Source organism: Streptomyces sp. MZ04, from assembly GCF_004684775.1.
Taxonomy (GTDB): Bacteria; Actinomycetota; Actinomycetes; order Streptomycetales; family Streptomycetaceae; genus Streptomyces.
Map to the genome: position 1 here is coordinate 1 of NZ_SRIC01000009.1, position 57,671 is coordinate 57,671.

50 protein-coding genes and 1 pseudogene (1 of these 51 running past the window's edge) are annotated in these 57,671 nt (G+C 70.6%); 41 read left to right on the plus strand and 10 right to left on the minus strand.

Annotated elements, in window-relative coordinates:
• Nucleotides 1-683, plus strand: a 683-nt coding sequence (locus E2651_RS03870) for an endonuclease V (protein WP_135329539.1), incomplete at its 5' end; no start/stop codon positions are given.
• 42 nt (nt 684-725) lie between these two features.
• Here the strand turns inward: E2651_RS03870 and E2651_RS03875 are convergent.
• Nucleotides 726-1,949, minus strand: a complete 1,224-nt coding sequence (locus tag E2651_RS03875) for a saccharopine dehydrogenase NADP-binding domain-containing protein (RefSeq protein WP_135329540.1) — start codon at nt 1,947-1,949, stop codon at nt 726-728.
• 219 nt (nt 1,950-2,168) lie between these two features.
• On the opposite strand from E2651_RS03875, the gene E2651_RS03880 reads away from it, so the two are divergent.
• The 6 genes from E2651_RS03880 to E2651_RS03905 all read left to right on the plus strand — a co-directional run bounded on the left by E2651_RS03880 (nt 2,169) and on the right by E2651_RS03905 (nt 10,036).
• On the plus strand, nt 2,169-3,326 hold the full coding sequence (locus tag E2651_RS03880; RefSeq protein WP_135329541.1) for a CaiB/BaiF CoA-transferase family protein: 1,158 nt from the start codon (nt 2,169-2,171) through the stop codon (nt 3,324-3,326).
• A complete protein-coding gene (locus tag E2651_RS03885; protein WP_135329542.1) occupies nt 3,326-4,351 on the plus strand; it encodes an LLM class F420-dependent oxidoreductase in 1,026 nt (341 codons plus the stop codon). Before E2651_RS03880 ends, E2651_RS03885 begins: the two co-directional genes overlap by 1 nt.
• Nucleotides 4,352-4,361: 10 nt before the next feature.
• The gene (locus tag E2651_RS03890) at nt 4,362-5,504 is read left to right on the plus strand and encodes an acyl-CoA dehydrogenase family protein (protein WP_135329543.1); all 1,143 of its coding nucleotides are present in this window, start codon (nt 4,362-4,364) and stop codon (nt 5,502-5,504) included.
• A gap of 55 nt (nt 5,505-5,559) precedes the next feature.
• Nucleotides 5,560-6,774, plus strand: coding sequence for an acetyl-CoA C-acetyltransferase (locus tag E2651_RS03895; protein WP_135329544.1), 1,215 nt, complete (start codon nt 5,560-5,562; stop codon nt 6,772-6,774).
• Nucleotides 6,775-7,019: 245 nt separating this feature from the next.
• Nucleotides 7,020-9,191 (plus strand): 3-hydroxyacyl-CoA dehydrogenase NAD-binding domain-containing protein, encoded by a 2,172-nt coding sequence (locus E2651_RS03900; protein WP_135329545.1) that lies wholly within the window; start codon nt 7,020-7,022, stop codon nt 9,189-9,191.
• Between the two features lie 116 nt (nt 9,192-9,307).
• On the plus strand, nt 9,308-10,036 hold the full coding sequence (locus tag E2651_RS03905) for a hypothetical protein (RefSeq protein ID WP_135329546.1): 729 nt from the start codon (nt 9,308-9,310) through the stop codon (nt 10,034-10,036).
• A 22-nt stretch (nt 10,037-10,058) separates the two neighbouring features.
• Here the strand turns inward: E2651_RS03905 and E2651_RS03910 are convergent, their stop codons facing one another.
• On the minus strand, nt 10,059-10,793 hold the full coding sequence (locus tag E2651_RS03910) for a MerR family transcriptional regulator (protein ID WP_135329596.1): 735 nt from the start codon (nt 10,791-10,793) through the stop codon (nt 10,059-10,061).
• Nucleotides 10,794-10,927: 134 nt separating this feature from the next.
• Between E2651_RS03910 and E2651_RS03915 the strand changes: the two genes are divergently transcribed.
• The 7 genes from E2651_RS03915 (at nt 10,928) to E2651_RS03945 (ending at nt 18,155) form a co-directional block, all read left to right on the plus strand.
• Complete coding sequence (locus E2651_RS03915; RefSeq protein ID WP_135329547.1) at nt 10,928-12,739, plus strand: AMP-dependent synthetase/ligase; 1,812 nt, start codon at nt 10,928-10,930, stop codon at nt 12,737-12,739.
• 260 nt (nt 12,740-12,999) lie between these two features.
• Nucleotides 13,000-14,466: an amino acid permease gene (locus E2651_RS03920; protein ID WP_135329548.1), complete on the plus strand. Its 1,467-nt coding sequence runs from the start codon at nt 13,000-13,002 to the stop codon at nt 14,464-14,466.
• 43 nt (nt 14,467-14,509) lie between these two features.
• Entirely contained in the window at nt 14,510-14,989 is a 480-nt protein-coding gene (locus E2651_RS03925; protein ID WP_135329549.1) for a macro domain-containing protein, read from the plus strand.
• Nucleotides 14,990-15,083: 94 nt separating this feature from the next.
• Nucleotides 15,084-15,563, plus strand: coding sequence for a hypothetical protein (locus E2651_RS03930; RefSeq protein WP_135329550.1), 480 nt, complete (start codon nt 15,084-15,086; stop codon nt 15,561-15,563).
• A gap of 165 nt (nt 15,564-15,728) precedes the next feature.
• The gene (locus tag E2651_RS03935; RefSeq protein ID WP_135329551.1) at nt 15,729-16,508 is read left to right on the plus strand and encodes an alpha/beta hydrolase; all 780 of its coding nucleotides are present in this window, start codon (nt 15,729-15,731) and stop codon (nt 16,506-16,508) included.
• A gap of 87 nt (nt 16,509-16,595) precedes the next feature.
• Complete coding sequence (locus E2651_RS03940; RefSeq protein ID WP_135329552.1) at nt 16,596-17,489, plus strand: oxygenase MpaB family protein; 894 nt, start codon at nt 16,596-16,598, stop codon at nt 17,487-17,489.
• 9 nt (nt 17,490-17,498) lie between these two features.
• Nucleotides 17,499-18,155 (plus strand): helix-turn-helix domain-containing protein, encoded by a 657-nt coding sequence (locus E2651_RS03945; RefSeq protein ID WP_135329553.1) that lies wholly within the window; start codon nt 17,499-17,501, stop codon nt 18,153-18,155.
• 24 nt (nt 18,156-18,179) lie between these two features.
• On the opposite strand, the gene E2651_RS03950 is transcribed toward E2651_RS03945, so the two are convergent.
• Entirely contained in the window at nt 18,180-19,682 is a 1,503-nt protein-coding gene (locus E2651_RS03950; protein WP_135329554.1) for a M1 family metallopeptidase, read from the minus strand.
• Nucleotides 19,683-19,877: 195 nt separating this feature from the next.
• Here E2651_RS03950 and E2651_RS03955 point away from each other — a divergent pair, with 195 nt between their 5' ends.
• From E2651_RS03955 to E2651_RS03965, 3 genes are all read left to right on the plus strand, one after another.
• On the plus strand, nt 19,878-21,839 hold the full coding sequence (locus E2651_RS03955) for a Xaa-Pro dipeptidyl-peptidase (RefSeq protein ID WP_135329555.1): 1,962 nt from the start codon (nt 19,878-19,880) through the stop codon (nt 21,837-21,839).
• Nucleotides 21,836-23,134: a M14 family metallocarboxypeptidase gene (locus E2651_RS03960; RefSeq protein WP_135329556.1), complete on the plus strand. Its 1,299-nt coding sequence runs from the start codon at nt 21,836-21,838 to the stop codon at nt 23,132-23,134. Before E2651_RS03955 ends, E2651_RS03960 begins: the two co-directional genes overlap by 4 nt.
• 134 nt (nt 23,135-23,268) lie before the next feature.
• Nucleotides 23,269-24,942 carry a BCCT family transporter gene (locus tag E2651_RS03965; RefSeq protein WP_135329597.1) on the plus strand — a complete coding sequence of 558 codons (1,674 nt, stop codon included), beginning with the start codon at nt 23,269-23,271 and terminating at the stop codon, nt 24,940-24,942.
• A gap of 34 nt (nt 24,943-24,976) precedes the next feature.
• Here the strand turns inward: E2651_RS03965 and E2651_RS03970 are convergent, their stop codons facing one another.
• The gene (locus E2651_RS03970) at nt 24,977-25,948 is read right to left on the minus strand and encodes an FAD-dependent oxidoreductase (protein WP_209446059.1); all 972 of its coding nucleotides are present in this window, start codon (nt 25,946-25,948) and stop codon (nt 24,977-24,979) included.
• 66 nt (nt 25,949-26,014) lie between these two features.
• Here E2651_RS03970 and E2651_RS03975 point away from each other — a divergent pair, with 66 nt between their 5' ends.
• The 5 genes from E2651_RS03975 to E2651_RS03995 all read left to right on the plus strand — a co-directional run bounded on the left by E2651_RS03975 (nt 26,015) and on the right by E2651_RS03995 (nt 31,962).
• The gene (locus E2651_RS03975) at nt 26,015-27,046 is read left to right on the plus strand and encodes an oxidoreductase (protein ID WP_135329557.1); all 1,032 of its coding nucleotides are present in this window, start codon (nt 26,015-26,017) and stop codon (nt 27,044-27,046) included.
• Nucleotides 27,047-27,174: 128 nt separating this feature from the next.
• Nucleotides 27,175-28,353, plus strand: a complete 1,179-nt coding sequence (locus E2651_RS03980; RefSeq protein ID WP_135329558.1) for an FAD-dependent oxidoreductase — start codon at nt 27,175-27,177, stop codon at nt 28,351-28,353.
• Nucleotides 28,354-28,558: 205 nt separating this feature from the next.
• On the plus strand, nt 28,559-29,215 hold the full coding sequence (locus E2651_RS03985) for a hypothetical protein (RefSeq protein ID WP_135329559.1): 657 nt from the start codon (nt 28,559-28,561) through the stop codon (nt 29,213-29,215).
• A gap of 64 nt (nt 29,216-29,279) precedes the next feature.
• On the plus strand, nt 29,280-30,179 hold the full coding sequence (locus tag E2651_RS03990; RefSeq protein WP_135329560.1) for an RNA polymerase sigma-70 factor: 900 nt from the start codon (nt 29,280-29,282) through the stop codon (nt 30,177-30,179).
• Between the two features lie 139 nt (nt 30,180-30,318).
• Nucleotides 30,319-31,962: an ABC-F family ATP-binding cassette domain-containing protein gene (locus E2651_RS03995; RefSeq protein WP_135329561.1), complete on the plus strand. Its 1,644-nt coding sequence runs from the start codon at nt 30,319-30,321 to the stop codon at nt 31,960-31,962.
• A 21-nt stretch (nt 31,963-31,983) separates the two neighbouring features.
• On the opposite strand, the gene E2651_RS04000 is transcribed toward E2651_RS03995, so the two are convergent.
• Both E2651_RS04000 and E2651_RS04005 read right to left on the minus strand, forming a co-directional pair.
• Nucleotides 31,984-34,362, minus strand: coding sequence for a Tex family protein (locus E2651_RS04000; RefSeq protein WP_245238564.1), 2,379 nt, complete (start codon nt 34,360-34,362; stop codon nt 31,984-31,986).
• A gap of 109 nt (nt 34,363-34,471) precedes the next feature.
• Entirely contained in the window at nt 34,472-35,362 is an 891-nt protein-coding gene (locus tag E2651_RS04005; RefSeq protein ID WP_135329563.1) for a hypothetical protein, read from the minus strand.
• 215 nt (nt 35,363-35,577) lie between these two features.
• On the opposite strand from E2651_RS04005, the pseudogene E2651_RS04010 reads away from it, so the two are divergent.
• Both E2651_RS04010 and E2651_RS04015 read left to right on the plus strand, forming a co-directional pair.
• Nucleotides 35,578-35,949: pseudogene (locus E2651_RS04010) on the plus strand (helix-turn-helix domain-containing protein); the annotation flags it as partial.
• Nucleotides 35,950-36,016: 67 nt separating this feature from the next.
• Nucleotides 36,017-36,652 carry a DJ-1/PfpI family protein gene (locus E2651_RS04015; RefSeq protein ID WP_135329564.1) on the plus strand — a complete coding sequence of 212 codons (636 nt, stop codon included), beginning with the start codon at nt 36,017-36,019 and terminating at the stop codon, nt 36,650-36,652.
• Here the strand turns inward: E2651_RS04015 and E2651_RS04020 are convergent.
• Entirely contained in the window at nt 36,639-37,388 is a 750-nt protein-coding gene (locus E2651_RS04020; protein WP_135329565.1) for an enoyl-CoA hydratase/isomerase family protein, read from the minus strand. The genes E2651_RS04015 and E2651_RS04020 overlap by 14 nt on opposite strands.
• 64 nt (nt 37,389-37,452) lie before the next feature.
• Here E2651_RS04020 and E2651_RS04025 point away from each other — a divergent pair, with 64 nt between their 5' ends.
• Nucleotides 37,453-38,124: an HdeD family acid-resistance protein gene (locus E2651_RS04025; protein WP_135329599.1), complete on the plus strand. Its 672-nt coding sequence runs from the start codon at nt 37,453-37,455 to the stop codon at nt 38,122-38,124.
• 93 nt (nt 38,125-38,217) lie between these two features.
• Entirely contained in the window at nt 38,218-38,733 is a 516-nt protein-coding gene (locus E2651_RS04030; protein ID WP_167828686.1) for an ATP-binding protein, read from the plus strand.
• Nucleotides 38,734-38,743: 10 nt separating this feature from the next.
• On the opposite strand, the gene idi is transcribed toward E2651_RS04030, so the two are convergent.
• From idi to galE, 3 genes are all read right to left on the minus strand, one after another.
• A complete protein-coding gene (idi, locus tag E2651_RS04035; RefSeq protein ID WP_135329566.1) occupies nt 38,744-39,337 on the minus strand; it encodes an isopentenyl-diphosphate Delta-isomerase in 594 nt (197 codons plus the stop codon).
• Nucleotides 39,338-39,425: 88 nt separating this feature from the next.
• Nucleotides 39,426-40,364: a cation diffusion facilitator family transporter gene (locus tag E2651_RS04040; RefSeq protein ID WP_135329567.1), complete on the minus strand. Its 939-nt coding sequence runs from the start codon at nt 40,362-40,364 to the stop codon at nt 39,426-39,428.
• A gap of 165 nt (nt 40,365-40,529) precedes the next feature.
• A complete protein-coding gene (gene galE, locus E2651_RS04045) occupies nt 40,530-41,513 on the minus strand; it encodes a UDP-glucose 4-epimerase GalE (protein WP_135329568.1) in 984 nt (327 codons plus the stop codon).
• Between the two features lie 246 nt (nt 41,514-41,759).
• Between galE and E2651_RS04050 the strand changes: the two genes are divergently transcribed.
• The 15 genes from E2651_RS04050 to ispG all read left to right on the plus strand — a co-directional run.
• A complete protein-coding gene (locus tag E2651_RS04050; protein WP_135329569.1) occupies nt 41,760-43,577 on the plus strand; it encodes a DUF5941 domain-containing protein in 1,818 nt (605 codons plus the stop codon).
• Nucleotides 43,574-44,311 (plus strand): phosphocholine cytidylyltransferase family protein, encoded by a 738-nt coding sequence (locus E2651_RS04055; protein ID WP_135329570.1) that lies wholly within the window; start codon nt 43,574-43,576, stop codon nt 44,309-44,311. The genes E2651_RS04050 and E2651_RS04055 overlap by 4 nt, the downstream gene beginning before the upstream one ends.
• Entirely contained in the window at nt 44,299-45,363 is a 1,065-nt protein-coding gene (locus tag E2651_RS04060) for an iron-containing alcohol dehydrogenase family protein (RefSeq protein WP_135329571.1), read from the plus strand. Before E2651_RS04055 ends, E2651_RS04060 begins: the two co-directional genes overlap by 13 nt.
• Complete coding sequence (locus tag E2651_RS04065; RefSeq protein WP_135329572.1) at nt 45,341-46,120, plus strand: CDP-alcohol phosphatidyltransferase family protein; 780 nt, start codon at nt 45,341-45,343, stop codon at nt 46,118-46,120. Before E2651_RS04060 ends, E2651_RS04065 begins: the two co-directional genes overlap by 23 nt.
• Complete coding sequence (locus tag E2651_RS04070) at nt 46,117-47,001, plus strand: glycosyltransferase (protein WP_135329573.1); 885 nt, start codon at nt 46,117-46,119, stop codon at nt 46,999-47,001. Before E2651_RS04065 ends, E2651_RS04070 begins: the two co-directional genes overlap by 4 nt.
• Before the next feature lie 95 nt (nt 47,002-47,096).
• Nucleotides 47,097-48,026 carry an ABC transporter permease gene (locus tag E2651_RS04075; RefSeq protein ID WP_135329574.1) on the plus strand — a complete coding sequence of 310 codons (930 nt, stop codon included), beginning with the start codon at nt 47,097-47,099 and terminating at the stop codon, nt 48,024-48,026.
• Nucleotides 48,027-48,060: 34 nt separating this feature from the next.
• A complete protein-coding gene (locus E2651_RS04080) occupies nt 48,061-48,822 on the plus strand; it encodes an ABC transporter ATP-binding protein (protein ID WP_135329601.1) in 762 nt (253 codons plus the stop codon).
• Nucleotides 48,823-49,158: 336 nt separating this feature from the next.
• Nucleotides 49,159-50,064 (plus strand): squalene synthase HpnC, encoded by a 906-nt coding sequence (gene hpnC, locus E2651_RS04085; RefSeq protein WP_135329575.1) that lies wholly within the window; start codon nt 49,159-49,161, stop codon nt 50,062-50,064.
• Nucleotides 50,061-51,011, plus strand: a complete 951-nt coding sequence (hpnD, locus tag E2651_RS04090; RefSeq protein ID WP_167828687.1) for a presqualene diphosphate synthase HpnD — start codon at nt 50,061-50,063, stop codon at nt 51,009-51,011. Before hpnC ends, hpnD begins: the two co-directional genes overlap by 4 nt.
• Before the next feature lie 118 nt (nt 51,012-51,129).
• Nucleotides 51,130-52,539, plus strand: a complete 1,410-nt coding sequence (gene hpnE / locus E2651_RS04095; RefSeq protein ID WP_135329576.1) for a hydroxysqualene dehydroxylase HpnE — start codon at nt 51,130-51,132, stop codon at nt 52,537-52,539.
• Entirely contained in the window at nt 52,539-53,669 is a 1,131-nt protein-coding gene (locus tag E2651_RS04100; protein ID WP_135329577.1) for a polyprenyl synthetase family protein, read from the plus strand. Before hpnE ends, E2651_RS04100 begins: the two co-directional genes overlap by 1 nt.
• A 131-nt stretch (nt 53,670-53,800) precedes the next feature.
• A complete protein-coding gene (gene shc / locus E2651_RS04105) occupies nt 53,801-55,819 on the plus strand; it encodes a squalene--hopene cyclase (protein WP_135329578.1) in 2,019 nt (672 codons plus the stop codon).
• Nucleotides 55,819-56,469 carry a 1-hydroxy-2-methyl-2-butenyl 4-diphosphate reductase gene (locus E2651_RS04110; RefSeq protein ID WP_135329579.1) on the plus strand — a complete coding sequence of 217 codons (651 nt, stop codon included), beginning with the start codon at nt 55,819-55,821 and terminating at the stop codon, nt 56,467-56,469. The genes shc and E2651_RS04110 overlap by 1 nt, the downstream gene beginning before the upstream one ends.
• Before the next feature lie 5 nt (nt 56,470-56,474).
• Nucleotides 56,475-57,497: an adenosyl-hopene transferase HpnH gene (gene hpnH / locus E2651_RS04115; RefSeq protein ID WP_135329580.1), complete on the plus strand. Its 1,023-nt coding sequence runs from the start codon at nt 56,475-56,477 to the stop codon at nt 57,495-57,497.
• A gap of 4 nt (nt 57,498-57,501) precedes the next feature.
• Nucleotides 57,502-57,671, plus strand: the start of a protein-coding gene (gene ispG / locus E2651_RS04120) for a flavodoxin-dependent (E)-4-hydroxy-3-methylbut-2-enyl-diphosphate synthase (RefSeq protein ID WP_135329581.1). It continues 997 nt past the right edge of the window; only the first 170 of its 1,167 coding nucleotides appear in the window; the start codon lies at nt 57,502-57,504; the stop codon falls past the right edge of the window.

Here is a 57,671-nt window from a genome sequence, read left to right on the forward strand (position 1 = left end):
CGCCCACCCCCGCCGACTGGCCCACCGACGAGGCGGCCGCCCGCGCCGTCCAGGACGGACTGCGCCCCCGGGTCGTCCTCGACGAAGCGGGCCCGCCGCCCGGCACCGGGCACATCACGGGAGTCGACGTCGCCTACGACGACGAGCGGGACGTCGTGGCCGCCGCGCTCGTCGTCCTGGACGGGGCGACGCTCGACGTGGTCGAGGAGGCGACCGCGGTCGGCCGCGTGGCCTTCCCGTACGTGCCGGGACTCCTCGCCTTCCGTGAGATCCCCACCGTCCTCGCGGCCCTCGGCGCCCTCAAGACCGACCCCGGCCTCCTGGTCTGCGACGGCTACGGCATCGCGCACCCCCGCCGCTTCGGCCTCGCCAGCCACCTCGGCGTCCTCACGGGTCTGCCCACCATCGGCGTCGCCAAGAACCCCTTCACGTTCTCGTACGAGGCTCCGGGCACGCCGCGGGGCAGCGCGGCGCCCCTGCTCGACGGGACGGACGAGATCGGCCGCGCCCTGCGCACCCGCGAGGGCGTCAAGCCGGTCTTCGTCTCCGTCGGCCACCGGGTGAGCCTGGACAACGCCTGCGCGCACACCCTGCGGCTGACGCCCCGCTACCGGCTCCCGGAGTCGACCCGGCGGGCGGACGCGCTGTGCCGCGCGGCGCTGCGGGAGGCCACCGCGGGCTGAGCGTGCGGCGCGCTACCGGGCGGCGCGCTACAGGGCGGCGCGCTACAGGGCGGCGGCCACCCGGAACGTGAGGCCCGCCGCCGTGAGCCGCGCCGTCAGCGCGTCACCCATGGCGACCGCGGTGGTCACTTGCCCGGCCACCGCGGGCAGGCCGTCGTCGAGCGCCAGGCACAGCGCCCCCTCGCCCAGCATCTTCGCCGTCTCGTCGTACCCGGGATCACCGCCGGATACCTCGGTGAACACCCGCTTCCCGCCGCCCTCACCGACGAACCGCACGGAGAACCAGCTCTTCGCCCGCCGCTCGGCGCTCGGCCCCTCACCCGGCTTGATCCGGTCCGACAACCACCGCCGCGCGGGCGGCAGTTGCGCGGCCGCCGCCAGAGCGCCGACGGCCGCCACGCCGCCCACCGCGAACGGCAGCGTCTTCACGGCCGCGTAGTGGCGGTAGCGGAAGTCGGGCCCGTACCGCTCGAGGGCCCGCGCCGAGCGCTGCACCACCTGCGGGTCGATCGTCGGCAGCGGCAGGGCCCACGCGCCGACCTCGCCGGCGTACCGGGGAGCGCTCGGCGGGGCGTACGCCTTGCGGCCCACCAGGCGCGGCTCGTGGCGCCTGCGGTCCCGCGCGGCGGCCAGCATCTTCGGACCCCGCGCGAACTGGCCGAGCGCCGAGGCGAACGTGCCCCCGGAGAACATCGCGTTGCTGCGCACGAAGCCGTCGACGCGCAGTGGCACCCCCTCGGGCAGCTGGCGCACGGTGAAATAGGCGCCCAGGTCGTGCGGGACCGAGTCGAAGCCGCAGGCGTGCACCAGGCGGGCACCGGTCTCCCGCGCGCGGGCGTCGTGGCGCACGTACATGAGGTCGACGAACTCCGGCTCCCCGGTGAGGTCCACATAGTCCGTGCCCGCGTCCGCGCACGCGGCGACGAGTTCCTGGCCGTACGTGATGTACGGGCCGACGGTCGTGGCCACCACGCGCGCGTGGGCGGCCAGTTCCCGCAGGGACGCGGGCTCGGCCGCGTCCGCGTGGAGGAGAGGGAGCTCGGCGCAGGCCGGGTGCGTGCCGGCCAGGCGCTCCCGCAGCCGCTCCAGCTTCCCCTTGTCGCGCCCCGCGATCGCCCAGCGCAGCCCCTCGGGCGCGTGCGCGGCGAGATACTCCGCGGTGAGCGCGCCCACGAAACCGGTCGCTCCGAAGAGCACGATGTCGTACGTGCGGTCCTTCGTACGTTCCTTGCCGTTCTGGCCGTTCTGGCCGTTCTGACTGGTCATGGCACCTCTCCGCCGTGCACCCCGCGCCGTTGTCGGTGGCTGAGGCTAGCGTGAGTCCCGGGGCGGTGTACCAGCAGGTAACCGTGGCCCCGGTGCAGGCGCCGCACGGCTTGTCCCCGGAATTGCCTAAGCGCTTGCTTGCTAGGGTCTTGTGCAGAGTGGAACACGTTCTTAGCATCACTGGTGTTACATCAGTTGTGTCACAGAGGTGGGGGCTCAATGACAGTGCAGGACAAGGGCGTTCACGGTCCGCTCGCCGGAGTGCGGGTGGTGGAGCTCGCGGGGATAGGGCCCGGCCCGTTCGCCGCCATGCTCCTGGCCGACCTCGGCGCCGATGTCGTACGCGTCGACCGGCCGCGCGGCGGCGGGGGGCTCGTGATCACCTCCGAGTACGACATCACCAACCGCAACAAGCGGTCCGTGATCATCGACCTCAAGGCGGCGGACGGCGCGGACCGCCTCCTCGACCTGGTCGAACGCGCCGACGTCCTCATCGAGGGCTACCGTCCCGGCGTCGCCGAGCGCCTGGGTGTCGGGCCGGACGACTGCCACGCCCGCAACCCGAAGCTCGTCTACGGACGGATGACCGGCTGGGGGCAGGAGGGCCCGCTCGCCCAGCGTGCCGGGCACGACATCGGATACATCGCGATCACCGGCACCCTCGGCATGATCGGCTCCCCCGACGAGGCGCCCACCATCCCGGCGAACCTCATCGGCGACTTCGCGGGCGGCTCGCTCTACCTGGTCGTCGGCATCCTCGCCGCGCTCAACCACGCGCGCGTGCACGGCACCGGGCAGGTCGTGGACGCCGCGATCGTCGACGGCACCGCGCACCTCACCTCGCTGATCCACGGCATGCTCGCGGCCGGCGGCTGGCAGGACCGGCGGGGCTCCAACCTCCTGGACGGCGGCTCCCCGTTCTACGGCAACTACGAGACCGCGGACGGCGAGTACATGGCCGTCGGCGCTCTGGAGCAGCAGTTCTACGACGAGTTCATCGCGCTGCTCGGACTGCCGGACGAGGCGCCGCCGCGCAAGGACGTCGCGCGCTGGGCCGAGCTGCGGGAGGCCGTCGCGGCCCGCTTCAAGGCGCGTACGCGCGACGAGTGGACGGCCGTCTTCGAAGACACCGACGCGTGTGTGGCGCCGGTGCTCTCGCTGCGCGAGGCCCCGGGACACCCGCACCTCGCCGCCCGCGGCACCTTCGTCGACCACGGCGGGATCACCCAGCCCGCCCCCGCGCCCCGCTTCTCAGCGACCCCGACGGAGATCCGCCGCGGCCCCGCCAAGCCCGGCGCCGACACCGCGGACGTGGCCCGCGACTGGGACGTACCGGCGCTCGCCCCGAGCGACGTACCGACGAAGGAAGCCGACTGATGCAGCTCTCCACACCGCTCGCCTACGAGGGCGACGCGCGGCGGGCCGCCGACGACGTGGCCGCCCTGGAGTCCGCCGGTCTGGACGCCGTCTGGGTCGCCGAGGCGTACGGCTTCGACTCGCCCACCATCATGGGCTACCTGGCCGCACGCACCGAGCGCATGCGGATCGGCGCGGCCGTCCTCAACGTCTACTCGCGGACTCCGGCCCTCATCGCCCAGACGGCCGCGGGGCTCGACGCGATCTCCGGCGGCCGCGCGATCATCGGGCTCGGCGCCTCGGGCCCGCAGGTCGTCGAGGGCTGGCACGGCAAGCCCTACGACAAGCCGCTCGCCCGCACCCGCGAGGCGATCGAGCTGACCCGCCGCATCCTGCGCCGCGAGGTGATCGACCACCACGGCGTCACGGACATGCCACTGCCCCCGGAGAAGGGCGGCAAGCTGGGCAAACCGCTGAAGATCCTCACCAAGCCGGTCCGCTCCGAAGTGCCGCTGTACATCGCGTCCCTGGGCCCGGCCAACGTCCGGATGACCGCCGAGATCGCCGACGGCTGGCTGCCCACCCTGTTCATCCCGGAAAAGGCCCACCAGGTGTGGGGCGCCCCGCTCGCCGAAGGCAAGGAGAAGCGCGATCCGGCGCTCGGACCCCTGCAGACGGTCGCCGGCGGGCTGCTCGCCATCGGTGAGGATGCGGCCGCCACCCGCGATCTGGCGCGCCCCAGAATCGCCCTCTACGTAGGCGGCATGGGCGCCCCGGGGAAGAACTTCTACAACGACGTCGCGGTCGCGTACGGCTACGAACAGGAGGCCGCGCGCATCCAGGAGCTGTACCTGTCGGGCCGCAAGAAGGAAGCCGAGGCGGCGGTCCCCGACGAGTTCTGCGAGCTCATGTCGCTGTGCGGGCCCGCCGGTTACGTACGCGAGCGCGTCGAGGCCTTCCGCGAGGCGGGCGTCACCATGCTCAACGTCATTCCCGTCGGCCCCGAGCCGGCCAAGTCGATCGAGACCGTCAAGGGCTGGCTCTAGGAGGCCGTAGGTGAAGCGTCAGATCTTCTCCGCCGAACACGAGGCGTTCCGCGAGACCGTCCGCACGTTCCTGGCCAAGGAAGTGCTGCCCCACTACGAGGAGTGGGAGAAGGACGGCATCGTCAGCCGTGACGCGTGGCGGGCGGCGGGCAAGCAGGGGCTCCTCGGGCCGGCCGTGCCGGAGGAGTACGGGGGCGGCGGGAACGCCGACTTCCGCTACAGCGCCGTCATAGCGGAGGAGTTCACGCGCGCGGGCGCGCCCGGACTCGCGATCGGCCTGCACAACGACATCATCGGCCCGTACCTGACCTCGCTCGCCACCGACGAGCAGAAGCGGCGCTGGCTGCCCGGTTTCTGCTCCGGCGAGATCATCACGGCCATCGCGATGACCGAGCCGGGCGCGGGATCCGACCTCCAGGGCATCCGCACCACCGCCACGGACGAGGGCGACCACTGGCTGCTCAACGGCTCCAAGACGTTCATCTCGAACGGCATCATCGCCGACCTCGTGATCGTCGTCGCCAAGACGACCCCGGAGGGCGGCGCCAAGGGCCTGTCCCTCCTTGTCGTCGAGCGCGGCACGGAGGGCTTCGAGCGCGGCCGCAACCTCGACAAGATCGGCCAGAAGTCCCAGGACACCGCCGAGTTGTTCTTCAACGACGTACGCGTCCCCAAGGAGAACCTCCTCGGCGAGCTCGACGGCGCCTTCATCCACCTGATGACGAACCTCGCGCAGGAGCGCATGGGCATCGCCGTCGCCGGGATCGCCGCCGCCGAGCACCTCCTGGAGATCACCACGACGTACGTCAAGGAGCGCGAGGCCTTCGGGCGGCCGCTCTCCAAGCTCCAGCACATCCGCTTCGAGATCGCCGAGATGGCGACCGAGTGCGCGGTCACCCGTACGTTCCTCGACCGCTGCATCGTCGATCACTCGAACGGGGAACTCGACGCCGTGCACGCCTCGATGGCCAAGTGGTGGGCCACCGAACTGCAGAAGCGCGTCGCCGACCGCTGCCTCCAACTGCACGGCGGATACGGCTACATGACCGAGTACCGCGTCGCCAAAGCCTTCACCGACGGCCGCATCCAGACGATCTACGGAGGCACGACCGAGATCATGAAGGAGATCATCGGCCGCTCCCTGCTCGCCTGAGGTCGCCCTCCCGTCCGACCCCTCACCCTCACGTTCCTTGCGAAAGGCTGCAGTCTTGACCACCGAAGCGTACGTATACGACGCGATCCGCACCCCGCGCGGACGCGGCAAGGCCAACGGCGCCCTGCACGGCACCAAGCCGATCGATCTCGTCGTCGGCCTGATCCACGAGATCCGGGCGCGGTTCCCCGGCCTCGACCCGGCCGCCATCGACGACATCGTCCTCGGTGTGGTGGGCCCCGTCGGCGACCAGGGCTCCGACATCGCGCGCATCGCGGCCATCGCCGCCGGGCTGCCCGACTCCGTCGCGGGCGTCCAGGAGAACCGCTTCTGTGCCTCGGGCCTGGAGGCGGTCAACATGGCCGCGATGAAGGTGCGTTCGGGATGGGAGGACCTGGTCCTCGCGGGCGGCGTCGAGTCGATGTCGCGCGTCCCGATGGCCTCGGACGGCGGCGCCTGGTTCGCCGACCCGATGACCAACTACGAGACGGGCTTCGTGCCGCAGGGCATCGGCGCCGACCTGATCGCCACGATCGAGGGCTACACGCGGCGTGACGTCGACGAGTACGCGGCCCTCTCCCAGGAGCGCGCCGCGGCCGCCTGGAAGGACAACCGCTTCGAGCGGTCCGTCGTGCCGGTGAAGGACCGCAGCGGTCTGACCGTCCTCGACCACGACGAGCACATGCGCCCCGGCACCACCGCCGACTCGCTCGGCAAGCTGAAGGCGTCCTTCAAGGACATCGGCGACCTCGGCGGCTTCGACGCCGTCGCGCTGCAGAAGTACCACTGGGTCGAGAAGATCGACCACGTCCACCACGCGGGCAACTCCTCCGGCATCGTGGACGGCGCCGCGCTCGTCGCCATCGGCTCGAAGGAGGTCGGCGAGCGCAACGGCCTCACCCCGCGCGCGCGGATCGTCTCCGCGGCCGTCTCCGGCTCCGAGCCGACCATCATGCTCACCGGTCCCGCACCGGCCGCGCGCAAGGCGCTGGCCAAGGCGGGTCTGACCATCGACGACATCGACCTCGTCGAGATCAACGAGGCCTTCGCGGCGGTGGTGCTCCGCTTCGTGAAGGACATGGGCCTGTCGCTGGACAAGGTGAACGTCAACGGCGGCGCGATTGCGTTGGGCCATCCCCTGGGCGCGACCGGGGCGATGATCCTGGGGACGCTTGTCGATGAACTGGAGCGCAGGGACCTCCGGTACGGGTTGGCCACGTTGTGCGTGGGCGGAGGCATGGGGATCGCCACGATCGTGGAACGGGTCTAGCGCCGTGGGGCCTGGGGAGCGTCGCCGACCGCGGGCCGGTGGTCCGTCCTCGCGCAGTTCCCCGCGCCCCTGAAAGCTGCGGCTTCGCCGCGCTTTCCCCTGGGAGACGGCGCACGAAGTGCGCATCTCCAAGGGGCGCGGGGAACTGCGCGACCGGCCACGACGCGCCCGCGGTCGGCAACGGACATGACAGCCCACCCCATCAGCCGCTCACCCGCACCACCAGACTTCACGGAGACCGCACCATGACGCAGAGCACAACCATCCGCTGGGAACAGGACGACACCGGCGTCGTCACCCTCGTCCTCGACGACCCCAACCAATCCGCGAACACCATGAACCAGGCGTTCAAGGACTCCATCGCGGCGATCGCCGACCGCGCGGAGGCCGAGAAGGACTCCATCCGCGGCATCATCTACACCTCCGCCAAGAAGACCTTCTTCGCGGGCGGTGACCTGAAGGACATGATGCAGGCAGGACCCGAGAACGCCCAGGCGGCGTTCGAGACGGGCACCGCCATCAAGGGCTCCCTGCGCCGCATCGAGACCCTGGGCAAGCCCGTCGTCGCCGCCATCAACGGCGCGGCCCTGGGCGGCGGTTACGAAATCGCCCTCGCCAGCCACCACCGCGTCGCCCTCGACGCGCCCGGCTCCAAGATCGGCCTGCCCGAGGTCACCCTCGGCCTGCTCCCGGCGGGCGGCGGCGTGACCCGCACCGTACGCCTGATGGGCATCGCGGACGCGCTCCTGAAGGTGCTGCTCCAGGGCACCCAGTACAACCCGAAGCGCGCCCTGGAGAACGGCCTGGTCCACGAAGTGGCCGCCACCCGCGAGGAGATGATCGAAAAGGCCCGCGCCTTCATCGACGCCAACCCCGAGTCGGCCCAGCCCTGGGACAAGCCCGGCTACCGCATCCCCGGCGGCACCCCGGCCAACCCGAAGTTCGCGGCGAACCTGCCCGCCTTCCCCGCCAACCTCAAGAAGCAGATCAACGGCGCCCCCTACCCGGCCCCGCGCAACATCCTCGCGGCCGCCGTCGAGGGCTCCCAGGTCGACTTCGAGACCGCGCTGACCATCGAGGCCCGGTACTTCACCGAGCTGGTCACCGGGCAGACCGCGAAGAACATGATCCAGGCGTTCTTCTTCGACCTGCAGGCCGTCAACTCCGGCGCCAACCGGCCCAAGGGCATCGAGGCACGCCCGGTCCGCAAGGCCGCCGTCCTCGGCGCCGGGATGATGGGCGCGGGCATCGCCTACTCCTGCGCCCGCGCGGGCATCGAGGTCGTCCTGAAGGACGTCTCCGCCGAGGCCGCCGCCAAGGGCAAGGCGTACTCCGAGAAGCTGTGCGCCAAGGCGGTGCAGCGGGGACGTACGACCCAGGAGAAGGCCGACGCGCTGCTCGCCCGCATCACGCCGACCGCCGACCCGCAGGACCTCGCGGGCTGCGACGCCGTGATCGAGGCGGTCTTCGAGGACACCTCGCTCAAGCACAAGGTGTTCCAGGAGATCCAGGACATCATCGAGCCGGACGCGCTGCTGTGCTCCAACACCTCGACGCTGCCCATCACCCAGCTCGCCGAGGGCGTTACACGGCCCGTCGACTTCATCGGCCTGCACTTCTTCTCGCCTGTCGACAAGATGCCGCTCGTCGAGATCATCAAGGGCGAGCGGACCGGGGAGGAGGCCCTGGCGCGCGCCTTCGACCTCGTACGCCAGATCAACAAGACGCCGATCGTCGTCAACGACTCGCGCGGCTTCTTCACCTCGCGCGTGATCGGGCAGTTCATCAATGAAGGCGTCGCGATGGTCGGCGAGGGCATCGAGCCCGCGTCCATCGAGCAGGCCGCCGCCCAGGCGGGCTACCCGGCGAAGGTCCTCTCCCTGATGGACGAGCTGACCCTCACGCTGCCGCGCAAGATCCGCAACGAGTCCAAGCGCGCCGTCGAGGAGGCCGGCGGCACCTGGGCCGGGCACCCCTCGGACGCCGTCATCGATCGCATGGTCGACGAGTTCGAGCGCCCCGGCCGCAGCGGGGGAGCGGGTTTCTACGAGTACGTGGACGGCAAGCGTGCGGGGCTGTGGCCGGGCCTGCGCGAGCACTTCGCCAAGCCGGGCGCCGAGATCCCGTTCGTCGACATGAAGGAGCGGATGCTCTTCTCCGAGGCGCTCGACACCGTGCGCCTCCTCGAGGAGGGCGTCCTGACGTCCGTCGCCGACGCCAACATCGGCTCCATCTTCGGCATCGGCTTCCCCGGCTGGACCGGTGGTGTGCTCCAGTACATCAACGGCTACGAAGGCGGCCTGCCCGGATTCGTGGCACGCGCGCGTGAGTTGGCCGACCGCTATGGTGAGCGGTTCACGCCGCCCGCGCTGCTGGTCGAGAAGGCTTCGAGTGGCGGGAAGTTCAGCGACGTCTGACCTCGGTCACCGCTCGGGTTCCGCCCTTGAGGGGGCGGAACCCGAGCCACCGCCCCGGCGTCGTATCCTCTCCTCCCGTAAGACATGATCACGACAAACGGAGGGTGACACTCGCTGTGCGGTTCACAACTGGGGGAACGACGCGCGTCATCGGCGTCGGAGTGCTGGTCCTCTCGCTGGCCCTGACGGGCTGCGGGGGCAAGAAGAAGAACAAGAAGCACAAGTCGGGTTCGGGTTCGTCGCACAGCCGCACCATCGGCGGCGCGACGGGCGGATCCAGCAGCAAGGGCAAGGGAGCCGGTTCGCTGAGTGGCGCCCAGGACGCGAAGGCGATCCTGCCGCCCCTCGACACCATGCCCACCGCCCTGCGCAACGTCTCGACGAAGCCCTACAGCCGTGCCAAGGCACCGTCCGTGTGCAAGGACCCGGGCGGCAAGTGCAAGGGAGCCGTCGCCAACGGGCAGGTCGGCTACCGCAGCAACAACAAGGGCGAGAGCGCCAGTTACGACCTGATCGTGTACAAGAACGGGACGGCCGCCGAGCGCGCCTTCCACGCCTGGAAGAGCTACGCGGAGAACAACCACCGCGAGCTCAAGGTCCTCGACGGGCCGCCGCAGGGCAACGCGAGCATCACCTACGGGTACACGGACCCCGCGATGAAGACCTCACAGCGGATCGTGATCCTCCAGGGCAACTTCGTCGCCACCCTCGACGTCCGGGACAACTCCGGTCAGGCGAACGCGAGCAAGGACCTCCAGGTCCTCTCCGAGGTCTACGCCACGCGGATGCTGCAGGCCACGCAGGACGAGACGCCGTCGGCCACCGCGGCCAACATCACCGTGTAGCCAAGGAGTTCGAAGGAGTGGCTCAGCTCTCCTTGAGCCACTCCCGCAGCTCCTCCTTCAACGACCGCTGGAACGCGGTCACCAGGGCCTGCACCACCATCGGCTGCATATGGGCCGAGAGGGACCGCATCGCGGCCACGTGCTCCGGGTCCGACTCCCGCTCCCGGTAGGGGCCCCACACCTCGTCGCGGAAGAGCCGGGACAGTTCGTGGGCGGCGGACCGGGTGTGCTCCATCAGGACCGTGCGCGCCGCGAGGATCGTCTCGTGCGCGATCGGGACGTCGAGCAGCCGCGCGCCCAGGCGCAGCAGACCCGGATCGACGCGGTACGTCCCCGGCGGCTCCGTCCGCGCGACGACGCCCATCGCCGCGAGCCGCTCCAGGTCCTCGTCGTCCAACGACCGGCCCGCCCTGCGCTCCAGCTCGGCGCGGTCGACGTCCTCGGGCGAGTCGGGTGCCCAAGAGGCCACCACTGCGCGATGGATGGCGAGATCGTGGGCGCTCAGATCGGGCGGCAGCTGCTCCAGGTACCGCTCGATCGCGGCGAGGGTCATGCCCTGGTGCTGCAACTCCTCGATGAGCGCGAGCCGGGAGAGATGGTCCTGGCCGTAGTGGCCGACGCGGCGCGGGCCGATCACGGGCGGCGGCAGCAGGCCCTTGGTGCTGTAGAAGCGGATCGTGCGGACGGTGACGCCCGCGCGCGCGGCCAGTTCGTCGACCGTGAGCGTCGGCCCTTCGGTGTCCGACGTCGTCGTCATCGACATGGCAGCGCATCGCCTCCCCGTTGTGCGGCCCCGTGCACCGATCCGGTGCAACAGTATTGCTGTCTCACCACTGTTGTGAAAGCGTCCCGGCCAGTCACTTGCTTCGTCGATGACGCCAGGAGGCGGTCATGACCACGATCCTGCGACTTCCCGGGGACCCCGCCGACATCACCCTCCCCGCCCTGCTGCTCCGCAACGCCGAGGACCACGGCGACCTCCCCGCACTCTCCTGGCGCACCTCGACCGACGGCGAGTGGACGACGCTGACCTGGCGCGAGGCACGCCGCAAGGTAGCCGTCCTCGCCGCCGGATACGCGGCGTTCGGCGTCGGGCGCGGCGAGCACGTCCTGATGATGATGGGCAACCGCCCCGAACACTGGCTGAGCGACCTCGCCCTCGTGCACCTCGGCGCGGTCCCCGTCACCGTCTACGGGACATCGGCCCCCGAGCAGATCGCGCACATCGCCCGGCACAGCCGCGCCCGCTTCGCGATCGTCGAGGGCGCCCACGAGCTGGCCCGCTGGGAGCCCCTCCTGACGGACACCGAGACGCCACTGGAACGCCTGGTCGTCGTCGAGGCGGCCGATGCGGGCCCGCACCGCACCTACGGCTCCCTGCACGCCACAGGAGGCCGGCTCTTCAACCCGGACGCCTTCGAGAAGACCTGGCGCGAGTCCGGCCCCACCGACCCGCTCACCGTCGTCTACACCTCCGGCACGACCGGCGACCCCAAGGGCGTACGCATCACGCACCGCAACGTCCTCCTGGACAGCGTCGCCCTGGACGGCGTCGTCGAGCTGCCCGATCACGTGGAGCACATCTGCTACCTCCCCTTCGCCCACGTCGCGGAGCGGATGCTCGGCATCTACCTGGCGGTGTTCCGCGCCGCGCACGTCCACCTGTGCGCGGACCCCACCGCCGTCGCCGCGACGGCGCGCGAGCTGCACCCCGCGCAGTTCTTCGGTGTCCCGCGCGTGTGGGAGAAGCTCGCCGCGTCCGTACGGGCCGCGCTCGCGGGCCTCCCCGAGCAGCAGCGGGCGGCCATCGAGGCGGCGAACGAGACGGCACGCGCGCGTGTGGAGTACGTCGAGCGGGGCGAGGAACCGCCGGCCGAGCTGGCGGCGGCGTACCGCGAGGCCAAGGAGACGATCCTGGACCCGCTGCTCTCGCTGGCCGGATTCGATCGCCTGGTGTGGACGGCGAGCGCGTCCGCGCCGATGCCGCTGGACGTCGTGCGGTTCTGGGCGGGCTTCGGCATCGTGATCATGGACGCGTGGGGCCTCACGGAGACCACGGGTGTCGTCACCATCAACAGCCCCTCCTCCTTCCGGCTCGGCTCGGTGGGCAAGCCCCTGGCGGGCCTCGAGGTCCGCATCGCCGATGACGGCGAGATCCTGGTGCGCGGCGGGACGGTCTTCGACGGCTATCTGCTGCCCGACGGCGGCGTCGAGCCGGCCTGCGACGCCGACGGCTGGTTCGCGACCGGCGACATCGGGCGGCTCGACGAGGACGGCTTCCTCTGGCTCACCGACCGCAAGAAGGAAATGATCGTGACCTCGACGGGCAAGAACGTCTCGCCCGCGCTCGTCGAGAACACCCTCAAGGAGCACCCCCTCATCGGCCAGGCCCTCGTCCACGGAGACGGCCGCTCCTACCTGGTGGCGCTGCTCGTCCTGGATGCCGAAATGGCCCCCGCGTGGGCGGCCGCACGCGGGATCACGGGGAATTTGACGGAGAGCGAGGCCGTGGCGGAGGAGATCGCACGCGCTGTGGAGGCGGCCAACGCCCGTCTCAACCGCACCGAGCAGATCAAGCGCTACCGCCTCCTCGCGGGGGAGTGGGGCCCGGAGACAGGGGAGTTGACGCCGTCCCTGAAGCTGCGCCGCAGGGTGATCCGGCAGAAGTACGAGGACGTCATCGAGGGGCTGTACAGCCCGTGACAGACGAGTGACGGAAGAGTGATGGACGAGTGATGGACGAGTCGTACAGCCAGTGACCCATGGCCTGTACACCCAGTTGTCATCGGCTGTACACCCCCTGCCCACCATGTGAGAAGTGCCGCTATGTGACGTGCGCCACCGCATGTCGGGGGATCTCTGGGGGAAGGTGTCGCGTCGGTCCGCGCACGTCAGGGGTGTCGCGGGCCGGAGCACATCCGGACACCGGAGTTCTTCCGGGCACCAGAGAGTAGAACCCCCACGTGAGCAAGGAAGCCGTAGATTCGGCCGCCCTGGACGCATCCCGCACAGATGCGTCCCAGGCCCCCGCGGACGCCGGCGACGCCGGTTACAGCAAGGACCTCAAGGCCCGCCACGTCAACATGATCGCGATCGGTGGCGCGATCGGAACCGGACTCTTCCTCGGAGCGGGCGGCCGCCTGCACTCGGCGGGCCCCGCACTCGCCGTCGCGTACCTCGTCTGCGGCATTTTCGCCTTCTTCGTCGTACGCGCCCTCGGCGAGCTGGTCATCTACCGGCCGTCGTCCGGTTCGTTCGTCTCGTACGCGCGTGAGTTCCTCGGCGAGAAGGGCGCCTACGTAGCCGGCTGGATGTACTTCCTCAACTGGTCGACCACCGGCATCGCCGACATCACCGCGATCGCGCTCTACACGCACTACTGGAGCTTCTTCACCGACATCCCGCAGTGGGTGCTCGCGCTGATCGCCCTCGCCGTCGTCCTCGTGATCAACCTGATCTCGGTGAAGATCTTCGGCGAGATGGAGTTCTGGTTCGCGATCGTCAAGGTCGCGGCCCTGGTCGCCTTCATGCTGATCGGCATCTTCCTGCTGGTCACCCAGCACGAGGTCGGCGGGCAGACGCCCGGCCTGAGCGTGATCACCGACAACGGCGGCTTCCTGCCGCACGGCATCATGCCGGTCGTGATCGTGATGCAGGGCGTCGTCTTCGCGTACGCCTCGCTCGAGCTGGTCGGCGTCGCGGCGGGCGAGACCGCCGAGCCGCAGAAGGTCGTCCCGCGCGCGGTGAACTCCATCATGTGGCGCGTCGGCCTCTTCTACGTCGGCTCGGTCATCCTCCTCGCGCTGCTGCTCCCCGGGTCGGTGTACTCGGCGGACCAGAGCCCGTTCGTGACGGTCCTTTCCAAGATCGGCGTCCCGGCGGCCGGTGACGTGATGAACCTGGTGGTCCTCACGGCCGCGATGTCGTCGCTGAACTCGGGCCTGTACTCCACGGGCCGCATCCTGCGCTCGATGGCGATGGCGGGTTCGGCACCGAAGTTCACCGCGAAGATGAACAAGAGCCAGGTCCCCTACGGCGGCATCCTGCTCACCTCCGCGGTGTGCGTGCTCGGCGTCGGCCTCAACTTCCTGATGCCGAGCCAGGCCTTCGAGATCGTCCTGAACGTGGCGTCCCTGGGCATCATCAGCACCTGGGTGATCATCATGATCTGTCACCTGGCGTTCGTCCGCCGCGCCAAGGAGGGCCTGCTCACCCGGCCCGGCTTCCGGCTCCCGGGCAGCCCGGTCACGGAGATCGTCACGATCGTCTTCCTGCTGGCCGTGCTCGGCCTGATGTGGAAGGACCCCGAGGTCGGCCGCAAGACGCTCTACCTCATCCCGATCATCGCCGCGGCGCTGGTCACGGGCTGGTACGCGATCCGCCGCAACGTGGACCGCGAGGCCGAGACCCTCATGAAGGCCGGCAAGTAACAACGCGCGGGCCACTGTCAGTGGCAACGCCTACGGTGGCGTCATGTCGGAGATCACGTATGTCCGGGGTGACGCCACCGTTCCGTTCGGCAAGGGCACCAAACTGATCGCCCATGTCTGCAACGACCTGGGCGGCTGGGGCAAGGGCTTCGTCCTCGCGGTGTCGCGGCGCTGGCCGGAGCCGGAGAAGGCGTACCGCCGGTGGCACCGCGAGCGGGCCAAGAACGACTTCGGCCTGGGTGCCGCCCAGTTCGTCCAGGTCGGCCCCCGGCTGTGGTTGGCCAACATGATCGGCCAGCACGGCATGCGCACCGGCAGCAAGGGCGTACCCGTGCGCTACGAGGCGATCGACGCGGCCCTGTGCCGGCTCGCCGACAAGGCCGCCGAACTCGACGCCTCCGTGCACATGCCGCGCATCGGCTGCGGACTCGCGGGCGGCACATGGTCCCGCGTGGAACCGCTCATAGCCGAGCGCCTCTCGGGGCGCGGGATCGCCGTGACGGTGTACGACTTCGGGGACTGAGCCCCTGCGCGTCCTCGGGGCGACGTGATGAGCCTCACCCAACTCCCTTGCAGATGCGCGGTGTTGTGCACGGATGAGCGGGTAGGTCACCGGCATGCAGCTGATCGCGATGAACCTGGGGCCGCTCAAGCCGGATCCTCACCACCTCGTTGTCGCAGCCGTGCTCTTCGGCTCCGTCTTCCTCGTGGTCAGGCGGATTCTGCCGCGCCTCGACCGCGTACTCGAAGTGCGCGCCGGGATCCTCGAAGGAGTCACCGGCGGAGCGGCGGCCGAGCTGCGTCTGGAGGCCGAGCGGGTACGCGACAAGCGGGAGGCGATGCTCGCCGAAGCCCGCCACGAGGCGGCGCTGGTGCGCCAGCAGGCCCGCGAGGAGGGTGCCGCCCTGATCGCCGCCGCCCGCGAGGACGGCGTGCGCGAGCGGGCTGAACTCGTGGCGTCGGGCCAGGCCAGGATCGAGACCGAGCGTGCGTCGGCGGAGGCCGAACTGCGCGGACAGGTCTCCGAGTTGGCGTCGGAGCTGGCGAGCAGGATCGTGGGCGAGCCGCTCCCGGCGGCGACGGGTTCGGGCCGCTAGGTGCGGGAGCGCCCCGAAGGGGCGCGGGGAACTGCGCGACCAGCCAGAGCGCACCCGCGGACGCTATGGGCGCTCTCACCCCCACGGCGCCTGCGCGGCGCTGCATCCGCCGGAGAGGCCAAGTTTCGCCTGGCGCCGACCCCGCCGGCCCGGCAGGCTCACACCATGGGACAAATGGTGTCGGTCAAGGGCGGCCAGGTCTGGGCGGAAGATTCGGGCGGCAACGGATTGCCGCTGGTCCTGCTGCACCCGGGGGTCGCCGACTCCCGCATCTGGGACGGGATCCTGCCGCGCCTCACGGAGCGGCACCGGGTCGTCCGCTATGACGCGCGCGGCTACGGCAGGTCACCGGCCCCGACCGCCGCGTTCTCGCTGGCCGAGGATCTCGGCGCGGTGCTCGACCACTTCCGGATCGGCCGCGCCGTGCTCGCCGGGTCCAGCATGGGCGGGGCCACGGCCATCAGCCTCACGCTCGACGACCCCGCGCGGGTCGCGGGGCTCGCCCTGGTGGTGCCGGGCATCACCGGCCGTTCCGACCTCTTCTCCGAGGAGTTCATGGCCGAGTTCGTCAGGCTCGCGGAGGCGGGCGACATGGAAGGCCTCGTGAGCCTGCTGATGCACAGCTCGGCGGCGGCCGGCACCGGCTACGACGACGAGGCCAGGGCGCACCTCCTCGCGGTCCTCCCGGCGTGGTTCGCCGCCCAGCCGCACAACGTGCCCGACCCCCCGGCCTTCGACCGTCTCGGCGAGCTCGACGTGCCGTGCGTCCTCGCCCTGGGGGAGCTGGACCAGCCCTCGGTGGTCCGCTGCAACGAGGAGATGGCCGACCGCATCCCCGGCTGCCGCCTGGTGCGCCTGCGCGGCAGCGATCACTTCCCGACCCTGCGCGAGCCGGACGCGGTCACGGATCTCATTCTGGAGGCGCATGCGGCGGCCGCGGGCTGACTCATACTGGAAGACGTACATACCGGACAACGGCCAACGGGTCAGATCAGGACAGGTCAGGTCCGGTCACCCTCCGGGAGTCATGTGATGCCCCAGCGCCAGGCCGCCCCCGAGCCGCCGCCGCCCGGCGGGATCCTGTGGGACATCGCCGGTGACGTCCGCGCCCTGCTCGCCCTGCCCGCCGCGCTCACGATGCAGGTCGCGCACCCCGCGGTGGGCGCGGGCGTCGACACCTACTCCGTCTTCCGCACCGACCCCTGGGGGCGTGGCGAGCGCTCGCTGCGGTCGCTGCAGACTTGGGTGTACGGCGGTGATGCCGCCGCCGAGGAGGGCCGCAGACTCCGTGAGCTGCACAAGACCATCCAGGGCACGGACGCCCACGGCCGCAGCTACCACGCGCTGACGCCCGGCTACTACGCCTGGGTCCACGCCACCGGATTCCCCGTCTACCGGCACGCGCGGCAGTACTTCGGCCGCCCCTTCACCCCGGCGCAGGAGCGGCAGTTGTACGCGGAGTGGCTCCAGGTGGGCCGGATCCTCGGGATCCACGACCGGGACATGCCGCAGACCCTGGACGAGTTCTGGCCGTACTACGACAAGGTCCTCGCCGACGAGCTGGAGCTGACGGCCGTCGCCGCGGAACTGGTCGCCGTGGACCGCCCGCTCCCGCCGCCGGACCGGGGCCCGCGTGCGGTGCGCCTGGTGCTCCGCGTCCTGTGGCCGCTCGTCCTGCCGCCCCTGGCCCGCTTCCGCCGCTTCCTCACGATCGGCCTGATGCCACCGGACGCGCGGCAGGCCATCGGCCTCCCCTGGACCACGACCCAGGAACGCCGCCTGCGCCGCTTCGGCCGCGCCGTCCGCACGGTGGTCCCGCTGCTGCCGGAACGCCTGCGCTACCTGCCGCTGGCCCGCGAGGCGAGAAGGCGGGAGCGTCGTCGATACGCGCCCCGCTCTTCTATCTCCAACCCGCGTTGTTCGTAGAATGGCCTGGTGGAGGACATCGATGCGATCGCGGCCCTGCAGGATCCGGTGCGGCGTCGCCTGTACGAGTATGTGGCGGCGCAGGGCCGCGAGGTCGGCCGCAACGAGGCAGCCGAGGCGGCCGGGGTGGCGCGCACGCTCGCCGCGCACCATCTCGACAAGCTGACCGACGCCGGGCTCCTCGAAAGCGGCAGCCGTCGCCTGACGGGCCGCTCGGGTCCGGGGGCGGGCCGTCCCGCCAAGGTGTACACGCGGTCGCGGGCCGAGCGTGCGGTGTCGCTGCCCGCCCGCGACTACCGCACCGCCGCCGAACTGCTGGCCGAGGCCGCCGAGGAAGCCGGGCTCGACGCCGGTCTCTGCGCCGCCGCGCGCCGCCGGGGCGAGGCCCTGCGCGGCTCGGCGGCGCCCTGCGGCGACCTCGAAGAGGCCATGGAGATGCTGGCAGCCCGCGGCTACGAACCGCACCTGGAAGGCGCCGAGGTCCGCATGCGCAACTGCCCGTTCCACGCCGTCGCCGAACGCTTCCCGCCCCTCGTCTGCGGCATGAATCTCGCTCTCCTCGAGGGGCTGCTCGGTACGGACGGTCCCGTCCGCGCGCGCATGGACGCCCGGCCGGGGGAGTGCTGCGTGGCGGTCAATCAGGATTCTGAGAGCAATCCTGATTGACCGCCCCGAAACGGCGGTTCGGTCTCAGTGCCCGTGACGGTGAGCGTGCACGCCGTTCGTCGAGGCAATGGACTTCCAGGACTTCGGCGCGGCCGAGACCCCCGCGGTACGCGCGACCCCGGCATCCCGCGCGGCAGGAGCGTCCGGCCGCGACGGCTGGTACAGCCACGTGTCGAAGAGGGAAGCCAGCGGCTTGCCGGACACCTTCTCCGCGTACTCGACGAAGTCGCCCACCGTCGCGTTGCCGTACGCGTGCTCCGTGGGCCACCCCTTCAGGATCGCGGAGAAGTCCTTCTCGCCGACCTCGTTGCGCAGCGCCTGCACGGCCAGCGCCCCACGGTCGTACACGGCGATGTCGAACTGGTTGTCAGGACCCGGGTCGCCCGGCTTGACCGTCCAGAACGGGTCGTCCGCGGGGTGCTGCGCGTACACGTAGTCCGCCAGCTCCTGCGCCGTCCCCTCGCCCTCCTTCTCCGACCACAGCCACTGGCTGTACCGGGCGAAGCCCTCGTTGATCCAGATGTCCTTCCAGCCGTCCACCGACACGCTGTCGCCGTACCACTGGTGGGCCAGTTCATGCACCACGACGGACACGTTGGCCCCGTTGGCGAACTGCCGCGGGCTGTAGAACGGCCGCGTCTGCGTCTCCAGGGCGAAGCCGCTCTTCACGTTCGGGACGTACCCGCCAAGAGCGTTGAAGGGGTACTTGCCGAAGACCGTCTCCAGCCACTCCGCGACCTCGGTCGACCGCTCGATGCTCGCCCGCGCGGCCCCCGCGTTGTCGCCGAGGTCCTTGCTGTAGGCGTTCAGGACGGGCAGCCCTTCGGCCGTCTTGTCGGTCGTGATGTCGAACTTGCCGACGGCGAGCGTCGTCAGATAGCTGGCCTGCGGCTTGTTCGAGCGCCAGTTGAAGCGGGTCCAGCCGAGCTTCGAACTCTGCGACTGCAGCGCGCCGTTGGAGATGGCCTGCGAGCCGTCGGGCACGGAGACCGAGACGTCGTACGTCGCCTTGTCGAGCGGGTGGTCGTTGGACGGGAACCACCAGGCCGCCGACTCCGGTTCCTGCGCGGCGACACCGCCGTCCGGCGTGCGGGCCCAGGCGGTGAAGCCGTTGATCTTCACCTCGGAGGGCTTGCCCGCGTAGCGGACGACGACGGTGATCGGGGTGCCCTTGGGCAGCCCCGCCGCCGGGGTGATCTCCAACTCCTGCTCTCCGGTGGCCTTGAACGCCGCCTTCTTGCCGTTGACCCGCACCTCGCTGACCTTCAGACCGAGGTCCAGGTTGAAGCGGGAGAGGTCCTGCGTCGTGGTGGCGTTGATGGTCGCCGTGCCTTCGAGCAGATCGGTCGCGGGCTGGTACTTCAGCCGCAGGTCGTAGTGCGATACGTCGTAGCCGCCGTTGCCGCTCGCCGGGTAATAGGGATCGCCGATACCCGGCGCCCCGGGGGTGAAGTCAGCGGCCGATGCCGGGATCGCCAGCAGCAGAGAGGCCGCGAGCGCGCCCGGGGCGATGAGTCTGCGGTGCACGAGAACTCCAAGTCGTAGGGACAGACCGGTAGATGGGTCCGACCTTATTGAGCTCCCCGGCCACGGGCCATGTCCATGGCCACAGCTGTCACACGATCGCCATTCGGCCGACATGTGCCAATACGCCCCACGAACCTGACACGGCCACGTACGGCCCTCTGTCGCGCGGGAGTTGACCGGTGTACCTTCCGCGCCATGCCGATACGTGCGCGACGCACACGCTTGATCCGGAGATCACTCGTGACGGCGGCCCTGGCCGCCCTGATGGCCACCCTCATGTCCCCGGGCGCCGCACAAGGGGCGCCGGACACCCCGCGTGAGAGCAAGCCCGTCTACTCGTACGAGAGCGCGATCCGCGAAGCCGTCTGGGTCGACACGAAGATCGACGGTGATGGCGACGGCAAGACCGACCGCGTCGCCGTCGACATCGTCCGGCCCCGTGAACCGGCCCAGCAGGGCCGGAAGATACCCGTGATCATGGACGCAAGCCCGTACTACTCCTGCTGCGGGCGCGGCAACGAGAGCCAGAAGAAGACGTACGACGCGAACGGCGACGTCGTCCAGATGCCGCTCTACTACGACAACTACTTCGTGCCCCGCGGCTATGGCTTCGTCGCCGTCGACTTCGCCGGAACGAACCGCTCCGACGGCTGTGTCGACGTCGGAGGCCGCTCCGACGTCCAGTCCGCCAAGGCCGTCGTCGACTGGCTGAACGGCCGGGCCCGCGGCTACACCACCCGGACCGGAACCGAAGCCGCCGAGGCGAACTGGACCAACGGCGCCACCGGCATGATCGGCAAGAGCTACGACGGCACCGTCGCGCAGGGCGTGGCCGCCACTGGAGTGCGAGGTCTCAAGACCATCGTGCCGATCGGCGCCATCTCCTCCTGGTACGACTACTACTTCGCCAAGGGCGCCCCGCTCTACGACAGCGGCCCCGAATGGCTGTCGGACTACGTGGAGAGCCCCGAGGCGCGGGCCCGCTGCGGCGCCGTGCAGCAGCGGCTCATCGACGAGGCGCCCCGCACCGGCGACTGGACCCGGCTCTGGAGCGAGCGCGACCACGTCCCGGACGCCGACAAGGTGAAGGCCAGCGTCTTCGCCGTACACGGCATGCAGGACCTGAACGTCCGCATGAAGCACTTCGGCCAGTGGTGGGACGCGCTCGGCGACGCGGGCGTCGAGCGCAAGGTGTGGCTCAGCCAGACCGGCCACGTCGATCCGTTCGACTTCCGGCGCGGCGACTGGGTGCGCACCCTGCACCGCTGGTTCGACCATGAACTGCTCGGCTACGACAACGGCATCGACCGCGAGCCGATGGCCGACATCGAGCGCGCCCCCGACCGGTGGACCACCGACCGCGTCTGGCCCCCGCGCGCCACGGACACGGTGAAACTCCGCCCCGGCAAGGGCAGTTCACCCGGCGTCGGCACCCTCGGCACCCGCCCCGGCACCGGCAGCGAGACCTTCACCGACGACCCGAAGCTGAGCGAGACCGACTGGGCCGCGCGGATCGACACCGCGACGCCCGCGAAGGCGGGGTTCATCAGCCGCCCGCTCGGCCGCGACCTGCGGCTCTCCGGCTCCTCCGAAGTGACCGTCACCGCGACCCCGACGACCCGCACCGCGCACCTCTCCGCGGTCCTCGTCGACCTGGGCCCCGACACCATCCGCGACTACGCGAGCGCCGGCGAGGGCATCACCACGCTCACCGAACGCACCTGCTGGGGCGCGAGCACGGGCGGCGACAGCTCCTGCTTCAAGGAGACGAAGGCGAAGACCGCCGCCGTCGACTACACGGTCTTCAGCCGCGGCTGGGCCGACCTCGGCAACTGGGCCGACGACCACCAGGGCCGCCCCCTCACGCCGGGCAAGCCGCACACCATCACCCTCGACCTGGCCGCGAGCGACCACGTCGTACCGAAGGGGCACCGCCTCGCGCTGATCGTCGCGGGCACCGACAAGGATCTCATCGACCCTCCTGCCGACACCCCGACCCTCGCCATCGACCTCGCCCGTACGTCGGCGAAGGTGCCGCTCGTCGGCGGCGCCGATGCCTTCACCACCTCACCAGACGTCACCCCCCGCGAATCCCGTCTCGACGGCGTGGCCCCGCCGCGTCCGTTCCGCCCCGTCCCGGGAGGCAGCACTTCATGAGACCCCGCACCGGCCTCACACCCCGCATCCGCACCCTGGCCCTCGCCTGCGCCACCGCCGCGCTCGCCGCACCGCTCCTGTCCGTGCCCGCGCAGGCGTCGGGGACCCCGCCACGCACCGGATTCGAGGAGACGAACGGCGCGCGCTGGACCAGCCAGCCCGAGGAACAGGACTTCCTCGCCGCCGTCGACAAGTCGACCGACCGCGTCTCCGTCGCCCGCGTCGGCACCACCAAGCAGGACCGGCCGCTGCAACTGGTGCGCATCGGCGACCGACCCACGAAGAACACGGTGCTGCTGATCTGCAGCCAGCACGGCGACGAGCCCTCGGGCCGCGAGGCGTGTCTGACGACGATCCGCGACCTGGCGTACGCGAAGGACAAGCAGACCCACGCGTTCCTCTCCCGCACCACGCTCCTCGTCGTCCCCACCGCCAACCCGGACGGCCGCGCCGCCGACACCCGCGGCAACTCCGACGGCGTCGACATCAACCGCGACCACATCGCCCTGCAGACGGCGGAGGGCCGCACGATGGCCGCCGTCATCCGCGACCGGAAGCCGGACGCCATCTACGACCTGCACGAGTACGGCGCGACCCCCAAGTACTACGACAAGGACCTCTTCGACCTGTGGCCGCGCAACCTCAACACCGACGAGGCGGTGCACGGCGAGGCGAAGACCCTGTCCGAGCGCTACGTCAGGCCGGCCGCCGGCAAGTCGGGGTACACGACCGGGACGTACGGGATCTGGACCGACCCCGTGACCGGTGAGCCCATCAAGCAGACCGCGGGCGACGGCCAGGAGCGCATCCTGCGCAATCTCTCCGGCATCAAGCACGCCGCCGGCCTGCTCATCGAGAGCCGCGTCGACCCGCTCACGGACGCCGAGAAGAAGGACGAGGCACTGAACAACCGGCGCCGCGTGAAGTCCCAACTGTCGGCCCTGGGCGGCCTGTTCGCCTACGCCGGCGAGCGGCGCGGACAACTGGAGGCGGCCACCGGCGCGGCCAGGCTCGAGGGCTTCCGCGACAGCGGCCCCGTCTACATCGGCGGCGCCGACAACGACCCCGCCGAGCCGTCCGATGTGATCCAGGACCCGCCCTGCGGATATCGTCTCGACGGGGCCCAGTACGGCGGGATCAAGGACGAACTCGCTCTGCACGGAGTCAAGGTCGAGCGGGACGGCAAGGGAGCGTACGTACCGCTGCGGCAGTCGGCTCGGGCCCTCGTGCCGCTGCTCCTGGACGAGCGCGCGCCCTATCACCTGGTCACGGGTGAGCCCGACACCGCTTGTTGAGTAGTTGATAGGTGCGTCACATGTGGTAGTGGGTAGCGGAGCACAGAGATTGTACGAATGCGAAATCCGTGAGAGGTGCGCTTGTGACGCAGGACCAACAGAAAGCGGACGGCGGGGGAGGGGACCCGCACATCATGGCCGCCGCCCACGACGGCCGGTCTCCCCAGACCGACCGGGTCGTGTTCGGCGTGACCGCCGTGCTCACCCTGGCCTTCGTGGTGTGGGGCGCCGTCGCCACGGACTCGCTCGAGAGCGCCTCCACGAGGATGCTCAACAGCCTGATCCACAACGGTGGTTGGGCCTTCATGCTGGCGGCGAGCGGGTTCGTGGTCTTCGCGCTCTGGCTCGCCGTCAGCCGGTACGGGAAGATCACCCTCGGCGAGGAGGGCGAGAAGCCGGAGTTCCGCACCGTCTCCTGGGTCGCGATGATGTTCAGCGCCGGTATGGGCATCGGCCTGATGTTCTACGGCGTGAGCGAACCGCTCGCCCACTACGGCTCGCCCCCGCCGGGCACCGATCCCGCCGACTCGGCGGCGAAGATGGAAACGGCGATGGCCACCACCCTCTTCCACTGGACGCTCCACCCGTGGGCGATCTACGCGGTCGTGGGTCTCGCCATCGCGTACAGCACCTTCCGGCGCAAGCGCAGGCAGACCATCAGCGCCGTCTTCACCCCGCTCATCGGCGAGAAGCACGCGAACGGCGCCTGGGGCCGGGTCATCGACATCATCGCCATCTTCGCGACGCTCTTCGGCTCCGCCGCGTCGCTGGGCCTCGGCGCCCTGCAGATCGGCAGCGGTTTCGAGGTCCTCGACTGGATGGACAACGCGAGCACGGGCCTGCTCGTCGCCATCATCGCCGTCCTCACGGTGGCCTTCGTGGCCTCCGCCATCTCCGGTGTGGAGAAGGGCGTGCAGTGGCTGTCGAACATCAACATGGTGCTCGCGCTGCTGCTCGTCGTGTTCGTCTTCATCGCGGGCCCGACCGTCATCGTCCTCGACCTGCTGCCGACCTCGCTCGGGGCCTACCTCGACGATCTGCCCCAGCTGATCGGCCGTACCGAAGCGGCGAGCGGCAAGGGCGTGGCGGGCTGGCTGGGCAGCTGGACGGTCTTCTACTGGGCCTGGTGGATCTCCTGGACGCCCTTCGTGGGCATGTTCATCGCCAGGATCAGCCGTGGGCGCACGATCCGGCAGTTCGTGGGCGGGGTCATCCTGGTGCCCAGCACCGTCAGCCTCGTCTGGTTCGCCGTCTTCGGCGGATCGGCGATGAAGGTGAAGGAGGCCGGTGGTCTCGGTGACCAGCCGACCTCCGAGGGCCAGCTCTTCGGCCTGCTGCACGAGTATCCGATCGCCACGGGCACGAGCCTGCTCGTGATGATCCTCGTGGGCATCTTCTTCGTCTCCGGTGCCGACGCCGCGTCGATCGTCATGGGCACGCTCTCCCAGAAGGGCGCACTCGAACCCGGCAGGCTCGTCGTCGTGTTCTGGGGCGTCGTGACGGGAGCCGTGGCGGCGATCATGCTGCTGATCGGCGACGGGAAGGACAACGCCCTCACGGGCCTGCAGAATCTGACGATCCTCGTCGCCGCGCCCTTCACCCTGGTCATGATCGGGATGTGCGTGGCGCTGATGCGGGACCTGCGCCACGACCCGCTGATCGTGCGGGGCGAGCACGGCACGGAAGCCGTCGAGAAGGCCGTGATCGCCGGTCACGAGCAGTACGACGGTGAGTTCGAGATCCAGATCGGCCCGGTCGAGGGCGGGGACGGTTCGGAGTCCGAGGGGAGCCCGGTCAAGTCCCGCTGATCCTTTCGCTTCAGGAGTCCACTTAGGAGTCCGTTCAGGAGGAGGCGGCCGTCCCGTCCGCGAGACGCGCCGCCTCCTGGGCACATCCCCACGCCACCGTGACCCCGGCGCCCCCATGGCCGTAGTTGTGCACCAACACCCGGCCGTCACCCCGGAGTTCACGCTCGATCCGCACCGCGGGGCGTGCGGGCCGCAGCCCCACCCGGTGGCCGAGCACCCGCGCCCCCGCGATCTCGGGCCGCACCGCGGCGCACCGCTTCACGATCGCCTCGGCCACTGCGGGATCCGGCTCAAGGGACCAGTCGTCCTCCTGCGCCGTGCCGCCGAGCACGAGCCGGCCCGGCTGCGGGAAGAAGTACGTGGACGTGTGCGCGGTGGCGGCGGCTGAGGCGAACCACGTCCGCACCCCGGGGTTCTCCACGAGCACCAACTGCCCCCGCACCGGCCGCACCGAGGCGTCCGGCACCAGCGTCCGCGCCCCGATCCCCGAGCAGTTGACCACGCACGGCGCCTCGGCCAGCGGCTCGGCGAGGCTCTCCACTGTCCGCGCCTCCACGGTCCCGCCCGCCCGCTCGAGGCGTTCGCGCAGCCACCCCAGGTGCACCGGCATGTCGATCAGCGGCAGCCGCGCCCACAGGCCGGGGCCGTCGTACTCGGCACGGGTCGCGGTCCGCAGCTCCGGCACCCTGGCCGCCCACGGCCCGAGCTCGTCCAGCCGTGTCTCGGCGTGTACGCCATCGACCATGCGTACGCCGGTCTCGTCGGCCCGCGTCGCCAACTCCTCGTACACGGACAGGGATGGGAGCGACCAGTCGCCGACGGACCGGGCGGGCTCGATGCGGTAGGGCCACCACAGTGCGCCCGCGACCGCCGAGGTCGTGCGCTCGGCGGGCTCCCGCGACCACACCCGCACCCGGCGCCCTTGTTCGGCGAGCAGGACGGCGGTCGTCAGACCGATGACACCACTGCCCACCACGATCACATCGCTGTCATGCGTCCCGTCCATCCCAGGAACTTAGCGGAATGCGTCATGCCGTGCTCACATCACGTCTCAGATGGGGATACTCACACCATGTCTGCCGAGTACGCGACCTTCGGTCTGGCACCGGCCATGCGCGCCGGTGGAGTTCTCGCCAACGGTGACTACCAAGTCCACCGGGATTTCGTCGACTTCATCGTGAACGGACGACCGCTGCTGTTCCAGCTCTCCGACCTCGACGCCGTCTCCCCCCTCGCCGCCGACGTACCACCCGCGATCTTCACCCATCATGTGCGCGGACTGCTCCTGGAAACGGAGGCGCCTCTGCTCGACGGCCGCCACGTCATCTACGGATGCCCCGAATGCGAGGGCCTGGAGTGCGGTGCGGTCACCGCAGTCATCGAGCGGGCGCCGGACGGGGCCGACGCCTATGTGTGGCGTGACTTCGCCTGGCAGACCGCCGAGCGGGCCGATCTGGAGCTCAACGGCTACCACGGCATAGGGCCCTTCCGCTTCCGCGGTGCCGAATACCGCGAGGCCCTCGGTCAGTTGCTCACCGGCCGTGAACCGGCGGCGCGCCGCCGGGTGCTGTTGATCGGGGCGCGCGTCGCCGTCCTCGCCAAGCTCGCCGCCGCGCTGCGCACGATCGGTGTCGGCGCCGATATCGCCGCGGACGCGGCGGACGTGCCGCCGGACGAGCTGCGTACGTACGGGGCGGTGGCCTTCGGCCGCGCGGTCCCGGCCGCGACGCGCGACGGGGTGCGCGCGGCGTTCGACGGGGCGGGGATCCAGGTCGCGTACGTCGACGGCCTCGCCCCGATCATTCCGCTCCTGGTGGCGCAGATAGAGCACGCCCTGGACCGCAGTCCGTCGGAGCAGCGGCGCCTGACGCGGCTCGCGGCGATGGACGGCTCGGCGGACGTGGAGATCACCTCGACGTGCCGGGTCCAGCTCGTCGCGTACCGCCTCGACAGGCTCTGGCGCACCCAGGTCCACGAGGTCTTCGAGGACGTGCTCGAACCGGGGGCGCACCGCATCCCGCTGGACGGCAAGGTGACGAAGGGGGAGTCGTTCGTGGTGGCGCGGACGACGGACAGCGTCCTCGTGGCGCCGATAGGGAGGTAGCCCACACCTCATCACCGCCGTGACCTGGATCACATCAGCGTCCTGTCACGCGGGGCCGAGCTCGTCTGTCCCATGGGCGTCACCGAAACGACGCCCCCGAATGCGGGGCACGAGCACGGGAGTTTCGCATGAGTACCGACCACCGGATCGTCCTTCTCGGCGGCGGCTATACCGGCCTGCTGTGCGCGATCCGTCTGGCCCGCCGCACCCGGCGGACCGGCGCCCGCGTCACGCTGGTCAATCCGTCGGCCCGGTTCACCGAACGGCTGCGGATGCATCAGATCGTCGCCGGACAGGAATTGGCGGACCATCAGATTCCCGCCCTCCTCGCGGGAACGGGCGTCGAGTTCGTGCGGGGCACGGCGACGGGCATCGACACCACGGGCCGCACGGTGGCGGTGCGGACACCGGAAGGGGCGGCCGAACTGCCCTACGACAGCCTGGTGTACGCCATCGGCAGCTCCACCGACACCGCTGCGGTGCCCGGCGCCGATGAGCATGCCGAGACCCTGAACAGCCCAGGCGCGGCACGCCACTTCGCCACCCGGCTCGCCCGCCTGGCCGTCGACGGCGGCACGGTGGCCGTGTGCGGCGGCGGCCTCACCGGCATCGAAGCGGCCACCGAGATCGCCGAGAGCCACCCGGGCCTGCGCGTCACGCTGATCAGCCGCGGCGAACCCGGCAGCATGATGAGCCGCAAGGCGCGCGTCCACCTCCATGCCGCCTTCGAGCGCCTGGGCATCACCCTGCGCACCGGCTCCGCGATCAGCAAAGTCCTGCCCGGCGGCGTCGAGTTGGCCGACGGGTCGTACATCGCGTCCGACGCGTGCCTGTGGACCACCGGTGTACGGGTCCCCGCGCTCGCGGCGGAGTCCGGAATCGCCGTCGACGGGCGCGGCCTCATCCTGGTCGACGCCACCCTGCGCTCGACCTCGCACCCGGAGATCTGCGCGATCGGCGACGCCGCAGCCGTCCGCCAGGCGTGGGGGCAGGTCCACGGCACCTGCCAGAGCGGCCTTCCCGTCGCGGCGTACACCGCCGACGCGCTGGCCCGCCGACTGCGCGGCAAGGCCGTCAAGCCGTTCCGCTTCGGCTACTTCCACCAGCCCGTCAGTCTCGGCCGCCATGACGCGGTCATCCAGTTCACGCACGCCGACGACACCCCGCGCCGCTGGTTCCTGCACGGCAGGCCCGCCGTCGCCTACAAGGAGACGATCAGCGGCAGCCCGCTGAAGATGTACCGCCTCAGCAAGCGCATGACCGTGTCCGCCTCGCTCTCCAAGGGCGGCCGCGCCACCCGGCCCTAGAGGGGCGCGTGTCGAGTGAAGAGGTCGCGGCTGCCGCGTACGCCGTGGGGCGCAGGGCGTGGCCCGCGGATACGACGTAGGGAGCAGTCGGGGTCGTGCCCCTCGTACGACGCGGTACGCGCCGCGAGCAGCGATTCTCGTGATGTCACCGCCGCACCGGGACGCACCACCACCAACACCCCATCCCCACCCAGGAGTTAGCCACATGTCTGCTGTCACCTCTTCCGCACCGGCCTCCACGGCCTCCACGGCCGCCGCACCCGCGTCCAGCCGCCTCGCCCTCACCGGAGTCGGCTTCGCCGTCCTCTTCATCGCGGGCCTGGTCTTCTCCGGCCTCGCCGGCAGTGCCACCTATCCGTCGCCGTTCGACGCGGACAAGGTGACGGAGGCGTACTTCGCCGACAACGGCGGCGTCGTCCTCGGCATGGGCATCCTGCAACTGCTGTCGGTCGTGCCGCTTGCTGCCTTCGTCCTGGAGGTGACCAAGAGGGCGGGGCTCGCGAGGGCCGCCGGTCTCTGCGCCGCCGCGAGCCTGGCGGCCTGCGCGCTCATCGGCCTCGCCATCCCCGTGCTCGACGCGGGCGGCGGCACCCTGCACACGCTGCACGAGCTCACCTTCATGGCGGGCGGACCGGCCCATGTCCCGTTCCTGGGGATCCTCGTCGGCGTGAGCGCACTCGCCTTCCGTGGCTCGGCACCCCGGTGGACCACGGCCCTCGGCCTGACGTCGGCCGGGCTCGCGCTCCTCTCGGCCGCCACCTTCGTGAGCGAGTCGCTCACGCCGCTCCTCCCGCTCGGCCGCTTCACCGCGATCCTCTGGATCGTGGTCACCGCGGTACGGGCGGCCCGGCTCCGCAAGTGAAGAGGGGGGCGTCGTGGGACGCGTACACCTTGGCACCCCTTCGACACGCTGGGAGTATGCCCCGATGAACGACGCCACGCCCGCACTTGACCCGTTCCTCGAGCACCGGAGGCTGCTGCACGCCACCGCCTACCGGATGCTGGGCAGCGTCACCGATGCCGAGGACGTCCTGCAGGACGCCTGGCTGGCCTGGAACGCGGCGGACCGCGACGCCGTCCGCCACCCCAAGGCGTACCTGGTGCGCACGGTCACCAACCTGTCGCTCAACCGGCTCACTTCGGCGCGGGCCACCCGCGAGACCTACATCGGCCCGTGGCTTCCCGAACCCCTGCTCACGTCACCCGACATCGCGGAGGAGAGCGAGCTGGCCGACACCGTCTCGACGGCGATGCTCGTCGTCCTGGAATCCCTCAGCCCGGTGGAGCGCGCGGTCTTCCTGCTCCGCGAGGTCTTCGGCTACACGCACGCCGAGATCGCCGATGTCGTGGAACGCCCCGAGGCGACCGTCCGGCAGATCGCCCGCAGGGCCCGCGCGCACGTCCAGGCGCGGCGCCCCCGCTTCGACACCGACGCCGACGAGCGCCGCCAGGTCACCGCACGCTTCCTGGCGGCCTGCTCGGGCGGTGACCTCAACGCGGTCATGGAGATGCTGGCCCCCGACGTCACCGCCTGGTCCGACGGCGGCGGCAAGATCACCGCGGCCCGACGTCCGCTGCACGGCATGGACCATGTGGCGCGCTGGTTCGTCGGCGTCCTGGCGAAGCCCGCGCTGACGGGCGTGACGCTGGAGCCCGCCACGATCAACGGCGAGCTGGGCATCCTGTTCAGGGCGGGCGACCATATCGGCGGCTGTCTGACCTATGACCTGGCGGACGGCTTGATCCACAACATGCGCTTCCAGTTCAACCCGGAGAAGCTGGGCGGGCTGAGAGAGGTGGGCGGCCGGGCGGGTGGAGCGGGCTGAGTGGGCCGAGCCGAGCAGTCCGAGCCGAGCAGCCCGAGCCGAGCAGTCCGAGCCGAGCAGTCCGAGCCGAGCAGCCCGAGCACGTCCGCCCGGGCGCCGGACGATCCGGCCCCCGGCCTCGCTTAAACTCGACCCCCTGATGACCGCAACCCTCGTCGCCAAGAACCTCGCCGCCGGCCACGGCGACCGCTCCCTGTTCTCCGCCCTGGAGCTGGTCGTCGCCCCCGGCGACGTCATCGGCCTGGTCGGCGCCAACGGCGCGGGAAAGTCCACGCTGCTGCGGCTCCTCGCGGGCCTGGACGCCCCGGAGACCGGTGAGCTCCGGCTCTCCCCGCCCAGCGCCTCCGTGGGCCACCTGCCCCAGGAGCCCGACCGCCGCCCCGGTGAGTCCATCCGCGCATTCCTGGCCCGCCGCACCGGCGTCGCCGAGGCCCAGCGGACGATGGACGAGGCCACCCAGGGCCTGGTCGACGGGACGCCGGGCGCGGACGACGCGTACGCGCAGAGCCTGGAGCGCTGGCTGGCGCTCGGCGGCGCCGACCTGGACGAGCGGGCCGACGAGGTCGCCGCGTCCCTTGGCCTGAGCGTCAGCCTCGAGCAGCCCATGACGTCCCTCTCCGGCGGACAGGCCGCCCGCGCGGGCCTCGCCTCGCTGCTCCTGTCCCGCTACGACGTGTTCCTCCTGGACGAGCCGACCAACGACCTCGACCTCGCGGGCCTCGACCGGCTTGAAGGCTTCGTACGCGGACTGCGGGCCGGCACGGTGGTCGTCAGCCACGACCGCGAGTTCCTCACCCGCACGGTCACCAAGGTCCTCGAACTCGACCTCGCCCAGCAGCAGATCAACCTCTACGGAGGCGGCTACGAGGCGTATCTGGAGGAGCGGGACGTCGCGCGCCGCCACGCCCGCGACGAGTTCGAGGAGTACGCCGACAAAAAGTCCGCCCTTGAAGGCCGCGCCCAGATGCAGCGGAACTGGATGGACAAGGGCGTCAAGAACGCCCGTCGCAAGGCGGGTGACAACGACAAGCTCGGCCGCAACTTCCGCAGCGACGCCAGCGAGAAGCAGGCGGCGAAGGCCCGCCAGACGCAGCGCATGATCGAACGCCTCGACGTCGTCGAGGAGCCCCGCAAGGAGTGGGAACTGCGCATGGAGATCGCGTCGGCGCCGCGCTCCGGCAGCGTCGTCGCCACGCTCCGCGACGCGGAGGTGCACCGCGGCGACTTCACCCTAGGCCCGGTCACCCTGCAGATCGACTGGGCGGACCGCGTCGCGATCACCGGCGCGAACGGCTCGGGCAAGTCGACACTGCTCGCCGCCCTGCTGAACCGCGTCCCCACGGACGCCGGGCACGCGGCCCTCGGCTCAGGGGTGCTCGTCGGTGAGGTCGACCAGGCCCGCGCGCTGTTCCACGGCTCGGAGTCGCTCCTGGACGCGTTCTGCGCCGCCGTACCGGACACCGAGCCGGCCGAAGTGCGCACGCTGCTCGCCAAGTTCGGCCTGAAGGCCGCGCACGTCCTGCGCTCCGCGGCCACGCTCTCGCCGGGCGAACGCACGCGCGCGGCGCTCGCGCTCCTGCAGGGACGAGGCGTCAACCTCCTCGTCCTGGACGAGCCGACGAACCACCTCGACCTCCCGGCGATCGAGCAGCTGGAGGCGGCCCTGGAGTCCTACGAGGGCACGCTGCTCCTGGTCACGCACGACCGCAGGATGCTGGACGCGGTGCGCGTGACGCGGCGCCTGGAGGTGACGGAGGGCAAGGTGACCGAGCTGTCTCCCTGACCTCCGCCGACCTCCGTGGGCTCAGCGCTGCTTGGGGTCCAGGAGCCCGGCCCGCCGCAGCGCGTCCGCCATCGCGTCGTTGGCGGGCGGCGGCGCCTGCCGCTTCTGCTGCCGCTGCGGGCGCTGGCCCTGCTGCTGACGCCCGCCCTGCTGGCGCTGCTGCGGGGGACGGCCGCCGCCCCGCTTGGGCTGCTCACCGCCGGCGGGGCTCGCCTCGTCGTCCAGGCGCAGCGTCAGCGAGATCCGCTTGCGCGGAATGTCGACGTCCATCACCTTCACCTTGACGATGTCGCCCGGCTTCACCACGTCCCGCGGGTCCTTGACGAACGTCTTGGACATCGCCGAGACATGCACGAGCCCGTCCTGGTGGACGCCGATGTCCACGAAGGCACCGAACGCCGCCACGTTCGTGACGACACCCTCCAGGACCATGCCGGACGCCAGGTCGGAGATCTTCTCGACGCCGTCCTTGAAGGTCGCCGTCTTGAAGGCCGGGCGCGGGTCGCGGCCGGGCTTCTCCAGCTCCTTGATGATGTCGGTGACGGTCGGCAGACCGAAGGACTCGTCCACGAACTCGTCCGCCCTGAGCGAGCGCAGCGTCCCCGTGTCGCCGATCAGCGAGGCGACCTCGCCGCCCGTCTTCTTCGCCATCTTGCGTACGACCGGATACGCCTCGGGGTGCACGCTGGACGCGTCCAGCGGGTCGTCGCCGCCCCGGATGCGCAGGAAGCCCGCGCACTGTTCGTACGCCTTGGGGCCGAGGCGCGGCACGTCCTTGAGGCCCTTGCGGGACGAGAAGGGGCCGTTCGCGTCGCGGTGCGCCACGATGTTCTCGGCGAGACCCGAGCCGATCCCGGAGACGCGGGCGAGCAGCGGGGCGGACGCCGTGTTCACGTCCACTCCGACGCCGTTCACACAGTCCTCGACGACCGCGTCGAGCGAGCGGGACAGCTTCACCTCGGAGAGGTCGTGCTGGTACTGGCCGACGCCGATGGACTTCGGGTCGATCTTCACCAGCTCGGCGAGCGGGTCCTGCAGGCGGCGGGCGATGGACACGGCGCCGCGCAGCGAGACGTCCATGTCGGGCAGCTCCTGCGAGGCGAACGCGGAGGCCGAGTACACGGAGGCGCCCGCCTCGGAGACGATCACCTTGGTGAGGTTCAACTCCGGGTGCTTGGTGATGAGTTCACCGGCGAGCTTGTCCGTCTCGCGGGATGCCGTGCCGTTGCCGATCGCGATCAGGTCGACCGCGTGCTCCTTGGCGAGCTTGGCAAGGGTGGCCAGGGACTGGTCCCACTTGTTCGCCGGGACGTGCGGGTTGATGACGTCCGTCGCGACGACCTTGCCGGTCGCGTCGACGACGGCCACCTTCACACCCGTACGGAAACCGGGGTCGAGCCCCAGCGTCGCGCGCGTGCCCGCGGGCGCGGCGAGCAGCAGGTCGCGCAGGTTCGACGCGAAGACCCGCACCGCCTCGTCCTCGGCGGCGGTCCGCAGGCGAAGCCGCAGGTCGATCCCCAGGTGCACCAGGATGCGGGTGCGCCAGGACCAGCGCACCGTGTCCTGCAGCCACTTGTCCGCCGGGCGGCCGCGATCGGCGACGCCGAAGCGGTGGGCGACCATCCCTTCGTACGAAGACGGGCCCTCGGTGGCCTCCTCGGGCTCCAGGACGAGGTCGAGGACGTCCTCCTTCTCGCCGCGCAGCATCGCGAGGACGCGGTGCGAGGGCAGCTCCTTGAAGGGCTCGGCGAAGTCGAAGTAGTCGGCGAACTTGGCGCCCGCCTCCTCCTTGCCGTCGCGGACCTTCGCGGCGAGCCGGCCGCGCACCCACATGCGCTCGCGCAGCTCGCCGATCAGGTCGGCGTCCTCGGAGAACCGCTCGGCGAGGATCGCGCGGGCGCCGTCCAGGGCGGCCTGCGGGTCGGCGACACCCTTGTCGGCGTCGACGAACGCGGCGGCCGCGGCGTGCGGGTCCACGGACGGGTCGCCGAGCAGGCCGTCGGCCAGCGGCTCCAGACCCGCCTCGCGCGCGATCTGCGCCTTCGTGCGCCGCTTCGGCTTGAACGGCAGGTAGATGTCCTCGAGCCGCGCCTTGGTGTCCGCCGCGCGGATCCGCGCTTCAAGATCGTCGGTGAGCTTGCCCTGCTCACGGACCGATTCGATGATCGCCGCGCGCCGGTCCTCGAGCTCCCGCAGATAACGCAGCCGCTCCTCGAGCGTGCGCAGCTGCGCGTCGTCGAGCATCTCGGTCGCTTCCTTGCGGTAGCGAGCGATGAAGGGCACCGTCGAACCGCCGTCGAGCAGGTCGACGGCGGCCTTCACCTGCCGCTCCCGTACACCGAGTTCCTCGGCGATCCTGCTTTCGATGGACGCTGGAGTGGACGTCTGCAGAGGTGCCACGTTCCGGTACCGCCTTCTCATGGGGTTGCCGGGCAATTGTGGCAGGTGGCACCGACAGCGGGGGGATCAGACCCGGCGTGCCCGGCCGGGTCCCCGCCATGTGCCTCGCTCAGGCCTTGCCGAGCAGATCCGCCGGGAACGCGCCCGCCGTCAGCGCGGCCCCGATGAACGCCGACCCCAGCTCCGTGAGGCGCTCGACGCCCGCCGCGCCCAGGTGCTCGTACGGCGCGCGGTCGAGGCGGTCCGTGGCCTCCTCGATGTCCCCGCGCAGCGCGACGCCCGCCTCCGTCAACTCGCCCGCGCCGTCGAGCAGTCCGCGGGCCCGCAGCCGCTCCACGGCGGCGTCCCAGTCCTCCTGGGTCCAGCCGCGCGTGGTGAAGATCCACTTCGGAGTCATGCCCTTGCCGGTCGCCGTGTGGCTCACCAGGGCCTCCACCGCGTCGAGTTCGGCGTTCAGGAGGACGGCCAGATGCCCGTCGCCCCGGTGCTCGCGCAGCAGCGTCGCGGCGTGGAAGTAGGCGAGGTGCGGCTGCTCGGGGACGGCCAGGTCCGCGTGGGCGGCGTACAGCGGGCGCCCGGAGCGTGAGCAGGCCTCGGCGGCGCGCAGCGCGAGCTCGGCCGCCTCCGCCATCTCCGGGGAGGCGATGGCCTCTTCGCCGAGGAGGCGCCGCAGGGTCGCGTCGACGGCACGCGCGCGTGCCGCAAGTACGTCCTCGGGGGATGCGACGCTCCAGATCGCGGGCACGTGCTCCGCGACGAGGTCGTACTTGTAGTTGTAGAACGCGGCCGTGACCGCCCCGGCGCCGACCGGGCCCATCGCCGCCGTGCGCACGGCGAAGTTGACGGCACGGGGGTTCGTGATCCCGATCCCGGCGAGCTCGCGGCCGACGTCGGGCGAGAAGTAGTGCGTCGAGTGCAGCGAGTTGAGCATGTTGTGACATCGACGTCCCGCGCGCGGGTGCAGCGTGGCGGCCGGGGATGAGGGCGTGAGAGAAGTCATGGACGCACGTTACCGACTGGTTGGTATGAGGTGAAGCCCCGGACACCGGCACGGCGTGGGAGCACGTGGGCAGCCCGCCCGCGATGGCAGTAAAGGTGGGGAACTCGTCATTGCGGACACCTCATGCCTGGCCAAGAATCAAGGGCATGCAGCAGCGAACGGTCCTGGTGGTCCTCTACGACGGCGTCCAGAGCCTCGACGTCACCGGCCCCGTCGAGGTCAGCGCCCAGCTCGCCGCGCAGACGGCCGTGCGCGAACCCCTGCGCGAGGTCCAGCAAGGGGTCTCCCCGCTTTGAGGCAGGGGAAGGATCACCGAGCACCCGGACGCCGATCTGTGCGTCGAGTCGCTCGCCGCCCGTGCCCGCCTCTCTCCCCGGCACTTCGCCCGCGCCTTCCAGACGGAGACCGGCATGACACCGGGCAAGTACGTCGAGCGCATCCGCGTCGAGCACGCGCGCCGCGCCCTCGAGGACACCTCGGACGGCATCGCCGAGGTCTCCCGCGCCTGCGGCTACGGCACCCCGGAGGCGATGCGCCGGGCCTTCGTCAAGACCCTCGGCACGGCGCCCGCCGAGTACCGGCGCCGCTGCCACGCCACACCCGCGGCCCTGCCCGCGCCCATACCCGTACCCGCCCTCCACGGACAGGAACTCCATGCAGATCGCCATCGCCCTGTTCCCGAACTTCACCGCCCTGGACGCCGTCGGACCGTACGAGATCCTCAGCCGTGTCCCCGACGCCGAGACCGTCTTCGTGGCGGAGCGGCCGGGAGCGCTGCACAGCGACACCGGCGCTCTCGCGCTTGTCGCCGAGAAGTCCTTCGCCGACGTGCCGAGCCCCGACGTCGTGATCGTCCCCGGCGGCCCCGGACAGAGCGGGCAGATGGGGAACGAGACGCTCCTTGGCTGGCTGCGCTCCGCCGACGCCACCACCACCTGGACTACATCCGTCTGCACCGGCTCCCTGCTGCTCGCCGCGGCGGGGCTCCTCACGGGCCGCCGTGCAGCCTCGCACTGGCTCGCGCTGGAGGCGCTGGAGAAGTTCGGCGTGACGGCGACGGGGGAGCGGGTGGTGTACGACGGCAAGTACGTCACGGCGGCCGGTGTCTCCTCCGGCATCGACATGGGGCTGAGCCTCCTCGGCCGGATCGCGGGCGACGAGTTCGCCCAGACCATCCAGCTCCTGACGGAGTACGACCCGCAGCCGCCCTACGACGCCGGGTCCCCCGAGAAGGCGCCCGCGCACCTGGTCGAGAAGCTCCGGGAGCAGACCCGCTTCAGCCGGCAGTAGTCCATGTGAAGCGCGGCTCGCGGCGCTCCAGGAAGGCGGCGACTCCCTCGGCGGTGTCGCCGCCATCGCGTGCCTGCCCGGTCCAGTACGCGTCCCGGTCGGTGCGCCCCGCCACGAACTCCTTCGCCGCCGCCTGCGTCAGCTGGGAGCGCGCCGCGAGCACCTTGGTGAACTCCGCGACCCGCTTGTCCAGTTCGCCCGCGGGCAGCGCCTCGTCTACCAGGCCGCTGCGCAGCGCACGCCGGGCGTCGATCAACTCGCCCGAGAACAGCAGGTACTTGGCGGTCGCGGGCCCCACCAGGGACACCAGGCGCCGGGTGGACGACGACGCGTAGACGATCCCCAGCTTCGCCGGAGTGATCCCGAACAGGGCGTCCTCGTCCACGAACCGCAGATCGCAGGCCGCCGCCAGCTGAACGCCGCCGCCCACGCAGTGGCCGCGCACCGCGGCCAGCGTCGGCTTGGGGAAGGCGGCGAGCGCGTCCTCGGCCCGCAGCGTGAGCTCCTGCGCCTCGCCCGGCGACTGACGCAGCGAGGAGATGTCGGCGCCCGCGCAGAAGGTCGCCCCCTCGCCGGTCAGCACGACCGCGCGCACCGCGGGATCGCCGGCGAGCCCTTCGAGCAGCGTCGGCAGCCGCCGCCACATGTCCGTGGTCATGGCGTTTCGCTTGGCCGGATGATCGATGACGACGGTGGCGACGCCGTGCGTGACGGCCTGCCTCAGCTGCGGCTCCATGGGCCGGATGCTATCCGCACCCCTCGAACGTACGATCAAGAAGGGGCGCGGAACGGAGACGCTGATGGCCGCATCCAAGGGCGCCAAGGCCCCCGCATCCCTCACACACGACGCGCGGCAACTCAGCCGCAGCCTCGGCCGTCTCGCCCTGCTCGGCGTGATCCTGACGGTGGCCGGGCTCGTCGGCCTCGTCTACACCGGTGTCGCCACGCTGACCTCGATGTTTCTGTTCGGCTGGCTGCTCCTGATCGGCGGCTGCGTCGGCCTGCTGCACGCGGTGCAGTCGCGCGGCACGGACTTCTTCTGGGTCGGTGTCGTCGTGGCCGCGCTGAACATCGCGGCCGGCGTCGTGATCATCGCCAGGCCCGACGTGGCGGCCGAGGCGCTGACCATGTTCGCGGCGCTGCTCTTCCTGACCGGCGGTGTGTTCCGTCTTGTCGGCAGCCTGGTGGTGCGCGGCCCGCAGTTCGGCTGGACCCTGGTACAGGGCGCCTTCGGTCTGCTGCTCGGCATCCTGGTGCTCTCCGAGTGGCCCGCCAGCAGCCAGTACGTGATCGGCTGCTTCTTCTCGCTGGCCCTGCTCTTCGACGGCCTCGGTCTGCTCGCCGCGGGCGTCGGCGGGCGCCGGATCGTCGGCATGGTCGCCGAGCGACCGCCAGAAAAAACCGAACAACCCGTACAAACCGAAGAAAGCTTGAAAGGGAAACCAAGAGGGCAGGAACAGTCACACAACTGACGCGGTCATGCGTCACTGATCAAATGCCGTCGATAGTCGCTGACTTATGGTCAGTAGTGCGGTCCGGACCAGAGCGTTCCCAACACTCGACGTGTGGTGACAATCGAGCGCAAGGGCGGCGACCGGACGATGGACGACGACGGGAGGGGGCGCAGCCCACTCCCTCGGGGGAGCGGAAGGGTGCCGTACGAGGGCGTGTGGCGGTTCACCGCCGCGGCCGTCGACGCCTCCGTGCCCCAGGCACGGCACGCGGTACGTGATCTGCTCGCCCGCCAGGGTGTGCCCGCATCGGACGATCTGGCGCAGGGCCTGCTGCTCATCGTCTCCGAGCTGGTCACCAACGCGGTGCGGCATGCCGCCCTGCTCTCGCCGATGCTCGCGGTGGAGGTCGCGGTGGGCGCCGAGTGGGTGCGGGTCTCCGTCGAGGACGACCACCCCTACCGCCCGACCGCCCTGGTGGCCGACCACGGACAGACGGGCGGGCGCGGTCTCCTGCTGGTCCGGGAGATCACCCAGGAGGCGGGCGGCGCCTGCGACGTCGAGCACACGGCGAGCGGGGGCAAGGTCATCTGGGCGGCCCTGCCCCTCAAGCCCAACGGCACCGTCTGACGCTACGCGTTCACCAGCCGGCCGAGGGCCCGGTCAGCTCGCGGATCGCGGGCCTGGCCGCGTCGAGGACGGTCATGAACCAGGCGGAGAACGGCCCCTGCGCGTGCCGGACCGTCAGTTCCTCGGCCGTCACGAACGCGGTCTCGCCGACCTCGGACGCGTCGGGCCGCAGCGGCGACTGCACCATCCCCACGAACAGGTGGTTGAACTCCTGCTCCACCAGGCCCGACTCGGGGTCCGGGTGGTTGTAGCGGACGGTGCCCGCCTCGGCGAGCAGCGAGGGCGAGACGCCCAGCTCCTCGTACGTACGCCGGGCGGCCGCCGCGAACGGCGCCTCGCCGGGGTACGGGTGCCCGCAGCAGGTGTTCGACCAGACGCCGGGGGAGTGGTACTTGCCCAGGGCGCGCTGCTGGAGGAGCAGTCTGCCCTGCTCGTCGAAGAGGAAGACGGAGAACGCCCGGTGCAGCCGCCCGGGTGCCTGATGCGCGGAGAGTTTCTCCGCTGTGCCGATCGTCCTGCCGTCCTCGTCGACGAGTTCGAGCAAGATCGCTTCTCCGGTGCCGTTCGACGAGCTGTTCGCCGTGGTGGCAGGTGTGATCGGCATACCCATCCTTCGCTTCGGTCTACGAACCTCAAGTCTGCCGTACCGGAGGGCCTGACACCCTCAGTGGCACAACCTCAGTGGCACAACCTCAGTGGCACAGCTTCGCCTCGTGCTCCGCGTGCCCGACCGGCTCCAGTTGGAACGTGCAGTGCTCGACGTCGAAGTGATCGCCCAGGCAGCCCTGCAGCTCGTGCAGCATCTTCTCGTGGCCGATCGCGTTCAGCGCCTCGGGGCTGACGACCACATGCGCGGAGAGAACGGGCATCCCCGAAGTGATGGTCCACGCGTGCAGATCGTGGACGTCCTCGACGCCCGGCAGATTCAGTATGTGCGAGCGGACCTCGGCCATGTCGACGCCCTTGGGCGCCGACTCCAGGAGCACGTTCAGCGTCTCCCGCAGCAGCTTCACCGTACGCGGGACGATCATGAGGCCGATCACCAGCGAGGCGATCGGGTCCGCGGCCTGCCAGCCGGTGGTCAGGATGAGCACCGCCGCGACGATCACCGCAAGGGAGCCGAGGGCGTCCGCCATGACCTCGAGGAAGGCGCCGCGCACGTTCAGGCTGTCCTTCTGGCCGCGCATCAGGAGCGAGAGCGAGATCATGTTCGCGACGAGGCCGATGACACCGAAGACGATCGTCAGGCCGCCCTCGGTCTCGGCCGGCGTGATGAACCGCTGGATCGCCTCGTACAGCACATAGCCGCCGACGCCGAGCAGCAGCAGACAGTTGGCGAGCGCGGCGAGGATCTCGGCGCGTGCGTAGCCGAACGTGCGGGACTCGGTCGGCGGCCGGTTGGCGAAGTGGATCGCGAGCAGGGCCATGCCGAGCCCGAGCGCGTCCGTCGCCATGTGCGTCGCGTCCGCGATGAGCGCGAGCGAATCCGCCATGAGGCCGCCGACGATCTCGACCACCATGACGGTGATCGTGATGGAGAGCGCGATGCGCAGCCGTCCTTGATGGGCGGCCGCCGCGGTGCCCGTCGTGGGCCCCCCGTGCGTGTGTCCGTGATCGTGCCCAGCCCCCATGGAAGCCGCCTCCGTGTGCTCGGTATCGGTCTTCTGTTCCCCGGTCGTGTGCCTGCCGCGATCACAGTCAACTACGGGTGGGGGGTATCTGGCAACGCGGCACTGAACACCGTTGTCATATGCTCTGACCTGCGGAAATGACCGCAGGTCAGAGTGCTGGAGGGGTCAGGAGCGGCGTGCCTCGGGGTGATGGAGGCACCAGCCGGCCCAAGCGGATTCGACCATCTCGCGTACCCCGCGCCGGGCCGTCCAGCCCAGCTCCTTGGCGGCCAGGCCCGCGTCAGCGACGGCCCGTGGCGCGTCGCCCGCGCGGCCGGGCTCCAGCACGGCGGGGCGGGTGTCGCCGGCGACCTCGCCGATGAGCGTCACCAGTTCGCGTACGGAAACGCCCTCGCCGCGGCCGATGTTCACCGTCAGATCGCCCGCGGGCCGCTCCGTCACCCGGCGGGCCGCCGCGAGGTGCGCGTCGGCGAGGTCGGCGACATGGATGTAGTCACGGACGCAGGTGCCGTCCGGCGTCGGGTGCCCGTCCCCGAAGATCCGCGGCGCCTCGCCGCGGGTGAGCCGGTCGAAGACCATCGGTACGACGTTGAAGACCCCGGTGTCCGCGAGCTCGGGCGTCGCGGCCCCCGCCACGTTGAAATAGCGCAGGCACACGGTCGCGATGCCGTGCGCCCGGCCCGCGGCCCGCACCAGCCACTCCCCGGCGAGCTTTGTCTCGCCGTACGGATTGATCGGTGAGCACGGAGTGTCCTCGCTCACGAGGTCCACGGCGGGCGGATTGCCGTACACCGCCGCCGACGACGAGAAGACGAACCGCTTGATGCCGGCGTCGGCCACCGCTTCGAGCAGCGTCACCAGGCCGCCCACGTTCTCCCGGTAGTAGCGCAGCGGCTGCTCCACGGACTCGCCGACCTGCTTGCGGGCCGCGAGATGCACCACACCCGTCACACCGTGCTCGGCGAAGACCCGCCGCAGCAGCTCACCGTCGAGCGATGAGCCCCGAATGAGAGGAATGTCCGCCGGCAGCCGCTCAGGCACCCCGGCCGATCCGTCGTCGAGAACGACGACCCGCTCCCCGGCACCGGCCATCGCCCGCACCACGTGTGCCCCGATATATCCCGCTCCACCTGTGATCATCCACGTCATGGGCGTCCACTTTATGCCGGTCGATGAAGTGCGGTTTGTGGGGCCGGGCCCCCATCGACCATGATGATCGTGTCGACGGCGGCCCTCGCAGGCCGTGCTTATCGGGCCGTAAACGGGCGGTGAACGCCCGCTTCTATTCATCCGATAGCCTCTGCCGACGTGCCGCCCGGCCGCACCGGCCTGGGGCGCCCCTCATCACGCACGTGCGCTGCGCGAGCCGCGCCGTGAATCAAGGAGTGAGTTCGTCTGTCGACCGCCATCCTGACCGGTCAGCCGGTCCCCGGGTCGCCGCTCGAAGGCGATCTGCGGTCCCTGGGCTTTGACGTGCGGATCGCCTCCGACGCGGCGGAAACCGAGACGCTGCTCGCCGCCGTACCGGCAGGCCAGCGGGTCGCGGTCGTCGACGCGCGCTTCGTGGGCCACGCCCACGCACTGCGCCTAGGCCTCACCGACCCGCGCTTCGCCGCGTCCGCGGTGCCCGGCGCCGTCTCCGCGAAGCCCGAGGCGCGAGCGGGCCTGACCCGGGCCCTGCGCACGGCGACGGGCGGCAACGGCGGCGGCTCCACCACGGCGGTCGAGGCGCTCGCCGACCACATCGCCGAGGCGATCGAGGCCGAAGGGCAGGACGTCCACCGCCCCGACCTCGGGACCCTGGTCGCCACCGTGCCCAGCGATCCGCAGGCGCGGAACGAGGCACGGCAGGCCGTCGCCGCCGTGGACGAGGAGGCCGTACGCCTGCGCACCGCGGTCAAGTCGCGGGACGGCTTCTTCACGACGTACTGCATCTCCCCCTACTCGCGCCACATCGCCCGCTGGTGCGCCCGCCGGGGCCTCACCCCGAACCAGGTCACCACCGCGTCGCTGCTCACCGCCCTGATCGCGGCGGGCTGCGCGGCGACCGGAACGCGCGGCGGCTTCGTCGCGGCGGGCCTCCTGCTGCTCTTCTCCTTCGTCCTGGACTGCACGGACGGGCAGCTCGCCCGCTACTCCCTGCAGTACTCGACGCTCGGCGCCTGGCTCGACGCGACCTTCGACCGGGCCAAGGAGTACGCCTACTACGCGGGCCTCGCGCTCGGCGCGGCCCGCGGCGGCGACGACGTATGGGCACTCGCGCTCGGCGCGATGGTCCTGCAGACCTGCCGCCATGTCGTGGACTTCTCCTTCAACGAGGCAAACGCAGACAGTATCGCCGCGACGGCCAACACCAGCCCCACCGCGGCCCTTTCGGACAAGCTCGACAGCGTCGGGTGGACGGTCTGGGTGCGCCGGATGATCGTCCTGCCGATCGGCGAGCGCTGGGCGATGATCGCGGTCCTCACCGCGGTGACCACACCCCGCATCACCCTGACCGTGCTGATCATCGGCTGCGCGCTGGCCGCCTGCTACACCACGGCAGGCCGCGTCCTGCGCTCGCTGACCCGCAAGGCGACCCGCACCGACCGCGCCGCCCAGGCCTTGGCCGACCTCGCCGACAACGGCCCGCTCGCCTCCGCCTTCGCGGCGCTCAAGCCGGCCGGCCTGTCGCTGCCCGCCCCGGTCATCGCCTTCGTCGGTGGCGCCGTGATCGTCTGTGTGGCGGCTTTCACTTCGTACGGCAGCCCGTGGGTGGTCGTCGCCGCGGTGATCTACGTCGTCACCTCCGGCCTCGCCCTCGCCCGGCCCCTCAAGGGCCCCCTGGACTGGCTGGTTCCGCCGTTCTTCCGGGTGGCCGAATACGGCACCGTGCTGGTGCTCGCGGTCAACGCCGACGTGAACGGAGCGCTTCCTGCGGCTTTCGGCCTGGTGGCCGCGGTCGCCTACCATCACTACGACACGGTGTACCGCATCAAGGGCGGCACCGGCGCGCCCCCGCACTGGCTGGTGCGGGCGATCGGCGGACAAGAAGGCCGGGTCCTGGTGGTCGCACTGGCCGCCGCCCTGCTGCACAACACAGATTTCACCGTCGCGCTCACGGCACTAGCCGTGGCCGTGGCACTCGTGGTGCTCGTCGAGAGCATCCGCTTCTGGGTGACCGCTCACAAGCGCGGAGCACCCGCCGTACACGATGAAGGAGAACCCGCATGATCGGCCTCGTGCTGGCGGCCGGCGCCGGACGGCGTCTTCGCCCTTACACGGACACCCTGCCCAAGGCCCTGGTGCCCGTCGATGGTGACACCACCATCCTGGACCTGACGCTCGGCAACTTCGCCGAGATCGGTCTGACCGAGGTCGCGATCATCGTCGGCTACAAGAAGGAAGCCGTCTACGACCGCAAGGCGGCGCTCGAGGCGAAGTACGGCCTCAAGCTGACCCTGATCGACAACGACAAGGCCGAGGAGTGGAACAACGCCTACTCCCTCTGGTGCGGTCGTGACGCGATCAAGCACACGGTGATCCTCGCCAACGGCGACACCGTGCACCCGGTCTCCGTCGAGAAGACGCTGCTCGCCGCCCGCGGCGACGGCAAGAAGATCATCCTCGCCCTCGACACGGTGAAGAACCTCGCCGACGAGGAGATGAAGGTCATCGTGGACCCCGAGAAGGGCGTCCAGAAGATCACCAAGCTGATGGACCCCGCGTCCGCCACCGGTGAGTACATCGGCGTCACGCTCATCGAGGGTGAGGCCGCCGACGAGCTGGCCGACGCCCTGAAGACCACCTTCGAGCGCGACCCCGACCTCTACTACGAGGACGGCTACCAGGAGCTCGTCAACCGCGGCTTCAAGGTCGACGTGGAGCCGATCGGCGACGTCAAGTGGGTCGAGATCGACAACCACGAGGACCTCGCCAAGGGCAGGGAGATCGCGTGCCAGTACTGACGAGGCTCATCCCCTCGCCGGTCGTCGTCGACATCCGGCCGGGGGCGCTCAACGACCTGGCCGGTGTCCTCGCCGATCAGCGGATCTGCTCGTCTACCGGCAAACTCGCCATCGCGATCAGCGGTGGCTCCGGCGCGGTCCTGCGCGAGCGCCTCGAGCCCTCGCTGCCCAACGCCGAATGGTTCGAGGTGGGCGGCGGCACGCTCGATGACGCCATCAAGCTCGCCGACGCCATCAAGAAGGGCCGCTACGACGCGGTCGTCGGCCTCGGCGGCGGCAAGATCATCGACTGCGCCAAGTTCGCCGCGGCGCGCGTCGGCCTGCCGCTGGTCGCCGTCGCGACGAACCTGTCGCACGACGGTCTGTGCTCGCCGGTCGCCACGCTCGACAACGACGCGGGCCGCGGCTCGTACGGGGTGCCGAACCCCATAGCGGTCGTCATCGACCTCGATGTGATCCGCGAGGCTCCCGTACGTTTCGTGCGCTCCGGCATCGGCGACGCCCTGTCCAACATCTCCGCGATCGCGGACTGGGAGCTGGCCGCGCGCGAGCGCGGCGAGGACATCGACGGTCTCGCGGCCGCAATGGCGCGCCAGGCCGGCGAGGCGGTCCTGCGGCACCCCGGTGGCGTCGGCGACGACGGCTTCCTGCAGGTCCTGGCCGAGGGTCTGGTCCTGACCGGCATCGCGATGTCCGTCTCGGGCGACTCCCGTCCGGCGTCCGGCGCCTGCCACGAGATCAACCACGCCTTCGACCTCCTCTTCCCCAAGCGCGCGGCGAGCCACGGCGAGCAGTGCGGCCTGGGCGCGGCCTTCGCGATGTTCCTGCGCGGAGCACGCGAGGAGTCGCTGTACATGGTCGAGGTGCTGCGCAGGCACGGCCTCCCCGTGACGCCGGAGGAGATCGGCTTCACCGTGGACGAGTTCGTCCAGGTCGTGGAGTACGCCCCGCAGACGCGCCCCGGGCGCTACACGATCCTCGAGCACCTCAATCTGAATTCCGACCAGATCAAGGACGCATACGCCGACTATGCCAAGGCCATCGGTAGCTGAACTCCGCCCCGTCGTTCACCCCGCAGGGGTGAAGGACCGGCGCAGCGGTGAGCACTGGGCGGGACGCCTGTACATGCGAGAGATCTCGCTGCGCTGCGACCGCTACCTGGTGAACACCAGGATCACGCCCAACCAGCTCACGTATCTGATGACCGTGGCGGGCGCCCTCGCCGCCCCGGCACTTCTCGTGCCGGGGATCCCGGGCGCCGTGCTCGGTGTGGTCATGGTCCAGCTCTATCTCCTCCTGGACTGCGTCGACGGCGAGATCGCCCGCTGGCGCAAGCAGTACTCGATGGCCGGGGTCTACCTGGACCGCGTCGCCGCCTATCTGTGCGACGCCGCGGTCCTGGTCGGCTTCGGTCTGCGCGCGTCCGACCTGTGGGGCTCGGGCCGGATCGACTGGCTGTGGGCCTTCCTCGGGACGCTCGCCGCGCTCGGCGCCATCCTGATCAAGGCGGAGACCGACCTCGTCGGTGTCGCCCGGCACCAGCAGGGCCTCGCGCCGGTCAAGGAGTCGGCCTCCGAGCCGCGCTCCTCCGGCATGGCCCTGGCCCGCAAGGCCGCCGCGGCGCTCAAGTTCCACCGGCTCGTGCTCGGCATCGAGGCGTCCCTCCTCATCCTGGTCCTCGCGATCCTGGACACGGTCAGGGACGACCTGTTCTTCTCCCGGCTCGGTGTCGCGGTCCTCGCCGGCATCGCGCTGCTCCAGACCCTGCTGCACCTCGTGTCCATCCTCGCCTCGAGCAGGCTGAAGTGAGCAGGCCCATGAAGGTCGGCGCGGTCATCATCACGATGGGCAACCGCCCCCAGGAGCTGCGCGCCCTCCTGGACTCGGTCGCCAAGCAGGACGGCGACCAGGTCGAGGTGGTCGTGGTCGGCAACGGCGCCCCCGTGCCGGACGTCCCCGAAGGCGTACGCACCGTCGAGCTGCCCGAGAACCTCGGCATCCCCGGCGGCCGCAACGTAGGCATCGAGGCCTTCGGTCCCGGCGGCACCGACGTCGACATCCTGCTCTTCCTGGACGACGACGGCCTGCTCGCCAACATGGACACGGCCCAGCTGTGCCGCGAGGCCTTCGAGGCCGACCCGAAGCTCGGCATCATCAGCTTCCGCATCGCGGACCCGGACACCGGCGAGACCCAGCGCCGCCACGTGCCCCGGCTGCGCGCGGCCGACCCGATGCGCTCCTCGCGCGTGACGACCTTCCTGGGCGGCGCCAACGCCGTCCGTACGCAGGTCATCGCCGAGGTCGGCGGCCTGCCCGACGAGTTCTTCTACGCCCACGAGGAGACCGACCTCGCCTGGCGTGCCCTGAACGCGGGCTGGATGATCGACTACCGCGCCGACATGGTGCTCTTCCACCCGACGACCGCCCCGTCGCGGCACGCGGTCTACCACCGGATGGTCGCCCGCAACCGCGTCTGGCTCGCCCGCCGGAACCTCCCCCTCCTCCTGGTCCCGGTCTACCTGGGCGTCTGGATGCTCCTGACCCTGGCCAGGCGCCCTTCGGGCCCCGCGCTCAAGGCCTGGTTCGGCGGTTTCAAGGAGGGCTGGACGACGCCCTGCGGACCTCGCAAGCCGATGAAGTGGCGTACGGTGTGGCGCCTGACCCGACTGGGCCGACCTCCTGTCATCTGACAAGCTCGGGTCTGAGAACATCTGGGCCATACCCCGGTCCCTGGCCCACGCCTACGCCCGACCGGCTGCGCATCTGAAGACGAAAGTTTCCACTCGTGAGTGAGACAACGCATGACGGCGGGGTCGCGGTGACCGCGACCCCGTCGCCCGATGACGGGCTCTCCCGGGCCGATCTCGCCGCCAAATACGGTCTGACCGTCAGCGGCGCGCGGCCCGGACTTTTCGAGTACGTCCACCAGCTCTGGGGACGGCGCCACTTCATCCTCGCCTTCTCACAGGCGAAGCTGACCGCCCAGTACAGCCAGGCCAAGCTCGGCCAGCTGTGGCAGGTCGCGACGCCGCTCCTCAACGCGCTCGTCTACTTCCTGATCTTCGGCCTGATCCTGGAGGCCGACCGGGGCTTCGAACGTGAGGTCTACATTCCGTTCCTGGTCACGGGCGTCTTCGTCTTCACCTTCACGCAGAGCTCGGTGATGGCGGGCGTCCGGTCGATCTCGGGCAACCTGGGCCTGGTGCGGGCGCTGCACTTCCCGCGCGCCTCGCTGCCGATCTCCTTCTCGCTCCAGCAGCTCCAGCAGCTGCTCTTCTCGATGATCGTGCTGTTCGTCATCACGATCGGCTTCGGCAGCTACCCCAAGCTGTCGTGGCTGCTTATCATCCCGGCCCTGGCCCTGCAGTTCCTGTTCAACACGGGCCTCGCGATGATCATGGCGCGCCTCGGCAGCAAGACCCCCGACCTCGCGCAGCTGATGCCGTTCGTGATGCGTACGTGGATGTACGCGTCCGGCGTGATGTTCTCCATCCCGGTCATGCTCGAGGGCAAGCCGGAGTGGATCGCGGACATCCTGCAGTGGAACCCCGCGGCCATCTACATGGACCTGATGCGTTTCGCGCTGATCGACGGCTACGGCAGCGAGTACCTGCCGACGCACGTCTGGGCGGTCGCGGCGGGCTGGGCCGTGCTGCTTGCCGTCGGCGGTTTCGTGTACTTCTGGAAGGCTGAGGAGCGGTACGGCCGTGGCTGACGAAAAGAACGACTCGATCGACCGGAATGCCGGCATGGGGCACATCCCCACCGTCATCGCCGACGGGCTGCACATCGTCTACCGCGTCAACGGCGCGAAGACGGGCAAGGGCAGCGCCACCTCCGCGCTGAGCCGGATCATCAAGCGTGGCGAGGAGCGCGGCGTACGCAAGGTGCACGCCGTGCGCGGCGTCAGCTTCACCGCCTACCGTGGCGAGGCCATCGGCCTGATCGGCTCGAACGGCTCCGGGAAGTCGACGCTGCTTCGCGCCATCGCGGGGCTGCTCCCCGCCGAGAAGGGCAAGGTCTACACCGACGGCCAGCCCTCGCTGCTCGGTGTGAACGCGGCCCTGATGAACGATCTGACGGGCGAGCGCAACGTCATACTCGGCGGGCTCGCGATGGGTATGACGCGCGAGCAGATCAGGGAGCGCTACCAGGAGATCGTCGACTTCTCGGGCATCAACGAGAAGGGTGACTTCATCACCCTGCCGATGCGCACCTACTCCTCCGGCATGGCCGCCCGCCTGCGGTTCTCCATCGCGGCCGCCAAGGACCACGACGTACTGATGATCGACGAGGCGCTCGCCACCGGCGACCGCAAGTTCCAGAAGCGCTCCGAGGCCCGCATCCGCGAGCTGCGCAAGGAGGCGGGAACGGTCTTCCTCGTCAGCCACAACAACAAGTCCATCCGCGACACCTGTGACCGCGTGCTGTGGCTGGAACGCGGCGAGCTGCGCATGGACGGACCGACCGACGAGGTCATCAAGGAGTACGAGAAGTTCACGGGCAAATAGCCCGTCTCATACACCCGTATGCAGCAGGGCCCCGCCGGACTCAACCCGGTGGGGCTCTGCCGCGTCATGAGTCATCGACCGCACCACTGGCCACCTCAAGTCACGGGCGCCCAGGGAAGATTGGGGCCAATCGGTGTGTTGTTGTGATGCGCCGAACACCCCGACGATGCACCCCGCGTTGTACAACGTAAGCTGTACCGGTGCTGATTCGCGGCAAGTGGGGCGATATCGCGCGGCGCCCCGGCTCAGGTCACGGTCCACCTCGCGGATGGCCGGGCGGCGTGTCCGAAATGGGATGTATTGGGTCGGCAGTGTAGAACGGGAGATGTGACGGCAATGGCTACGGATGATCTCCAGCTACGCGACGCATCCGCCGTCCTCGAGAAGGCTGCGGACGAGAACTTCCCGGTGGCGCCCTTCTTCCTGCCCCGCGCCTGGCGCGACGACCTCATGGCCGTGTACGGCTACGCCCGCCTCGTCGACGACATCGGCGACGGCGACCTGGCACCCGGCGGCGCCGACGCCCGCCACCTGGGCGTGGACCCCGAGGCCGCCGAGGACCGCCTTGTCCTCCTGGACGCCTTCGAGGCCGACCTGCACCGCGTCTTCGGCGCGGCTTCCGGCCGGCCCCGCCACCCCCTGCTGCGGGCCCTCGAGCCCACCGTGCGCCGCTGCGGTCTCACCCCCGAACCCTTTCTCGGCCTGATCGCGGCCAACCGCCAGGACCAGCTCGTCGGGCGCTACGAGACGTATGACGACCTCCTGGCCTACTGCGAACTGTCCGCGAACCCCGTGGGCCGTCTCGTCCTCGGCATCACCGGCACCGAGACCCCCGAGCGCCTGCGCCGCTCGGACGCGGTGTGCACCGCGCTCCAGATCGTCGAGCACCTCCAGGACGTGGCCGAGGACCTCGGGCGCGACCGCATCTACCTGCCCGCCGAGGACATGAAGCGTTTTCATGTCCAGGAGCGGGATCTGGCCGCACCGACAGCAGGCGCGTCGGTGCGCGCGCTGGTTGCATATGAAGCAGAACGCGCCCGCTGCCTCCTGAATGAAGGCACCCCCCTGGTGGGTAGCGTCCACGGGCGGCTGAAGGTGCTGCTCGCCGGTTTCGTGGCAGGGGGGAGGACGGCGGTCTCCGCGATCGCCGCCGCCGGATATGACGTACTTCCTGGTCCGCCGAAGCCCGCCAAGCTCCGTTTGCTGCGTGAGGTGGGAGCGGTTCTGCGAGGAGAGGGGTGAGCCGGACCGTGGAGTCAGGCTCGAACGTGTCTGCGCCGGTACTCGCCGCGTATACCTACTGCGAGGTCGTCACCGGGCAGGAAGCGCGCAATTTCGCCTACGGCATCAGGCTGCTCTCGCTGCCCAAGCGCCGCGCGATGTCGGCCCTCTACGCGCTGTCGCGGCGGGTGGACGACATCGGCGACGGCGCGCTCGCGCCGGACGTCAAGGCCGAGCGGCTCGACGAGACCCGGGCCCTGCTCGCCCGCATCCAGGCAGGTGCCGTGGACGAGGACGACACCGACCCGGTCGCCGTCGCGCTCGCGCACGCGGCGACGCACTTCCCGATCCCGCTCGGCGGTCTGGACGAGCTGATCGACGGCGTCCTGATGGACGTGCGCGGTGAGACGTACGAGACGTGGGAGGACCTGAAGGTCTACTGCCGCTGTGTGGCCGGGGCCATCGGACGGCTCTCGCTCGGCGTGTTCGGTACGGAGCGGGGGGCGCTCCATGCCGAGCGCGCGCCGGAGTACGCCGACACGCTCGGCCTCGCGCTCCAACTGACCAACATCCTCAGGGACGTTCGCGAGGACGCGGAGGGCGGGCGCACCTATCTGCCCGCCGACGACCTCGCCAAGTTCGGCTGCTCCGCCGGGTTCGCGGGCTCCGAGCCGCCCGCCGGTTCCGACTTCGCCGGGCTGGTGCACTTCGAGGTGCGCAGGGCGCGGGCGCTCTTCGCCGAGGGGTACCGGCTGCTTCCCATGCTCGACCGGCGCAGCGGGGCCTGCGTCGCCGCCATGGCGGGCATCTACCGGCGGCTTCTCGACCGCATCGAGCGGGAGCCGGAGGCGGTCCTGCGGGGCCGTGTCTCGCTGCCGGGCCGTGAGAAGGCGTACGTCGCTGTGCGCGGTCTCTCCGGTCTCGACGCACGCACCATCTCCCGACAGACCGTCAGGAGGCGTACATGATGGGCATCCGCGGCGAATGCGATAGACGCAGGCAACTCGGCGCAACTCCGCGCAACCGGTGGGCAACCCTCCGCACCGCCCCGGCGTCCCAGACTTCAACGGTCGAGGGGGAAAGTGCATGAACGACGACATGCGATCGCCCGCGGAGGCCGACGGCGAAGCGGGCCGGGGGGCCGCCGTGGTGATCGGCGGCGGTCTCGCCGGCATCACAGCGGCGCTGTCCCTCGCCGACGCGGGACTGCGGGTGACGCTGCTCGAAGGGCGGCCGCGCCTGGGCGGGCTCGCGTTCTCCTTCAAGCGCGGCGACCTGACCGTCGACAACGGCCAGCACGTCTATCTGCGCTGCTGCACCGCCTACCGCTGGTTCCTCGACCGCGTCGACGGCACGGCCCTCGCGCCCCTGCAGGAACGTCTCGACGTGCCCGTGCTCGACGCCGACCGGAACCGGCTCGGACGCCTTCGGCGCACCGCGCTGCCCGTGCCGCTGCACCTGGCGGCGAGCCTCGCCACGTATCCGCATCTGTCGCTCGCCGAGCGCGCCAAAGTGGGGCGCGCGGCGCTCGCCCTCAAGGGGCTCGACCCCGCCGATCCCCGCCTTGACGGCCAGGACTTCGGCAGCTGGCTCGCCAGACATGGTCAGTCGGCGCGCGCGATCGAGGCGCTGTGGGACCTCGTCGGTGTGGCCACGCTCAACGCCGTCGCGGGGGACTCCTCGCTGGGCCTTGCCGCGATGGTGTTCAAGACCGGGCTGCTCTCCGAACCCGGCGCCGCCGACATCGGCTGGGCACGCGTGCCCCTCGGTGATCTCCATGACGCGCTCGCCCGCAAGGCGCTCGACTCCGCGGGCGTGCGAACCGAACTGAGGACACGTGCCACCTCCATCTCCCTCAGGGACAACGGGGGTTGGCGGGTCGAAGTTCCCGGCGAGACGCTCGACGCCGACACCGTCGTGCTCGCCGTGCCGCAGGCCGAGACGCACGACCTGCTGCCGGACGGTGTGCTCGACGAACCCGACCGGCTGCTCGACATCGACACGGCGCCGATCCTCAACATCCATGTCGTGTACGACCGGAAGGTGCTCAAGCGGCCCTTCTTCGCGGCCATCGGCTCACCCGTGCAGTGGGTCTTCGACCGGACCGACGCCTCGGGACTGCGCGAGGGGCAGTATCTGGCGCTCTCCCAGTCGGCCGCCCAGGACGAGATCGACGCGCCCGTCGCCGCGCTGCGAGAGCGCTATCTTCCGGAGCTCGAGCGGCTGCTGCCCGCCGCGCACGGCGCGGAGGTAAGGGACTTCTTCGTGACTCGGGAGCGTACGGCGACCTTCGCGCCGACTCCCGGCGTGGGCCGGCTGCGGCCCGGTGCTCGCACCAAGGCTCCCGGCCTGTACCTGGCCGGGGCGTGGACCGCCACAGGGTGGCCCGCGACCATGGAGAGCGCCGTCCGCAGTGGCATCAGCGCCGCCCGGGCAGCTCTCTCCACACTCGACCGCCCACGTGATCACCTCTTCGACGTCGAGGAGGCCGCGTGATGAAGCTAGATCTTCCGGGGGCACGTCCCCGGGAATACAGCTCCGGAACAAGAGGAGAGACTGTGCCGACTGTGCCCTCGGCCGAATCGGCTGCCGACACGGTGGACGTGACCTCACTGCTCGAGCGCGGAAGGACGTTGGCCACCCCGGTGCTGCGTTCTGCCGTGGACCGCCTCGCGCCGCCCATGAACACCGTCGCCGCCTACCACTTCGGCTGGATCGACATAGAGGGCAACCCGTCCGACGGCGACGGCGGAAAGGCCGTGCGCCCCGCACTCGCTCTTCTCTCCGCCGAGGTCGCGGGCGCCGCGCCCGAGGTCGGCGTCCCCGGAGCGGTCGCCGTCGAACTCGTACACAACTTCTCGTTGCTGCACGACGACCTGATGGACGGCGACGAGCAGCGCCGCCACCGCGACACGGTGTGGAAGGTGCACGGCGCCGCCCAGGCGATCCTCGTCGGCGACGCCCTCTTCGCGCTCGCCAACGAGATCCTCCTGGAGATCGGCACCGTCGAGGCGGGCCGCGCCACGCGCCGCCTGACCTCCGCCACGCGCGCGCTGATCGACGGCCAGGCACAGGACATCTCCTACGAGCACCGCGAGCGGGTCACCGTCGAGGAGTGCCTGGAGATGGAGGGCAACAAGACCGGCGCCCTGCTCGCCTGCGCGGTCTCCATCGGCGCGGTCCTCGGCGGCGCCGACGACCACACCGCCGACACCCTGGAGAAGTACGGCTACCACCTCGGCCTCGCCTTCCAGGCCGTGGACGACGTGCTCGGCATCTGGGGCGACCCGGACGCCACCGGGAAGCAGACCTGGAGCGACCTTCGCCAGCGCAAGAAGTCGCTGCCGGTCGTCGCCGCGCTCGCCGCGGGCGGATCCGCGTCCGAGCAGCTCGGCGAACTGCTCGCCGCCGACGCCAAGAGCAGCGAGTTCGAGAGCTTCTCCGAGGAGGAGTTCGCCGCGCGCGCCGCCCTGATCGAGAAGGCGGGCGGCCGCGAGTGGACCGCCGAGGAGGCCCGGCGCCAGCACACCATCGCCATCGAGGCGCTGGACACCATCCAGATGCCGGACCGGGTGCGGGCGCAGCTCGTCGCGCTCGCCGACTTCGTCGTCGTACGAAAGAGATGATCACTATCGCGCATATATGCGGGCCTTCTGGGGGGTGACCCCCAGACCTCCAGGCAGTCGCCGGCCGGCGCCCAGCGCGTCGGCCGACGGCGGACCCACAGCAGAGAAGACGACTGCACGAAGGGGAAGCCATGACAGCGACGACCGACGGAAGCACCGGAGCGGTGACGCCCCGCGCGGCCTCGGCCAGCCAGCCCATCGACACGACCGCCGCGACGGCAGGAGCGCTCGATGCCGCCGCGCGCGCCATACAACGCTCCACCGATTTCCTGCTCGCCCAACAGGACACCCAGGGTTGGTGGAAGGGCGACCTCGACACGAACGTGACGATGGACGCCGAGGACCTGCTCCTCCGGCAGTTCCTGGGGATCCGGGACGAGCGGACCACCCGCGCGGCAGCGCTCTTCATCCGCGGCGAGCAGCGCGACGACGGGACCTGGGCCACCTTCCACGGAGGACCCGCCGAACTCTCCACCACCGTCGAGGCGTACGTCGCGCTGCGGCTCGCCGGGGACGCCCCGGACGACCCGCACATGGCGAAGGCCTCCGCGTGGATCCGGGACCAGGGCGGCATCGCCGCGAGCCGGGTCTTCACCCGTATCTGGCTCGCCCTCTTCGGCTGGTGGAAGTGGGACGACCTGCCCGAACTCCCGCCGGAGCTCATCTACTTCCCCAAGTGGTTCCCGCTCAACATCTACGACTTCGGGTGCTGGGCCCGGCAGACGATCGTGCCGCTCACCATCGTCTCCGCCAAGCGTCCGGTGCGGCCCGCGCCCTTCCCGCTGGACGAACTGCACAGCGACGCGCGCCGACCCAACCCGGGCAAGCCCCTTGCCCCCATGGCGAGTTGGGACGGCGTCTTCCAGCGCCTCGACAAGGCGCTGCACCTCTACCACAAGGTCGCCCCGCGCAGCGTGCGCAAGGCCGCGATGAACAGCGCCGCTCGCTGGATCGTCGAACGGCAGGAGAACGACGGCTGCTGGGGCGGCATCCAGCCGCCCGCGGTCTACTCGGTCATCGCGCTGCACCTGCTCGGCTACGACCTGGAGCACCCGGTCCTCAAGGCCGGGCTCGCGTCCCTCGACCGGTTCGCCGTCTGGCGCGAGGACGGCGCCCGGATGATCGAGGCCTGCCAGTCGCCCGTCTGGGACACCTGCCTGGCGACCATCGCACTCGCCGACGCGGGCGTGCCCGCCGACCATCCGCAGCTGGTCAAGGCCGCCGACTGGATGCTGGACGAGGAGATCCGGCGCCCCGGCGACTGGGCCGTGCGCAGGCCCCGACTGGCCCCCGGCGGCTGGGCGTTCGAGTTCCACAACGACAACTACCCGGACATCGACGACACCGCCGAGGTCATCCTGGCCCTGCGCCGCGTCGAGCACCCCGACCGCGCACGCCTCGAGAACGCGATCGGCCGCGGCATGCGCTGGAACCTGGGCATGCAGTCCAAGAACGGTGCCTGGGGCGCCTTCGACGCCGACAACACCAGCCCGTTCCCCAACCGGCTGCCGTTCTGCGACTTCGGCGAGGTCATCGACCCGCCGTCCGCCGACGTCACCGGACACGTCGTCGAGATGCTCGCCGTCGAGGGCAAGGCGCACGATCCCCGCACCCGGCGCGGCATCGAGTGGCTGCTCGCCGAACAGGAGGCGGACGGCGCCTGGTTCGGCCGCTGGGGCGTCAACTACGTATACGGGACAGGCTCCGTGGTCCCGGCGCTCACCGCGGCGGGCCTGCCGGGCTCGCACCCGGCGATCCGCCGCGCCGTCGGCTGGCTGGAGTCGGTGCAGAACGACGACGGCGGCTGGGGCGAGGGCCTGCGCTCCTACCGCTACGAGGAGTGGCGGGGCCACGGCGCGTCCACCGCATCGCAGACCGCCTGGGCGCTGCTCGCGCTGCTCGCGGCCGACGAGCGCGACGGCAAGGCCGTGGAGCGGGGCATCGCCTTTCTCGCCGAGACTCAACTGCCCGACGGTTCCTGGGACGAGCCGTACTTCACCGGCACCGGGTTCCCCTGGGACTTCTCGATCAACTACCACCTGTACCGGCAGGTCTTCCCGCTCACCGCGCTCGGCAGGTACGTCAACGGCGACCCGTTCGCGGCGCTGTCCGGCAAGTCGTCCGGCAAGTTGTCCGGCAAGGGGAGCTGATGGCCAGAACCCCGGCCCGTCCGGACCCCGCACCGCTGCTGATCGCCTGCGCGCTCGGCATCGAGCACCTCGCCCTGCGCACGGGCGAACGCGGCGGCGCCCCTGGACGGGTCACCGTGCTCCGTACGGGCATGGGCCCCAAGAACGCCGAGCGGGCCGTCACCGGCGCGCTCGGCAAGCAGTCACTGCACGACGCGGCCGTGGTGGCCACCGGCTTCTGCGCCGGGCTCGCCCCCGGTATGCACCCCGGTGACCTCGTCGTCGCCGAGGAGACCCGGTCCGCGCACGGCACCACCCCTTGCGTCGGAACCGATCTGCTCGTCAAGGAGCTCGTGCGGGTCGTGCCCGGCCGCACGGTGCACACCGGCCCGCTGATCGGCTCCGACCACGTGGTCCGGGGGAACGAACGCGCCGACCTGCTCGCCACGGGCGCGATCGCGGTGGACATGGAGTCCGCCGCGACGCTGCACAGCGCGGTGCGGGCCGGAGAGCGGCCCGTTGCCGCCGTCCGGGTGGTCGTTGACGCCCCACAGCACGAACTGGTCCGCATCGGCACGGTGCGCGGTGGAATATCAGCCTTCCGCGTTCTTCGCGCCGTGCTTCCCGCTTTTTTCGAATGGCACCGTTCTTCTTTGCTCCCCCGGAGGTGAGCCAGATGGCCATGCCGCTGCGCCAGACCGTCAAGGTCGCGACATATCTCTTTGAACAGAAGCTGCGCAAGCGGGAGAAGTTCCCGCTGATCGTCGAGTTGGAGCCGCTCTTCGCGTGCAATCTCGCGTGCGAGGGATGCGGAAAGATCCAGCACCCGGCCGGAGTGCTCAAGCAGCGCATGCCGGTGGCCCAGGCCGTGGGCGCCGTGCTCGAGTCCGGTGCCCCGATGGTGTCCATCGCCGGCGGCGAGCCGCTGATGCACCCTCACATCGATGAGATCGTGCGGCAGTTGGTGGCGAAGAAGAAGTACGTCTTCCTCTGCACCAACGCCATGCTGCTGCGCAAGAAGCTGGAGAAGTTCACGCCTTCCCCGTACTTCGCGTTCGCCGTGCACATCGACGGAATGCGGGAGCGGCACGACGAATCCGTCGCGAAGGAGGGCGTGTTCGACGAGGCGGTGGCGGCCATCAAGGAAGCCAAGAAGCACGGCTTCCGGGTGACCACCAACTCCACTTTCTTCAGCAACGACACACCGCAGAACATCATCGAGGTCCTCAACTTCCTCAATGACGAGCTGCAGGTCGACGAGATGATGCTGTCGCCCGCCTACGCCTACGAGAAGGCGCCGGACCAGGAGCACTTCCTGGGTGTCGAGCAGACCCGCGAACTCTTCAAGAAGGCCTTCGCCGGCGGCAACCGGCGGCGCTGGCGGCTCAACCACTCACCGCTCTTCCTGGACTTCCTCGAGGGCAAGGCGGACTTCTCCTGCACCGCGTGGGCGATCCCGAACTACTCGCTCTTCGGCTGGCAGCGCCCCTGCTATCTGATGAGCGACGGGTACGTCCCGACGTACAAGGAGCTCATCGAGGAGACCGACTGGAGCAAGTACGGCCGCGGCAAGGACCCGCGCTGCGCCAACTGCATGGCGCACTGCGGCTACGAACCGACCGCCGTACTCGCCACCATGGGCTCCCTCAAGGAGTCCCTCCGCGCCGCCCGTGAGACGGTCTCCGGAAACCGCGGGTGACGTCATGACCCTCGGAACGCCCGTCGCACTGGGTCTTCCTGAGCTGCCGGTCCGGCCGATCTCGGAGCGTCGCGTCTCGCGGCGCATCGAGGTCGGACCGGTGGCCGTGGGGGGCGGCGCGCCGGTGTCGGTGCAGTCGATGACGACGACGCGTACGTCCGACATCGGGTCGAC

Coding starts and splice junctions, on each gene's coding strand:
- E2651_RS03875 (WP_135329540.1), bottom strand. CDS start 1,949: ATGACCAGTCAGAACGGCCAGAACGGCCAGAACGGCAAGGAACGTACG.
- E2651_RS03880 (WP_135329541.1), top strand. CDS start 2,169: ATGACAGTGCAGGACAAGGGCGTTCACGGTCCGCTCGCCGGAGTGCGG.
- E2651_RS03885 (WP_135329542.1), top strand. CDS start 3,326: ATGCAGCTCTCCACACCGCTCGCCTACGAGGGCGACGCGCGGCGGGCC.
- E2651_RS03900 (WP_135329545.1), top strand. CDS start 7,020: ATGACGCAGAGCACAACCATCCGCTGGGAACAGGACGACACCGGCGTC.
- E2651_RS03910 (WP_135329596.1), bottom strand. CDS start 10,793: ATGACGACGACGTCGGACACCGAAGGGCCGACGCTCACGGTCGACGAA.
- E2651_RS03915 (WP_135329547.1), top strand. CDS start 10,928: ATGACCACGATCCTGCGACTTCCCGGGGACCCCGCCGACATCACCCTC.
- E2651_RS03925 (WP_135329549.1), top strand. CDS start 14,510: ATGTCGGAGATCACGTATGTCCGGGGTGACGCCACCGTTCCGTTCGGC.
- E2651_RS03930 (WP_135329550.1), top strand. CDS start 15,084: ATGCAGCTGATCGCGATGAACCTGGGGCCGCTCAAGCCGGATCCTCAC.
- E2651_RS03935 (WP_135329551.1), top strand. CDS start 15,729: ATGGGACAAATGGTGTCGGTCAAGGGCGGCCAGGTCTGGGCGGAAGAT.
- E2651_RS03940 (WP_135329552.1), top strand. CDS start 16,596: ATGCCCCAGCGCCAGGCCGCCCCCGAGCCGCCGCCGCCCGGCGGGATC.
- E2651_RS03955 (WP_135329555.1), top strand. CDS start 19,878: ATGCCGATACGTGCGCGACGCACACGCTTGATCCGGAGATCACTCGTG.
- E2651_RS03960 (WP_135329556.1), top strand. CDS start 21,836: ATGAGACCCCGCACCGGCCTCACACCCCGCATCCGCACCCTGGCCCTC.
- E2651_RS03965 (WP_135329597.1), top strand. CDS start 23,269: ATGGCCGCCGCCCACGACGGCCGGTCTCCCCAGACCGACCGGGTCGTG.
- E2651_RS03970 (WP_209446059.1), bottom strand. CDS start 25,948: ATGGACGGGACGCATGACAGCGATGTGATCGTGGTGGGCAGTGGTGTC.
- E2651_RS03975 (WP_135329557.1), top strand. CDS start 26,015: ATGTCTGCCGAGTACGCGACCTTCGGTCTGGCACCGGCCATGCGCGCC.
- E2651_RS03980 (WP_135329558.1), top strand. CDS start 27,175: ATGAGTACCGACCACCGGATCGTCCTTCTCGGCGGCGGCTATACCGGC.
- E2651_RS03985 (WP_135329559.1), top strand. CDS start 28,559: ATGTCTGCTGTCACCTCTTCCGCACCGGCCTCCACGGCCTCCACGGCC.
- E2651_RS03990 (WP_135329560.1), top strand. CDS start 29,280: ATGAACGACGCCACGCCCGCACTTGACCCGTTCCTCGAGCACCGGAGG.
- E2651_RS03995 (WP_135329561.1), top strand. CDS start 30,319: ATGACCGCAACCCTCGTCGCCAAGAACCTCGCCGCCGGCCACGGCGAC.
- E2651_RS04005 (WP_135329563.1), bottom strand. CDS start 35,362: ATGACTTCTCTCACGCCCTCATCCCCGGCCGCCACGCTGCACCCGCGC.
- E2651_RS04015 (WP_135329564.1), top strand. CDS start 36,017: ATGCAGATCGCCATCGCCCTGTTCCCGAACTTCACCGCCCTGGACGCC.
- E2651_RS04020 (WP_135329565.1), bottom strand. CDS start 37,388: ATGGAGCCGCAGCTGAGGCAGGCCGTCACGCACGGCGTCGCCACCGTC.
- E2651_RS04025 (WP_135329599.1), top strand. CDS start 37,453: ATGGCCGCATCCAAGGGCGCCAAGGCCCCCGCATCCCTCACACACGAC.
- idi (WP_135329566.1), bottom strand. CDS start 39,337: ATGCCGATCACACCTGCCACCACGGCGAACAGCTCGTCGAACGGCACC.
- E2651_RS04040 (WP_135329567.1), bottom strand. CDS start 40,364: ATGGGGGCTGGGCACGATCACGGACACACGCACGGGGGGCCCACGACG.
- galE (WP_135329568.1), bottom strand. CDS start 41,513: ATGACGTGGATGATCACAGGTGGAGCGGGATATATCGGGGCACACGTG.
- E2651_RS04055 (WP_135329570.1), top strand. CDS start 43,574: ATGATCGGCCTCGTGCTGGCGGCCGGCGCCGGACGGCGTCTTCGCCCT.
- E2651_RS04065 (WP_135329572.1), top strand. CDS start 45,341: ATGCCAAGGCCATCGGTAGCTGAACTCCGCCCCGTCGTTCACCCCGCA.
- E2651_RS04080 (WP_135329601.1), top strand. CDS start 48,061: ATGGGGCACATCCCCACCGTCATCGCCGACGGGCTGCACATCGTCTAC.
- hpnC (WP_135329575.1), top strand. CDS start 49,159: ATGGCTACGGATGATCTCCAGCTACGCGACGCATCCGCCGTCCTCGAG.
- hpnE (WP_135329576.1), top strand. CDS start 51,130: ATGAACGACGACATGCGATCGCCCGCGGAGGCCGACGGCGAAGCGGGC.
- E2651_RS04100 (WP_135329577.1), top strand. CDS start 52,539: ATGAAGCTAGATCTTCCGGGGGCACGTCCCCGGGAATACAGCTCCGGA.
- shc (WP_135329578.1), top strand. CDS start 53,801: ATGACAGCGACGACCGACGGAAGCACCGGAGCGGTGACGCCCCGCGCG.
- E2651_RS04110 (WP_135329579.1), top strand. CDS start 55,819: ATGGCCAGAACCCCGGCCCGTCCGGACCCCGCACCGCTGCTGATCGCC.
- hpnH (WP_135329580.1), top strand. CDS start 56,475: ATGGCCATGCCGCTGCGCCAGACCGTCAAGGTCGCGACATATCTCTTT.